Origin of the sequence: Herbaspirillum sp. GCM10030257 (genome assembly GCF_042666555.1) — a bacterium.
In the GTDB taxonomy this organism is placed as follows: Bacteria; Pseudomonadota; Gammaproteobacteria; order Burkholderiales; family Burkholderiaceae_D; genus Noviherbaspirillum.
On the sequence record NZ_JBHTDH010000007.1, the window covers coordinates 115344 to 172467 of the forward strand.

The window sequence follows — 57124 nt, forward strand, 5'->3', positions numbered from 1 at the left end:
AGGCAAGAAAAAGATCAGCCGGACGTATTGGTATAAGAAGTAATACCAATCCCAACCTGTAACGTGACAAATGAGATCGATGGATTTTTTTGACTGGCAAGGCGCAGGAGGAGTCAATAGCCTTGCTATTGATGACGAGTGCAACGCAGGCAGGCGGCTCGGCGCCCCCGGAAAAAGACGCGATGTCATGGTGCGTTATGGGTTGGGATTGGTATAAGCTAAGCAAAGAAGTTAGGGGTGGCAAATAGTAAGGGGCGTGGACACACGCCCCTTTTTTCATCATTCATTTATCCATTTGCCGTTGCGGCAGTTGTGATTCCGCTGGCCGGGTTTTTAGTTTACCGCAGCGCCCTCTTTGGGTTCACCGAACATCAAAACAGTTCCACGGTTGCCATCGTCAATAATCTGCTCCTGGTCTTGCAGCACGCCGTCTTTCGTGTCTGGCGCCGCGCCAAACGCCGATTCGGCCTCACGTGCCTGATTGGCGATCCGCTCCATTTCCTCCGAACGAATATCGGGTGCAGCAGCTGGAGGTGGTGTTGGTGATGTATGCCGAACTTGAACCGGCGGCTTACGCGGCGGCGGAGCCGCCTTCTCCGTCTTCTCCACCCCGAAAAAGCCATACACTTTATCCAGCAGCGATGCGAAGAAGGAATCGGGAGGAGGTGCGAAACGCGCTTCGGTATCGATAATCCTTGCCTGCAATGTTCGCCGGTAGAATTCTCCAACCATTGGCAGTGCGGTGCGCGCGCCCTGTCCCCACTGGCTATTGCCCATCGTTATGCGTGCATCATTAAAACCAACCCATGCACCGGTTACCAGGCGCGGGTGCATCAGGATAAACCAGCCATCCGTATTGTCCTGTGTAGTCCCTGTTTTTCCGGCGAGGTCTGCACGCAGTCCAAAGCGCGTGGTGATGGGGCGCCCCGTCCCCTGCTTCACCACGCCGCGCATCATGTCGATCAAGTCATATGCGGTTTTGCCCGAGATGGCACGTGTGCCATCGCTAGTAAACGTATCCAGTATCTTGCCGTTCCGGTCCGCAATGCGACTCACCATCACAGGCTTGCGGAGCTCGCCGCCACTGGCAATCGTGCTGTAAGCGGACACCATCTCCAGCAGCGTCACGGGGCTCGTACCCAGCGACAATGCCGGGACCGGGTCGAGGTTGCTTTGGTTCACGCCCAGGCGTCGCGCAAAATCTGCCACTTTCCCTGGCCCGACTTCCTGCATCACCTGCGCGGTAATCGTATTTTTGGAATAGGCCAGTGCTTCGCGCAGCGCCATCGACTGGCCACTCGGTCCAGTTGCATCGGTGGGTCGCCATACACTGCCGTTGCCTAGCGGGACTTCGACGGCCATGTCGGTAAACCGTGTATCCGGTGACATTCCCCGCTCGAGCGCGGCACCGTACACAAACGGTTTGAATGTCGATCCCGGCTGACGTCTCGCCTGCGCCACGTGGTCGAACTGATCGACTGTGAAGTCACGGCTGCCAACCCACACTTTGACATGTCCATTGGTCGGGTCGATAGCAACAAAACCGCTTTCCAGCCGGGTCTTGTCTGCGGTCAGGCGCGCCATGAATTCTGGATTTTGCCTGATCTGTTGCATCGCGATTTCCGGCGGTGTTCCCGCATCGACCGCAGCACGATATGGGCTCGATTCGCGCACGAATGCCTTGAGTAGATCGTCGTGTGTTCGCAAGAAGCGGGCTGTCGGTGGCGTCGGTCGCTGCAGATCACGGTATGGATTGAACCCGGAAGATACCTTGCGCATCGGACTAACGCCCTTTTCGCCATCCGAAACCGACTGCAATAGCTGAGTCTGTTGGGCTATCGCTTGTTCGGCGAATGCCTGCATACGCGAATCGATTGTCGAATACACCACCAGGCCGTCGGAATACAGGTTGTAATCGTTGCGGTCTGCCCATTCGATCAGCCACTTACGGACATTCACGGCGAAATGTGGCGTGGCGCCAAAAGGCTCGGGTTGACGTTCGAAATCGAGGCGGATCGGCCGACGTTTCAGGCGCTCGAATTCGGCAGTGCGAAGTACACCACGTTTGACCATCTGCGACATCACGACATTGCGTCGCTTTTGTGCACGCTCGCGGTTCAAGACGGGGTTGTAGTAACTGGTTCCCTTCAACATGCCAACAAGGGTCGCGCTTTCGAGAACATCAAGCTTGGCCGCAGGTTTATCGAAATAGGTGCGCGCACCCATTTCAATGCCAAATGCGTTGTACAAAAACGGCATTGTGTTCAGATAAGTCAGCAGGATTTCATCCTTGGAGTACGCGTACTCGATCTTCAGCGCAGTGATCAGTTCTTTCAATTTGCGATTGATGGTCCGCTTGCGCCCTATTTCCTCCGGATACAGATTGCGAGCAAGTTGCTGTGTCAGCGTTGAGCCGCCTTCCGGGTCGCCTTGAATCGTGCGCAAGATTCCCGCAGCGGTACGCTTCAGGTCGACGCCATGGTGTTCGTAAAAGCGGTGGTCTTCGGTGGCGATCAGCGCCTTGACGATAAATGGCGAGATCTCGTCGAGTTGGACCCATTCTCGGTTCAGGCGTTTAAAGACAGCGAGTTCCTTGCCATCGCTGGACATCAGGACACTTGGTGTTTCCGCCTTGGCCTTGCGCAGGTCGGCAATACTTGGCGTGAACGGAATCAGGACTATCGCATAGATAAAGAAAAGTGCGACGGCAATCGTTCCGCTGGCGAATGCCGCTTTCATCAAACACTTCAGCCTAATGGGCCATGAGAGGCTTGGATCGCTGACGGCCTTGAAATAGCCTGCAATCTGCTTCGCTGTCTTCTCAATCCGTTTGCGGGATTCGGTTGTTGGTTCCACAGTGATTTTTCTATGCTCCGTCCAATTCCAAGGTGCAATTATTTCATACTAAATGCGACCTCAATGGATTACCGAGTTCCTGCGAGCGGACGGCCGGGCGGAAGGCATCGTATCAGGTACATGACCCCAAGATCCTAATGAGCTGATGCACCACTGATCTAATGCATAACGGAGACTCTACAATGACGCTCCAAATATTATTGGAGCACCAGGACCTAGGCAAACTCTCGCAACACATACCGGGGCAAGTCAGCTGTCCGGCCTCGACGCGGCCTATCAAAGGGCATAGGCAGTCCGGCAATTACGGATGGCACACGGAGAGTGCCCGGTAAGTTATAAAATTGGATTTGCTGATCGCACCATCCGGGAACGCTATAACTTATTTGCGCCAATCTGGGGAACCGCCTGGAACACGAGCCTGACGCATTGCCCGGGGCATGCAGAAATCAGCCTGACCAATACCTGCCGGCCCAGACTGGAGCCCGAGGTAGTCTCAAGATGTTAGCAACCAGGATTGGCGGTTACGCTGACTTATGCAAAATACCAGGTGAGAGCACCTGCGAGTGTCACCGTGACCGCGCCTAGAATGCTGCCTGCCACTCGCGTCTTGCGCCTGCGTTCGGCCTCCTCCTCTCGTTGACGGGCCTCGGCAGCGGCCCTTCGGGCTTCAAGCTCGGCTTGCTTGCGCTCCCAGAGCTTGCGCTTTTGTTCGTCTGTGCCACGCGGCTTACGATTGGTCCCGGGATGCGGAGCGTTCGGATCACGCGGCTTGGCTTCATGGGACGTGGAGAGACGATCGACGCCGACGGAAAGATTGTTGTTATCAGTCTTGAGTCGTGCTTGCCCATTTCCCTTCTGACGACGATTTTTCCCTGCGCTGGTCTTCCTGGTTTTTTTCATTGAGCCGTGTTCCAGATGTGTTGTTTTGAAAGAAGTGTCTAGGACCAGTGGGGATGCAAAACAGTTCCAATTGGCAATGCAAACATTTTTGCATTTCAATAAAGGCAATTTTACTGAATGCTTTTGAAGCGTTACCAACGACTGTTGTAAATAAATTATTTTTCGTAAGCGCGGTGAGAATATGTAAATTTTTATTTCATCGCTCAAAGCATTGAAACGGCTGCTTACATTTTGCCTTTTTGGCAAGGAACATCTGCGCGATTCCGCCTTCCTACAACCAGCAAATGCATAGGAGAACTGCGGATGAAAAAATCTTTATTTCTTGCTTTGACAATGACAGCAGCGGCGGCGATTGCTCAGAACACACCTGCCGACGTCAAGGCGCAAGGCAAGGTCGAACAAGAATCGATCAAAGCGCATGAGCGCGTCAACAAGGCGCTCACCAAGGAGGCGCAGGCCAATGTTGAAGCTGATGCCAAGGCAGACAAGCAAAAATTAAAAGCCCATCAGAAGTCTCAGAAAGAAATCCATGATGCGGCTTCGGATCTCGCCAAAGCCCAGAACAAGGCTGATGTCAAAGCGGCGAAAGAAAGTCGTTAACCCTGGTGCCCTACTTCAACGGTGACCTGGCGGAGCTAAACCCTTCATCAGTCACCGTCCTTCCGCCGCTTGGCTCCATCCCGCATCCAATCTTTACTACTGACATGAACTAGATAACCGAACCGCCTTAAGCCCTTAAGCCCTTAAGCACCTTAAGGCGTCGGAAAGCGAGCTACATGCAAAATGAAAACAACAACATCAATGCATTAGTCGTCGAAGACAATCAAGACTTTGCACAACTTGTCTGCGACATTCTTCATATCCAGGGCTGCACTTCCCATGTTGCCTATAACGCCAGGGCGGGGCTGGAACTTGCCAAACGCATTCACCCCGCTATTGTTTTTTGCGACGTGGGACTACCGGGTGCAATGAATGGCCTCGACTTTGCCAGGACCATGCGCGCTGACAAGTCACTTCGTGATATACCGCTGGTGGCGATTACCGGCTATACCAGCGAACAGGATAAAACTGTTGCGCTTGCAGCGGGCTTCAATATGGTTTTTCCGAAGCCATTCAAATTTGCCGACTTGCTCAAGGCACTGGAACAATTCGCCCGGTGAACCTTGCTGCATACTGCGCGGGCACGGGTTGTTTTAGCAAGCAACCTGGTCGCGACGGCCGGGACGTCTGTTTTCGTCATATCGAACCGCCGAAACGATTCGAGCTGAAGGAAGACTCATCATGATCCAGCAGACGAGCTTGCAGTCAATACCCCAGTCGAAGCTGTAGCAAACGCATAGCCGCTTTTATGTGGATGTGTTCGCATAAGGCATAAGGCGCCAAGTGTAGACACTGAATCGGCAGATAGGTCATCCAGGCGCAGTGCCATCAGGCGGTGTCGGTAAGGTCACCGGTGATGATGCTTGGGCAGGAAGCTCCTCGTTACTCAAGGCTTCGTTGATATCGGTGATCAGGTCGCTCCGGACCTTGAGCCAGGCATCCAGGTCATTACTCCACACACGTAACTCGAACTCGAATGCATCGACACCACGCTTGATGAACAAGACTTCAGGCGCCGGTGTCTCCAGCACCTGCTTGTTCCATCGGGAGACATCCAGCAGCGTGGTCTTTAGTCTGGCCACGTTGATGTCAGGCTTGGTAAATACTGGTACTGCAATCTGGCGCAGCTGACTGGACAAGGTCCAGTTGGTCACCTTGTCCGAGATCAGTTTGCCGTTCGGTATGATGACACTGGCACCGGTTGTGCTATGAATGATGGTGGCCCGAATGCCGATGTGCTGTACGCGGCCAACCATGTCATCGATCTGTATCGTGTCTCCTACCTTGACCGGACGTTCGAACAGCACTATGAGACCGGAGACGAAATTGTTCACGATGTTTTGCAAGCCAAAGCCGATCCCGACTGTCAACGCACCGGCGACAATCGTAAATTTGGTCATGTCGACGCCAATGGCCGTGAGGGCAACTACAAACCCCGACAGCAAAATGATGTAATGCACCGTGGTGGATACTGCGTATGGCAGCCCGCGGTCCAGGCGTACCCTTGAGAATATTTCCTCCTCAAGGAAGAAGCGCGACAGCCGCGACAGAACATAGGTGGTCCAGAGAATAAGCAGAAATATGGCGATTTCTTCGACCTGCGCATTAATGTTGCCTATCTCCAGCGATGCTTTCCAGAGCGATTGAAGCCACTCCGTTACCAGCTGCAGTAAGCCGGTCCCCTGCAGCGTCAATATGGCCCAGAACAGAAATGCCAGCCATTGCATCCATTTGTTAACACGTGCGGCAATCGTCGCTCTATGCCGCCGTACACCCGCGAGGAACGAGAACGGCGGTATATACAGCAGCGCGTGCAGGAGCCCCTCGCCCGCACGTGCCATCACGTATAAGACTGCACCCGTATAGGCGCTTGCCAGCATCGTACGCATCACAAGGTCCGCAAGCCGCGCATATCCGGCAAAATTGCAGAACAGGACAACCACGGACAGGGCAAACGCCAGGAATGTCGCGTAACGGATGACATGCGATGCAAGGCCTTTTCCCGGTGCTAACGTTTCTGTTGTCGAAGCAATGTGCTGCCTTCGCCGATAGGCGGAGAGAAGAAAAATGAGGATGCCTAAGGTTTCAATCAGAAGCAGAAAGCGGTGTATTCCGGGCAGCGGAGAAAACAGCGCGCGCAGCCTGTCAATGAGATAGAAAACAACGACGGAGCAAAGCACTTCATAGATGCGCTTTTCCACCATTTTGCGAGCAAACAGCAGCAAGGGCACCGCTGCGACGACGCCGATCATCAACCATAGCGAACGTGGAGCACGGGGATAGAACCATGTACTGAACAGCATGGACAACAGGACAGCCGTCACAATCGGCATATCGAATAAGGTCCGATTCCTTTTCAGACCTTCGTCGTGTTCGCAGAGGGAGTCGATCCGTTGACGCGACAACAGAAAGAGCATGACGAGGCCCGCCAGGAACGCAGCGTGAAAAATAAAATCCCTTGAATATGAACGGACATAATCGGCGAGCGCATAAGTCTGATGCACTATATTTTCCCGTGCCTCGGAAGAAAAGCTCGATAGAGAGTAGCCCCAGAATGAGGCGTCCCACAGCGGTGGACTATCCTGGTATAGCAACCGGGTGACAGCACGTTCACTGGCGTCGGCCAGCAGGCGGCGTACGTCGCCAAGCTGCGTCCCGACATCGGTCACTCTACCAAGCAAGGCGAGCAGACGTGCACGGTCGTCGAGCACATTTTTCTTTGTTTTTGCAATCGCACGGTTCAGATCGCGAGCACGATCCAGAATATCTGGCGGCGCAGCACCTTCGGTCGCTGCCGTCGCGGTGACATTCCATATACCTTCCAGCTTTTCAAGCTCCTTCAGGTCGCGGTCAAGCTGGGTAGCGGAACGCGTAAGGTCCCTCCGGACCGGCACGGTGCGCAGCTCTACATCGCGTAACTCTTCTTCCAGGCTTTGGATGCTTTCGAGGGAAAAGGCAGAACGGTTTATGCGGCGTGCTTCCAGTACCCGATAGGCGGTTTCACGCTCTAAGGCAGGTAATCGATCCGTTGCCGTCTGGATCGCGTCCTCGACTCGACTTCTGTTTTCAAGCTGACGGACCGCGGCCAGCGCGGTTTCAGCCTGCGGTGCAATGTCGGAGATCGCGATGGGCTGCGGTGCCGGCGGCGCCTCTTCGGGCTTCGGAGCGGCAGTGACCGCCGGTGGTGTCAGCGCCTTCGCCGGTGTCTGGGCGCTAAGCACTGCAGGCATGCCAAACAGCATCAGTATGCCGATCATACAGATAATGATTGTGGCGATTGATGAGCCCAGCCTGCCGGTTTGGCGAATCCGGTGTAACGGTAAGATGATAATCACCCCTTTTCTTTGTACACCTTCGGGAAACGATGACGTCGCTTTACCAAAAAGTGCACATATTAAAGTTTGTCATTGGAAAGGTAGATACCTTTGAAGTTTCGTTTTTTGTGGAAACCATGAAAATACACCAGTAACGCAAGCGTGCTTTGCTCTCATATTGCACGAAAACAAAATGCCCCGAACATCCGGGGCATTTTTGCCTAAGAGAACAACCAAACCAGCCGTTGGCCGGAGGGAGCATAGCAGCAAAAACTTCCTTTGATGACTGCCGGTCTGGCTCTATAAGTTACGTTGCAGGCTTAAGGCAACGCCGGCGGGATCTGTTGGACGCTGATCGCTTTATGTTCCTTGGTTGCATCAAAAATAAGGCCGGCCGGCCATGTTGGCCAGTAGGCATCGAGCGCGTCATTATTCGGATCGCCCCGCTTGGCAAATGCGCCGATACTGCGCATCATTGCCTGCGAGAGTTCGATACGCCCAGGTTGGTTGGCGGTGGTGTTCATGATGTTGGCCACCAGGGATGGACCAAAGTTACCAAAAACGAATGGCAGGTCAAACAAGTGAGCCGCACCATAAATGTCGTTCCATGGTGCTGGTTGTTCATCCCAATCAAAACGGTAATACCAGACTTCCGGCTGCTTCGCCTTCAACGCGTTGAGGATGTTATCGCGACTTGCCAGAAAGAAGATGCGATTGAACTGTTCGGCGCGGGCAGTAAAACCAGTCACCGGCGTATTGGCGGGCAGGTAGGCAGATGCAATCCATTGCTCGATTGTCGTTTGCGCCGGCTCATTCGGACGATAGCTGAAGTGGTTGGCAAAAAGCTGCGCGTCGGTAACGATCCGTGCGCTGCCAGGCACGCCGCTTACCAGCGACAGGAAGGATGGAAACAACTTGCCTTCGTCACGCGTGTTCCCTGCCAGCACCGGAACTTTCACATACTGCTGGCTGTTGATCGCGGCGATCGGGTTTTGCGCGACCACGTTACCATCGGGGATAGGTCCGGAGCCTGACAGTCCCTGCAGTGCCAGCCTGGTGAGCAGGACCGTAAACAACTCCGATGGCTGTTTCGACCGCAGGTATTGTGCAATCTGTTCATCCGTCTGGCTTGCGGCATAGGCTTCAGCGGACGCCGCATCGCTTGCCTTGCCATCAGCAATCAGCAGATTGGCGACTAAGGCTTTGCCTTGCGATTCGTACAGAGAAGCCGGCGACATGGTGGGAATGGTACCCTGCGGCAGCGTGCTTGCCAGGGATAGGCCGCCACTCAGGGGAACGGCGCCATGGAACAGCTTGGCTGGCGCATTGGCGAGCTTTGGCGACGTCAGCATGGCATACACGTTGATGGCACCAGCCGACTCTCCCATGATCGTCACGTTTGACGGGTCGCCACCGAAGTTTGCGATATTGCGCTGAATGAACTGCAGTGACTTGATGCTATCGAGGATGGCAAAGTTACCAGATGCAGTGTCGGCATCCATGCCACTCTTAAGCTGCGGCAGATTGATGAAACCCAGAATCCCCAACCTGAAATTGACAGTGACGACAATGGAATTGGCTGTCTTTGCGAGGTTTGCGCCGTTGTATAGCGGGTCAGCGGTATACCCCGAAACGTTACTTCCGCCGTGGAAGAATACGATCACTGGCAGATCTGTCTTGCCAGTCGCCGGACGCCAGATATTCAGATACAGGCAATCTTCGCTGCCGACGGCCTGGTTCAATGTTGTACCGATCGTTTGATCGTATTGGTTATTCGCGCCAGGGCCATAGATACGGCCGTATTGCGCACAGGCATTGCCATATTTGTTCGCCGCCCGCACACTATTCCATTTATCCGGATCCACCGGTGCACGCCAACGCAACGCGCCCACTGGCGCTTTAGCATACGGCACGCCTTTCCATGCAAGTGTCTTGCTGTCTTTATCGGCGACGCCCTCGAGCATTCCGTATTCTGTATTGCGTAACGTCTTGTTCGATGATTCTTCGCCCTGGCCCGCGTTTGGCTGAGCGGAGCCATTGTTCGCCTGCGCAGAGAGTAAAGGTAGAAAGAGCGTTGCTGCACAAACCCATCGCAATGAACCTGACATGTATGTCTCCTCGATAATTGGTTTTCTGGCACTGAACGTACCGGTGCATATCATCACAAACCGCGAGGTCCGAAGTTGCGTAACCATATCAAAGCTTGTGAAGAATCAATCCGGCTCCTCGGGAGACTCTTGGACCAGATTCTTTAAACAGAAAAATATTACCTCTGCTACAACTATCATAAAAAGTAACAATTTCGTGGATAAAGTGAGCCCAAGCGGCTTTACACTGTTATAAAGATCATTACATTGCCTTACGATTTGATGACTTTGCATCGCAGACTGGTAAAACATCGCCGAGCAATCGAGGTGCACGTGACCGAACTCCCGCCGCACAATTGTTTAACTTGCATGTCTAACCGAGTAATTGAGAAGATCTGACCTCCGATGGAGATTCAGCACCAAGGAACTTGTATGAAACCCTATCTCGTTGCAGCAGCAACGATGTGTACGCTGCTTACGGGCTGTATGACTGTCCCGTACGACGGACCGCAGGTACAGTCTGGCGGCGTCTACAGCGACCCTTATCCAGCGGTCTATGGCTACGGCTATGATTACGCTTATCCGGTGTATCCGGCACCACGCGCTTATCCCTATTATTACGAGCCGCAACGTGGCTATTCACCCCGCGGGTATCCGCCACGCCACCACCACCAGCGACCTGACTCGGCTGATCGCCCGCATCCGCGACGGGATGTGCAGCGCCCGCCGCCCGCAGCTTTACAAGGACAGGGAAACGCAGAAGTCTACCAACGCAATCGTGACCGCAACACTGATGGAGCGCCGACCTGGCGAGCTCCATCCGCCAGCAACCCTCCCGCTCGTACTGCCCCTCCTCCCGGACCAGTACAGCCGGAGGTCTATCAGCGTAATCGCGACCGCGACAGCGACGGCAGTCCGACCTGGGGACCTCCATCGGCCCGCTAAACTGCGAACGACTCATGTCATAAGTCGCTGCGGAAGCAGTCGTCGGGGTTTTCCGCCGACTGCAACCCGAAAACGGGAACCACGCGGGCTCGCGGCATCGGCAAGGCCGATGAAATACTAACGAACACGCCGATCACCATCGCGTCGAACACTGCGAAATCAAAGGTTGACACCGGAGTGGCAAGCATGTCGAGACCGCAGCGGTAAATGGCATTTGCAATCCCCGGTCGCTGGTTTGAATGGTTGTCCGTTGCTGCCATTCAATGTGCACAAATTTCGTCACGCTATTCCAGCCACCCTGCCACGCCATCCAGGGTACTTTGCTTTTTACCCGTCCAGAAATTCACCTTCATTTCAACGGGTTTTAGAAAGGGCGTTACTTCCCTTTGGGGCTTGCCTCAATCATTCACCTGGCCGCGACTGCGCCATGTAACCGGAAGAAGACAATAAAGCCGTGCGGCTAGTCTTCAATACGGAAGCCGACTTTCAACGTGACCTGAAAATGCGCGACCTTGCCATCCACGATATGCCCGCGTGTTTCCGTGACTTCAAACCATTCGAGATGCTTGATTGTCTGCGATGCCTTTGCAATCGCATTCTGTATTGCCTCGTCCGAGCTAATCGGGGATGAGCCAACCAGGTCGACCAGCTTATACGTGTGGGCTGACATAGGAATTCCTTCTTTAGGGGAACTGAACGGACTGACGCCGATGACGCTGTCTTGTTTTCCGACGTCTACTGGCAATCATAGGACAGCATTTGCGACCCGGCACGAGGTGGATCAATGCGGTGCCATTCATATGGTTACGCCGATGAAAACAACTTCTTTTCTCCCATAGGTACGCCTGAGTTGGTGACCGATACTTAATTGGTAACAAAATGTGTAAAAAACGAAACTCTTTCCTTGTGACAATGTCTGTCCGGTAACAGAGTCGCGTATCCATTCCGCAGTATTTGTAAAAACGAAAAAATTTCAACACTAAAGGAGAGCAAGAGGATGAATCTGGAGCCTTGCCATGTAAATGCAGCCGCTTCTTCGCAACGCGCGCGTCGAGCCAGAACGGATGGAATGAACAAGCAGAATCAGATAGCGCGCAGGACGCTGGTTGCAGGAATGCTTGCTGCAGGGCTTCTCGCCGGGCTTATTGGCTGGTCCGTGTTCGGCATTATTGCCGACTTCAAGGGCACCGCGATGCAAAAAGCCCGCAACCATGAAGTGATCTCGGCGCTAAACAGACTCCAGATCAATCTGACCAATGCGGAGAAGAGTGAGCGTGGTTATGTTGTCGGCAGCGAAGTTGCCGCAACGCCGTATGAAGAAGCTGTCAAGGAGGTACGCTGGACTACGGATTTGATCTACGCACTTGCGTCAAACGATCCATTCCAGCGTAGTAAAGCTGCGCAACTCGAAAAGCTCATCGAAGCCAAGCTACAAACCCTCCAGTTTCTTGTCGATGTGCGCGAAGCGGGCAGTACGCAGTCGGCACAGTTATTGATGTCGGTCGAGCAAGACAAACTGGAAACCGACCGCATCAAGGAAGTGCTGAATGAAATGGAAGCCAGGGAGAATACCGTTCTCGATAAGGCGCTCTCTGCGCGCGACGGCGCGTACGGCAAATTCTGGTTACTTCTCGGCCTCGTTACAGTCTGCCTGTTTGCAGGCGCAATATGGCAATACTTCCGCATGCGAAAAATCGTTCAGTATGCGGCAAGCTCCGAAGCTGAAATCCGCCATCAAGCGAATCACGATGTATTGACGGGACTTCCTAACCGCCGGCTTTTGCAGGACAAGCTTGATACCCACATTGACGAGGCCAACAGAAAAAGGCAAGCCTTTGCTGTCATGTTCATGGACCTCGATGGATTCAAGAAAGTCAACGACACCATCGGCCATGAAGCCGGAGATGATTTGCTCAGGAGTGTTGCACAGCGACTCCGGGCGACAATTCGCGCGAGCGATATGGTGGCCCGCATTGGCGGGGATGAATTCGTTCTGGTCGTTCCTGAATTGAACGAGGTGAATACAGCAGCGCAGATTGCGACAACACTTGTCGAAGCCGTGTCCAGGCCTTACATAATCAAGGGCAAATCCGTCAATGTATCGGCCAGTATCGGGATCAGTTTTTACCCGCATAATGGAACATCTTCCAGCGAACTGCTTGAAATCGCGGACCGGGCGTTAAATCAGGCGAAAGGTCGCGGGAAGAATCAGTACAGGTTCGCATTCTAAGAGCGCCTAACAAAATGACGATGGCAAGGCGCGCCGACGAAGACAGTACAGGCGTACGGCTAGGAGTAGCAACGCGGCAAGCGGCATTTTGATAGGCGCTCTAAGCATAGGCACTCCTTACCGAACCGTCCTGCGATACCAAGACCGGCTTCTCGCCGCTTTAAATGGGCAGGTCACTATCGGCAGAGTATACTTGCGGCCTTTTACTGCAATTCCCACATAGCCGGATTACATCATGAGCGCATTACCCGCCTGCCCGCAATGCCATTCTGCATTTACCTATGAAGATCGCAACCTTTATATCTGCCCCGAATGCGCCTATGAGTGGTCAACACAAGCGGTTGTAACAGCAGAAGACGGCGTTAAGGTTTATCGTGATTCCACCGGCAATGTATTAGCGGACGGTGATACCGTTACTGTCATCAAGGACTTGAAGCTGAAAGGTTCGGGCGGCGTAGTCAAGATGGGCACCAAGGTAAAAAACATCCGGCTGGTGGATAGTGATCACGATATCGATTGCAAGATCGACGGCTTCGGCGCGATGAGTCTGAAATCGGAATTCGTCAAAAAGGTATGACAAGATCCAGAAAGATGCGGCCGGCGGTGTCCCCCGGCCGCTGCATTGAAATGCATTGACTTGCATTTCAATGCAAGTCAGGTACCGCTAAGCGCGGCTGGACTCTGCGATGCCCATACCCTTTCCGCAACGTCCTGAATGAATCGCGCCGTCTGAACAGCATCCGTGACCGGCAGCATATGACCGCCACTCACCAACGTAAGTTGCGTGTCGGGGAGTTTGTCGACCATTGACTGGCCATTGACTTTCCAGTCAAGAATACGATCTTCCCGCCCATACAGAATACTGATGGGTACGCGCAGTTCTGCGTATCTGGACATCAGGGTCGGCATGGTGGTTGACAGGGCCTGCAGATCCGCCGATGCAGCCAGAAAGTGACTGGGCCGCAACCCCAGCAGACCGCCACCGCGGGTGGCAAAATCATGCGGGACTGCGTCGGGCCCGAATACCTGCGCAAGAATCTGTTCACGACCGCGTATCGAAGCCGGCAAAGCCAGCGTCCATGCAACGATTTTACGAAGCAGGGGTGACGCGATCGTCAGGCCTTTAAACGCAGCCGGCACCTCTCCCTTTTCGGGCATGTGGGTAAGCGGCGCAACCAGTGCAAGGCCGGCTACGGTTTTTGGATGCTCCAGCGCCAAGGTCAGGGCAAGCGCCCCGCCCAGTGAATGCCCTACCACGAGAGTTGGGCCCAGCTGCATCTTGTCCATCAGGGCAGCGATCGCGCGAGCTTGCGTGGATAGGTCGGCCGGGGTCGCGCCATCCCGCACCGAATAGCCGGAACCTGGACGGTCCACCGTCACCACGTGATATTGCGTCGACAGGCGTTCGACAACACCGTAGGTGAAGTTTGCCATTTGTCCGCCAAGGCCATGAATCAGCAGCAGTGTCGGACCTTTTCCCTTACCGGCCTCGCTGACATGCAAGCGTGCGCCCGGAACATTGACAAAATGCCCTGCCGGCGGAAAGGCGGCTTCAATTTTCCGGGTTGTGCTCACTGTAAAAATGGCCAGGCCTGCCAGGACCAATACGATCACCATCAGCAACACCAGTACTGTCATCACGAAACCTGTCATCGCCCTATCACTTTCTTCAGAAAACGCCTGTAACAACCGCAACCCGCCCTGCAAACTTCAAGGCATAGCCCCTTTCCGTCCGAACCGCATTACGCCGTCATCGACTCGCCCGAAGCGGATAGTCATCAGATCCTGCAGATAGTTCTGGTAGACCTGCCACGGACGACGTGATCCTTGCTTGGGCAAGACATCCTTGGCGCGCTGCACATAACCCGACGTAAAACTGAGGAATGGTTGCGGCTCGACACCGGCCTCGCGGCGCGGCACAGCAATAAGCATGTTGTGCCGGTCCATATAGTTCAGCAGCCGGCACACATACGCGGCGGTCAGATCCGCTTTCAGTGTCCATGACGCATTCGTGTAACCGAAAGCCATTGCCATATTCGGCACGTCCGACAGCATCATCCCCTTGTAGGCAATCGCATCGCTGGCAACACAGGGGCGGCCATCAATGGTGATAGAGACCCCACCCAACACATTGAGCTTTAGCCCCGTGGCCATGACCACGATGTCGGCCATCAATTCCTTGCCTGACTTCAGCAAGATGCCATTGGATGTAAAGCGTTCGATGTTGTCCGTCACCACGGAAGCACGGCCTTCCCGTATGGCGGAGAACATATCGCCATCCGGCACCAGGCAGACGCGCTGATCCCAGGGTTTGTAGCTGGGCGTGAAATGTGTGTCGACATCGAAGCCGGCGCCCAGTTCTTTTTCTGCCATTTCAACGATACGTCGTTTGGCCTGCTCCGGATAGCGCCGCGCCAGGCGGTATAGAAAAATGCTTTCCGTGACGTTTTTCCAGCGTGTCAGGCCATACGCAAGATGCGCCGGCAAATGACGCCGCAATCGGTGCGCGATGCGGTCCTCGGACGGACGGGAGACCACATACGTGGGGGAACGCTGGAGCATCGTCACATGCGCGGCAGATTCCGCCATTGATGGCACGATTGTGACGGCGGTGGCACCGCTGCCGATGACGACGATGCGCTTGCTACGGTAATCCAGATCCTTCGGCCAGAATTGTGGCAGCACAACGGTGCCCTGAAAGCTGTCTTCACCTTCGAATTGGGGACGGTAGGTCTCGTGGTAACTGTAGTAGCCGCTGCACATGTACAAGAAACGGGCTTGCACAGTACTGCGCTGTCCGGATGCCACCTGTTCCACTTCGACCGTCCAGCTGGCGTCAGCACTCGACCATGCGGCCCCGATAACTTTCTGACCAAAGCGGATGTGTTTTGTGATGCCGGCTTCTTCCGCTGTTTCACGGATATAACTGCGGATGGTTGGCCCATCGGCGATGGCCTTGGGATTGGTCCACGGTTTAAAGACATAGCCCAGCGTATACATATCCGAATCGGAGCGAACCCCCGGATATCGGAATAAGTCCCAGGTGCCGCCGATCGCGTCCCGCGCTTCCAGGATCGCATAACGTTTGTTGCGGCACCGCCGCTGCAAATGGTGGGCAGCACCAATGCCTGACAGCCCAGCGCCGACGATGAGGACGTCGAGAAGATCTTCTTCGAAATGATGCGGCGAATCAGGCATGAGCACGGTTCAGGCGAAAAAATATTTCTGACACTGTATCGTGTCAAAATCGATCTGACAAGATTTCATGTCAAAATATTGGAATGCCAACAGAAACCGTTCCCGCCCGTCCCTACCGCGGCATGTCGCCCGACGAGCGGCGTGCCCAACGGCGTACCCAGTTGATTACGGCCGCCATCAAAGTGTATGGCGAACGCGGCTATCGCCATGCCACCGTCAAGAGCGTATGCGAGGCGGCCGGACTGACGGAACGGTATTTCTATGAATCCTTCGCCAATAGCGAAGCATTACTGATTGCTTCGTTTAACGCAGTGACTTTTACCGTGTATCGCGAGATTACCCAGGCGGCGCAGACCGTCAAACGGAACCGGACCGAACGCGCCCGTGCCATGTTGCGCGCCTACTTTACGGCGCTCCAGCGAGAGCCGCGCTCGGCACGCGTGTTTCTGGTTGAAATTCGCGGCGTCAGCCCTGCCGTGGATGAAGCATTCGATCAAGCCCTGCAAACCATTGGACGTGGCGTCAGCGAGATCGTCGCCCGTCCCGGGTTGGTGCACGATGAATTGCTTCAGGCCGGAGTTATCGGCGGAACGATCCATATTGCACTTCGCTGGATTGCACAAGGGTATGAGCCATCCATTGAAAAAGTAATTGATTCCGCATTGCGTCTTGGCATGGTATTGGTCAGGAAACCCACCTCATAGTTGCTGAAACCATACCGCATCCGCAACCCAAATGAGCTTCTGATGATTGCGACGGGAGTATGGTCAGGTATAGGCTCTTTATCTATTCAAGACGATAACAATCCGTTACACAATTGCACGGATAGGGAACACAGCTCTGCCTATAATTGCCGCGGTGTTGGTATTGCATTATGGACAGACTTGCTCAACGCTTAATAAGCGTGGGAGAAATTGAGAAGCCTCAACTTTGTTATCGAAGATTTTCATATAAGTGGCATTAGGGCTCCATACTTATTTGATATCGAAACGCCACCGGACCCGCTGTAGGCAGCATACTCCCTGTAAGTGACACGATTGCACGAGTCAACGGGATGCGTTCGAACCAACCAGCGACAGAAGTAATAACTAAATCTCATAAAAGGAAAATAATGAACTCATTCAAAAAACTGACGGCATCATTGCTTGTTGTCTGCTTCACCGCTACTGCCTTGCCCATGCAGGCAAGTGCTGCCATTGTTTCCACGCAAGAAGCCAGTTCGAGTTCGGTTCCCGTTGGTGAACGTGATCGCGTGATTGGATTCTTGTCGCGCGAAGACGTGCGCAAGTCCATCGAAGCGCAAGGTGTCAATCCTCAGGATGCGCTTGACCGCGTGCAGGCCATGTCGGATCAGGAAGTCCAGCAGCTTGCCGGCCGCATCGATCAGCTGCCGGCGGGCGGCGACATCCTCGGCGTACTGTTCACGGTGTTTATCGTTCTGTTGGTGACTGATATTCTCGGCCTGACAAAAGTGTTCCCGTTCACACGCTCGGTTCGATGAAGCAAAGAGCGTTTCCTGCCCGCGGTTGGGGGGCGCTCATTGCATCCCTCAGTGTTGTGCTCGCTTTGGGCGGATGTGCGACGCCACAGGTCACCTCATTGCAGCAACATTGGCCGGAATCGCTGCAGCGAACCACGATGATACAAGGTGTGCCGTTCTATCCGCAGAGCGATTATCAGTGCGGACCGGCAGCCCTTGCCATGGCGGCCGGTGCCGCGGGCGTATCCGTGAGCCCGGAACAACTTGTCGATCAGGTGTACCTGCCCGGCAGGCAGGGAACGCTTCAGCTGGAAATGCTCGCCGCCACCAGACGCATGGGGCTGGTGGCGCATCAAATCAGTCCTGACATGTCGGCTTTGCTGAAAGAAGTCGGGGCCGGCAATCCCGTCATCGTCCTGCAAAACCTGTCATTCGAATTTGCGCCGGTCTGGCACTATGCCGTCGTCATTGGTTTCGATCGTGAGCGTAATACCATCGTATTGCATTCGGGCCGGACCGAGCGGATGGAAATGTCGCTCTATACATTTGAGAGGACCTGGGATCGTGCGGACCGTTGGGCAATGCTCGCGATGCGCCCGGATCGTTTGCCAGCAACGGCAAACGCCACCAAGTATGCGGCATCCATTGCAGTCCTCGAACGCAGTTCAGCGAAAGCCGCCCGCACAGCCTATATGACCGCGCTCAAGCAATGGCCTACGGAGCCGATACTTCAGCTCGGCGCAGGCAATACGGCTTACATAATGAAAGACCTGAACGGCGCCACCAGTGCTTACCGAAACCTGGTGAAGACTCATCCCGAAAACGCGGATGGGTGGAATAATCTTGCCCAAGTGTTGCTTGATCAAGGCCGGCATCGCGATGCATGGACTGCGATTAATCGCGCGGTCTCGCTGGGTGGTCCGCGTCTTTCGAGTTACCAGAAGCTGCGGCAGGAGATACAGGCAAAGTTGTAGTGGCACCGGCATCGTGAGCGTAAGCCGGCAGAATGAATTACGGATCAGACCGGATGCTTACGGTAGCCGAACGAACCGCGTCATAAGACTCTCAACCACCGTATCAATCTGCCGGCTGAATCCTGAATGAACCGGTGATACCTGCAAAACAGCGCTTCTTGTCGCAACGAGAAAGTCGAACACGCTCCTAAGGGATCGGCTATTGCTGTTATCACCTTTTACGCAGGCCGACCGGAACGCATTCAGGGAATTGTCAAGCATATCCATGTCCAGTTGCGGATCCAGTGCCCGCAACCGATCGCGGTTGCATTCGAAGGAACATGCAAGGAAATTGGCCGGCCCGCACAATACGATCACACCGACGTTCATAAACTCGCCGCGTTCGACGCGCGGCACCACCCGAACGATCGCGTAGTCGTAGCGCAATGAAGATTCAGGCAAGGCGGTCATAGGCTTCTACGGCTTCCAGGACAAAAGGACGAGGGAATTGTAAGCGATCACAAAAATAACGGATGTATTCGTCCCGCAATCGCTTCGCTTCGTCTGGCAGTTCGCTGAGCCAACTTTCCGGTATGTCGGCGACCGTGTTTTCAATAAATTGCCTATCGATACGTTCACTTAGCTTCGTATCGATGTCCGACAAGGCACTCGCATTGGCAAGAAGTACATGATCTTTAATCTGCGGAAAACGGTCCCGAGCCCGGGATGAAATCGGGGATGACGCATGATGAAAATACAGCGCCGCTCCATGGTCGATCAGGTAGAGTTTGCGATGCCACATCAGCAGATTAGTATTACGCCGCGTACGATCCATGTTGCACACGAGTGCGTCAAACCAGACGATCTCCGACGCGAGTGTGCTATCGACAGAAAAGGCAGCCGGGTCGAAGGCAAATGACCCCGGTAAATAATCCAGCGCCAGATTGATTCCAGCGCTGGCACGGATGAGATCCTGTATTTCAGGATCCGGCTCGGTATCGGCCAGGGCCGGGTCCAGCTCCATCAATACAATGTCCGGAATCGGCAAGCCAAGCTTGCGTGCAATTTCGCCAGCGATCAATTCAGCGATCAGTGCTTTCGTGCCCTGCCCTGCGCCCCGAAATTTCAGCACATACATGCCGTCGTCACTGCCTTCCACAATCGCGGGCATCGAGCCGCCTTCGCGAAGCGGCGTGATATACCGGGTGACCTGCACTGTTTTCATGTATTTTGCCGACGAGTGATGGATGATGATTCCGCAGACTCTACACCCTCACCCGACGTGATGGTCAAGACGCACACGCTAGAACATCAAGTTGTTATTACATTGTTGTCACGCGTTTCAACGGAGCGTTCTCCGAAGCGCATCGAAAAACAAAGTGGATTGCAGGCGCTCACCTTGTACTTGCTCGGCCACGCGGGACGATATCGCATCATCGACGGGCATCAGCTTGCTGCCGGTAGAATGCGCAATTACCTGCGCCGCACAGGCGCGCTCAAGGTAGTAGAGATCGTCATACGCGTAGTCGATGCGGTCACCACAAACAATAACGCCATGGTTGGCCAGAAAAACGATATCGCCGCCGTTCATCGCATGCGCGATACGTTCGCCTTCAGAGGCATCCAGTGCAAGGCCGTTGTAGTGGGCATCGATCGCAACCCGTCCATAAAACCGCATCGCGTTTTGCGATAGCCTGGTATCGAGACCACGCTGTTCTGTCAGCGTCAGCGCGGTCGCGTACGGCATATGCGTGTGCAGCACGCAGTTTTTACGGGCAATACGATGAACCGCCGCGTGAATGAACATGGCAGTAGGCTCCACCTCGTGGCGACCGGCCAGTTTATTGCCGGTGTCGTCGATCAGAATGATGTCATCCGCCTGTATTTCGCTCCAGAGTAGCCCGCGTGGATTCAACAGAAAATGCGAGTCGCTGCCGGGCAGCGCAACGCTGAAGTGATTGCACACCCCCTCGGCGAGTCCATGTTGCGCGGCTGCCCGCAAGGCCAATGCAAGATCGGCACGCAGTTCCGCAACCGCCGGTGAGTGAAAAATTTGTTGCACGGAAAAATTTGTGTTCATCACTGTTCCATTGTTCTGGCAGTGAGCCAGACGTTTTTTCTTAATGATGCCGAAGGCGAAAATCGACAAACTATCAGACCAGGCGCAATCCGGGCCGAGACATGTTCCAATCTACCTTATCTTTCAAAAACCATCCAATTGCCGCGTAAGTCGGAAATGCGTCACGATCAGACACGGCGTCAAGCATGGCCAAGGAAGTCGCGCGCCGGTGCCGCTCGTTCAGCCAAACCGCTTCAGCTTCAATCAGTTCCGTTGCCAATGCCAGCCAGTCATCACTGAAGCGAAACGCCGCTTTCCAGTTAGCCTGGTGAAGGTAACCATTTTCCACGCCAGCGGTGAATGCATCCAGAAACAAGCGCCACAACGGTATAAAAAGAAAGCGTTTGTCGTCGTAGTCGTATTTGTTCAATGCCTGGTAATTGCGTACGGCTTCAAACACCTGTGTCGCCACATTCCAGCCACCATTGTCTGGCGGCGTCATCTGTTCATCTTGAATGCGCGAGCCGATATATGCCCGCTCATGTGTCAGAGGCGTCAATTGCGGCGTGTAGCCTTTTCCAATGCGGTCCATAGCAGCGGCCGGTAGTGCGGGTTTTCGTTGCCATGTTCGGCGTGCAGGTGCAACACTTCGCACACCGAATATGGAATCTCATGATGGCTATACGCCGTCAAAGAAATCTACGATACCGGATTCGAGTGAATATTCCGCGCCGACGACCGTCAGTTTATTTTGCTGTATCAGGCGCTCAAGGATCTCCGATCCATGCCGCAGGTGGCTGGCCGCGATGCGGACGTTTGCACGAACCGCTTGTTTTGCCAGTTCTTCGGGATGGTGCCTGAGGTCAGTGGCCAGCAGCGGTTCGACTGCCGGACGGATACGTTCGACGATCGACCGCAAATGCTTCGATTGAAGGCCCTCGGGCCGGATCGCTTCTTGCAGCGTGGCCGCCACGGCGCCACATTGAGAATGGCCAAGCACCACGACGAGCGGCGTGCCAAATTGTTCGGCGGCAAATTCAACGCTGCCAATCTGGGACGGCGCGACGATGTTGCCGGCGATCCGGATGACAAATAAATCGCCAAGTCCCTGGTCAAATACGATTTCGGCCGGGACCCGCGAATCGGAGCAGCCGAGAATGATCGCAAAAGGCTTCTGCCCCTGTAGCAGTTCGCTGCGCCGGTCCCTATCGGTGGGAGTCTGTCGGTTTCCCAACTCTAAAACAAAGCGCCGGTTCCCTTCGCGCAGGCGCTCGAGCGCGTCTAATGCAGCAGTCATACATTATCCCTTTTTATTGCAGGACCATCATTATCGCTTCTATGGACGTGTTGTGTCGGCGTCCGGCGTTATTGCGAAAGCTCCGGGGCCGGCGGCAGTCCGGTCACGTCAAGGATTTCCTGCTCATCCAGGGTTTCCCTTGCGAGGAGCGCGCCCACCAGCGCATCGAGTTCTTTACGGTGTGCCTGGAGCAAGCGCGTGGCTTCCGCATGGCTGTCGTGAATGATCTGCTGCACTTCCAGATCGATGAGCCGCGCGGTTTCCTCACTAAATGGCTTTTCTCCGCCGAAGCCTGCAGTACTACCGAGGAAGGCATTCTGGTGCGGCGCAAGTGCCACCATACCAAGTTTGTCGCTCATGCCCCAGCGGGTCACCATGTTGCGGGCAAGGTTGGTTGCCTGTTCGATATCGTTCTCTGCGCCGGTTGTCCTGGTTCCGTAAACAACCTCCTCCGCTACGCGCCCGCCAAGCATGCCGATAATCCTGGCGCGCAGATAGGCTTCTGGATAATTGTAGCGATCGGTTTGCGGGCGCTGATAGGTCACGCCAAGCGCCTGCCCTCGAGGAACGATGGTGACGCGATGTACCGGGTCGGCACCGGGTACCAGCAAGCCAAGAATCGCGTGCCCGCTCTCATGATACGCAATGCGCTCCCGGTCCGCCTGGCTTAGGAGGATCGGGCGTTCCGGGCCGAGCACGATTTTTTCCAGCGCATCCAGAAAATCTTTATGGCGCACATCGTTTTGACCGCGTCGCGCAGCCAGCAGCGCTGCTTCGTTGACCAGGTTTTTCAGATCTGCGCCGGATAGCCCGGGCGTAGCGGCGGCCAGTTCCGTCAAGTTGACATCCTTGGCCAGCGGCACCTTGCGCGTATGTACCTTCAGGATCGCCTCACGTCCGGTCCGGTCCGGCAGATTGACGACAACCCGGCGATCAAACCGGCCTGGCCTGAGCAGCGCCTTATCCAGTACGTCCGGTTGATTGGTCGCGGCGAGCACGATGATTCCCTCGCGACTGGAAAATCCATCCATTTCCGTGAGAATCTGGTTGAGTGTCTGTTCCTGTTCGCTTGAACCTCCAATCACGGTCTGACCGCGCGCACGGCCGATTGAGTCGAGTTCGTCGATAAAGATGATTGCCGGGGCATGTTCGCGCGCCTGCTTGAACAGATCGCGGACCCGTGCGGCGCCAACGCCGACGATCATTTCCACGAACTCGGCCGCGCTCATCGAAAAGAAAGGCACACCCGCCTCACCTGCAACCGCCCGTGCAAGCAGCGTCTTGCCGGTGCCTGGCGAGCCAATGAGCAGCACGCCCTTTGGGGCCGCGCCGCCAAGACGGGTGTACTTTTCGGGATCCTTCAGAAAATCCACAACCTCGACCAGTTCGTTCTCCGCTTCATCGATGCCAGCCACATCATTAAAGGTCACGCGATTGTCCTGCTCCTGGTCATAGCGGCGCGCCTTGCTTTTGCCGATGCCGAACATCGACCCGCCTATGCCACCACCTTGCTGTGCGGCACGGCGATAAAGCCATACATAAAATCCAATCAGCAGCAGCGCAGGTCCAAACCCATAGAGCAAGGTCGCCAGGGCATTACCGCTACTGATGGGAACCGCGCTGATTTCGACCTTGTTTTGTATCAGGAATTGTTCCAGTCCTTCGTCGACAAAGGTGGGCAAGGTCGTCGTAAAGGTTGACGAAGTACGGCTCGGAACTTCCGGCAGCAGCCCCGGACGCTCCTTGGGTCCCTTGGCATCGTTGGTGTCATTATTATCCTTATTGTCGGGTGGCCAGGTCACCGGCGCACCGAAGCGTCCTTCGATGCTGGCACCCTGGCTGTAAATGGACTTCACGTTGCCGTTGGCCACTTGCTGCTTAAAGACCGTGTACGGGACGGTTACCGGGGCGTCGGCATCCGGGAAGAACGTTTTCGTCACCAAATAATTGGCGAAAAGGATAATGAGGAATAACAGCCATGCCTTGCGGGGCGGCATCCTTGGATTGCCCCCAACCTTGGAGTCTTCCTGTCGGTTATTGACAGGCGGAAGAGGCTGTTTTCTCAGACGAGGATAATCATCGCGTTTCATATAACGATTCGGCTAGAACAGCGAGGCGTAAGTTTCTCAAGCCTCCATGATTAGCGTTGTTTTATCTCAAGCTACGATGCAACTGATGTCTGCGAATCGGCGTTTACCTTGACATTCTCCTTCTTACGCCAACGCGATCCCAACCTGTGGTCGTTTAGATAATTTGTTGCGCTGCAGAACAATACACGGTTATGTCGCGGTGCCAACTTACAACAATTTTATGCAGCTCAAATTGTACAAGCACAGATTTTTGATTAATTGTTGTAAGGAAATGTCAAAATACAGTAATGCCGAGGTAGACCGGCCACAGCGGTCACAAACTGTCGTTTTCTGAGGCCCAACCTTTCCTGACAGCTTCTTACGCAATCAATATGCTCAAAAATTTCACCATCAAAACACGGCTTGTTGCCGTGATTGCCTTCTTGTCCATACAGTTGATCGTTGGCGGCGTTATCGGCATCGTCAGCCTTAACCAGGCAAATGGCTCCATGCAGACTATCTACGATGATCGACTTGTGACCCTTGGCCAGCTCGATCGCATTATCCGCATGATCAATGAGAATGAGATCGCCATTTCCAAGGCGCTCACCGGTGAGCAGAACGCTGTCGAAGAATCCCTGAAACACGTGAATGAGCGTTCGCACCTGGTTGACAAGGAGTGGGCTGCCTACATGGCGACCTACCTGACGTCGGAAGAGAAAAAGCTTGCCGCAGAATTTACCGAGGTACGCAAAAAATATCTGGCTGAGGGATTGAAGCCGGCCGTTGAAGCCCTGAAAGTGCTTGATACCCAATCCGGTATTGCAGCTGTCCACGGGCCGATGACCATGTTGTTCAAGCCGGTGCGGGAAAAACTCGACGCCCTGATCCAGCTGCAGCTGGACGTCGCAAAGGCTGAATACACAAAATCGCAAACCGTATATCTGTGGGTTCGAAACGCATGTACCGCAGGTATTTTGTTCGGCGTGATCCTTGCAGCGGTAGTTGGCACGTGGCTGGTGCAGGCCATCACCAAGCCGCTGAATGCGGCGGTCAAAGTCGCGACCGCTGTTGCGGCAGGCGACCTGACGCAACAGATCCGGGTGATGTCGAACGATGAAACCGGTCAGCTGATGAAAGCGCTGAAGAATATGAACGACAGTCTTCTGCAGATTGTCAGCCAGGTTCGGACCAGCACCGACACCATTGCCACCGGCTCGACCCAGATCGCGACCGGCAACCAGGATCTGTCGGCCCGCACTGAACAGCAGGCAAGCTCGCTCGAAGAAACAGCCTCCTCACTGGAAGAACTGACCTCGACAGTCAAGCAGAATGCCGACAACGCACGTCAGGCCAACCAGCTGGCACAGTCGGCGGCAAGTGTCGCGCACCAGGGTGGCGCGGTCGTGTCGGAAGTGGTGGAGACGATGAACGCCATCAATGAATCTTCCAGGAAGATCTCGGACATCATCAGCGTTATCGACGGCATCGCGTTCCAGACCAATATCCTTGCACTGAATGCAGCTGTGGAAGCGGCGCGTGCCGGCGAACAAGGGCGCGGTTTTGCCGTGGTGGCTTCCGAGGTACGTACCCTGGCGCAACGTTCCGCGGCAGCGGCCAAGGAAATCAAAGGGCTGATCAACGAGTCCGTGGAAAAAGTGGGGGCAGGTACCAAGCTTGTCGACAATGCCGGCGCAACGATGCAACAGATCGTCGAAAGCATCCAGCGTGTCACCGATGTGATGGGAGAAATTACGTCCGCCAGCGAGGAACAGACTGCAGGCATCGAGCAGATCAATCAGGCGGTCAGCCATATGGACCAGGCAACCCAGCAAAACGCCGCACTGGTCGAAGAAGCAGCAGCCGCGGCCGACGCGATGCGGGACCAGGCCGGTGCGCTTTCGCAGGCGGTGGGCGTATTCAAAATCGCCTGACCCTGCCCTTTCACATTCTGCGCGTACCCGGCCCAGCCGTATCCCGGTTCCCGGCAGCCTCTGTACAACTGTGCATCGGCACTTCAAGTAGAGCATGCTCTACTTGAAGTGCCGCATTCCTTACCTCAGCTGTTCGACTTATTTAAGAAATGATGGATAGCCGAGCAGCAAGAGAACCACGAGCATCAACATGAACGATACGCCTTTCCAGAAAACGACAGGATTACGTTCGATTAGTGGCGGACGTGTCTTGTTGAGGAAGGCCTTGTTTGGATGACGCAGATCGAAGATAAACTCGGATAAGTCACCGTACCGTTTATCCGGTTTCGGATGCACTGCTTTCCGGATTGCTTCATCCACCCATACTGGAATATCGCGACGATGTTCGAGCACGGATTGATAGCTCAGTCTATTTTGCGATGAACGGGTTCTGGCTTTTGCCACCTGTGTCCCATAAGGCAGGCATCCCGTCAGCATGTGATAAGCAATCACTCCCATTGAAAACTGATCCGAACGCGATGAGGCTTCTTCCTCCAGAAAATATTCCGGCGCGGTATAGGGCGCCGTTCCGAGCAAGTCAAGGAATCCGGATCTGATAGTCATTTCCGTTATGCCTGCCACTTTCGTTGAACCAAAATCGATAATTTTCACCGTGCCGGTCGTATCGATCATGATATTGGCAGGCCGCAAATCCTGATGCAGCATTTCCAGTCGATGAAAGGCACGCAATCCTTTGGCGATCTGTTCAATAATCCGGCGCACTGTATCGAGGTCGGGTTTTGGATGATCAGTCATCCACTGGGACAGTGTCTGGCCGTAAATGAATTCCGTGACGACGTACAGGTAATTGCGCTTGCGGTTGGGTAAACATGGCTTCAGCACATGCGCGCTATTGATGCGTCGCGCAATCCACTCTTCCATCAGGAATCGTTCCAGATACATTGGATCGCCTCTCAGATCGACCGATGGCGTCTTGATACTGACTTCAGTACCGGTCTCCTCGTCAAGGGCCAGGTAAACATGGCTGCGGCTGCTGGCATGCATTTCCCGGACGATTCTGAAACCATCAAACGTCATCCGCGGCTCAAGCAATGGAGGCAAAGGCAATTCAGCTAACTGTTGGTACATCTCATTGGCATCAGGCGCCGGTAACGTATCGACCCTGGCGATCTGGATGGTCAGGTTATCCTTGCTTCCTCGACGGTATGCTTCCTCGACGATGGCCTGTGCAGCCTGGTCCAGGTTGTCTCGATTGTCATGGACTGTTGCCATGATAAAGCTGGGGTCGACATACTCATAGACGCCATCTGTCGCGAGCAGGAAGAGATCGTTCCGCTCGATCTGCAGCGTGCGATAATCGATTTCAATCTGTTGATGCACGCCCAGGGCGCGACCAAGGTAACTCTGCTTGGCTGACACCCATGTCCGATGATCGTTCGTCAACAACTCTGCAGTATTGCCGCGCACATGGTAGATCCGCGAATCGCCGATATGGAAGATATGGGCCGTCGTCGACTTGATCACCATGGCACTCAAGGTGCACACATAGCCTCGGTCCTTATCGTACCGGTGCCGACTTTGCCGGGTCTGTGCATAGAGCCAGGAGTTCGTCGCAACCAGTACGCGCTCTATCGAGGTCTTGACTGACCAGGCATCAGAGGTGCAGTAGTAATCTTCCAGAAAACTGGTGACGGCCGACTGGCTGGCGACATGACCCACATCGCTGCTGCTGATACCGTCAGCGATGGCAAGCGCAACGCCCTTGGTAATTAACAGCGATTCGTGAGGGATATAGGCACCGTGGAAATCCTGGTTGATTTCCTTTCGTCCCTTATCGGAATGCTGTCCGACCGATATGTTTAATTGACTGGCCATCTAGTCGAAAGTGCCTCAGTGTCTGGTGGTACTGAGGCGCTTCTCTGACAGTTTCCTTTGCGTCCTCTGTGATTAACGGAAGGAACGCTTTGGAGCGGTTTTCACGTGCGTTGCGTACAGAGTCAGACCGGTGAATGCAAGTCCGCCCACCAGATTGCCAAGTACGGTCGGGATTTCATTCCAGATCAGGTAGTCCATGAGTGAAAAGTTACCTCCCATGAGCAGGCCCGACGGAAACAGGAACATGTTGACTACCGAATGCTCGAAGGCCATGGCGAAGAACAGCATGATCGGCATCCACATTGCAATGACTTTCCCACCCACTGTCGTCGAGATCATCGCACCGACCACACCGAGCGACACCATCCAGTTGCAAAGCATGCCTCTGACAAACAAGGTCAACATTCCCGCAGCGCCATATTGTGCGTAGCCCAGCGTGCGTGATTCGCCAATGACGCCGATTGCATGGCCGACCTTGCTGGGTTCGGTCGAAAATCCATTCGTGAAGACAATGGCCATCAGGACGGCAACCGTGAAGGCACCCAGAAAGTTACCTGCAAAAACGATACCCCAATTCTTCAGAACCGCGCCGATTGTGACACCCGGACGTTTGTCGATCAGTGCCAGTGGCGTCAATACGAACACGCCGGTCAACAGATCGAAGCCGAGAAGGTAAAGCATGCAAAAGCCAACCGGGAACAGGATGGCTCCAAAGATCGGAGATCCGGTCTGCACCGAAACAGTGACCGCAAATACAGCGGCCAGCGCAAGGATCGCTCCAGCCATGTAAGCCCGGATCAATGCATCCCTGGTTGCCATGTAAATCTTCGATTCGCCGGCGTCGACCATTTTTGTGACGAATTCCGAAGGCGCCAAATAGGCCATGATGTTTCCTTTTAAGTCGCGATGATGATGATTGAAAAACAAAAATCCTATGCGTCAGACGGCAACCCAGACAGTGCGGTTTTCAATTCGAACCGGATAGGTACTTACTGAGTTCTGGGGAGCTTCAATACATTCGCCATTACGAAGATCGAAGTGATGCTTATAAATCGGCGATGCCACGACCACACGCTCGCCGAGATTGCCGACCAGTCCACGCGAAAGAACGCTGGCATGCGCATTCGGGTCGTAGTTATCAATTGCAAACAGGCGTTCGGTATCTGCCTTGACATGAAATACCGCTACATGCCTGTCCTTGACCAGCGCGCAGATACCGGTATTGGGAACAATGTCGTCTACCGAACATACTGCGCTCCAGCTTGTAATCTCGATGTCGTTATTCATGATGGTTAACCTCAGGCTGCCTTGGCAATGATGGGAATGGTGACTTTGCGTTCTTCCGGCGTGGCAGGACGTATCTGGCCGCGCTCTTCCACGAACACGACGTTCTGGTCCGGCTGGTCGCTGTTAACGAACTGGCGGAAACGCTTGCGTGTTTCCTGATCGGTCACGGCGTTCTTCCATTCACACTCATAGGTGTCGACGACGTGTTGCATGTGGGCTTCGAGTTCGGCCGCCATGCCAAGCTTGTCCTGGATTACGACTTCCTTCAGATAGTCAAGGCCGCCTTCCAGGTTGTCGCGCCAGACACTGGTGCGCTGCAGGCGATCCGCCGTACGGATATAGAACATCAGGAAACGGTCAATGTAACGGACAAGGTCTTCTTTCGACAGGTCCGATGCCAGCAATTCGGCATGGCGCGGCTTCATGCCGCCATTGCCGCAGACATACAAGTTCCAGCCCTTTTCGGTCGCGATCACGCCGACATCCTTGCCCTGTGCCTCCGCGCATTCGCGTGTGCAACCGGAGACGCCGAACTTGATCTTGTGCGGTGCGCGCAATCCCTTGTAGCGGTTCTCGAGTTCGATCGCGAGACCGACGCTGTCGTCGACACCATAGCGACACCAGGTCGATCCCACGCAGGATTTGACAGTACGCAGCGATTTGCCGTAAGCGTGGCCGGATTCAAAGCCGGCATCGATCAGCTCTTCCCAGATGGCCGGCAGCTGGTCGATACGGGCGCCGAACAGGTCGACCCGTTGCCCGCCGGTGATCTTGGTGTACAAACCGTATTTTCTGGCGACCTGACCTACTGCGATCAGTCCATCCGGTGTTACTTCGCCGCCCGGCATACGAGGCACAACGGAATAGGTACCGTCCTTTTGAATGTTTCCGAGGAAGTAGTCATTCGAATCCTGAAGGCTGACATGTTCTTTCTTGAGTACAAAGTCGTTCCAGCACGACGCGAAGATGCTTGCCACCACCGGTTTGCAAACATCGCAGCCCAGGCCTTTACCATGCATGGCCAGGAGCGCATCGAAGCGCTTGATCTCGCCAACGCGAATCAGATGGAACAGCTCCTGGCGCGAGTAGGCGAAGTGTTCACACAAATGATTGTTCACCGCGAAGCCCTGTTTTTTCATTTCCGCTTTCATGACCTGCGTTACCAGCGGAACGCAACCACCGCACGCGGTGCCGGCTTTTGTGCAGGACTTGAGTTCGCCAATCGTCGCGATCCCGCCGGCAACGGCTTCGCACAACTGTCCCTTCGACACGTTGTTGCAGGAGCAGATCTGCGCGGAAGCCGGTAGCGCGTCCACACCCAGGCCGGGCTTGGCCTTGCCATCGCTTTGCGGCAGGATCAGGAACTCGGGCTCAGCAGGCAGTTCAATCCGGTTCAACATCATCTGCTGCAGCGTGCCGTATTCGGTGGCGTCGCCAACCAGCACGGCACCAAGGAGATGTTTGCCGCAGTCGGACACGACAATTTTCTTGTAGACCTGCTTGCGTTCGTCGGCAAACTGATAGGCACGGCTGCCGGCACTGGTGCCCAAGGCGTCACCGATACTGGCGACATCAACGCCCATCAGCTTGAGCTTGGTACTCATGTCGGCACCGGAAAACTCAGCCGCCTCGCCGGCGAGATGTTTGGCCGCGACACGCGCCATGTCGTAGCCTGGTGCAACCAGGCCAAAGATCTGGCCGTTCCACAATGCACATTCGCCGATCGCATAGACATCCGGATCGGACGTGCGGCAATGGTTATCGATGACTATGCCTCCGCGCGGCCCGATGGAAAGGTCGCTTGCACGTGCCAGCTCATCGCGCGGGCGAATGCCGGCGGAGAAAACGATCATGTCTGTCTCAAGATGCGTGCCGTCGGCAAACACCATGCGATGCCGCGCGCTTTCGCCGTCCACGATCTCGATGGTATTCTTCTGGGTATGTACCTGTACACCGAGGTCTTCGATTTTCTTGCGCAGCATGCGGCCGCCGGCGTCATCCACCTGGACTGCCATCAGGCGCGGCGAAAATTCGACAACGTGGGTGAGCAGGTTCATGTCACGTAGTGCTTTCGCGCATTCGAGCCCAAGCAGACCACCACCGATAACCACGCCGCTTGCTGAACGGCTGCCGCATTCGAGCATGGCTTCGAGGTCTTCAATAGTACGGTAGACAAAACAGTCCTGACGGTCTTTGCCGGGAACAGAAGGCACAAAGGGATACGATCCTGTGGCAATAATCAGTTTGTCGTAAGACAGAGTTTCGCCGGTGCTTACCGTGACCGTCTTGTTGTGGCGGTCAATGGCGGTTGCAAGTGTGTTCAGCTTGAGCAGCAGGTTGTCACGATTGAAGAAATCCGCGGATACGAGCGACAGGTCGGCTGCCGATTTTCCCGCAAAGAATTCTGACAAATGAACCCGGTCGTATGCGGCGCGCGGCTCTTCGCAGAGTACGGTCACTTCCGCATCGCGGATATTGGCTTCGTCCAGACTTTCCAGAAATTTGTGGCCTACCATGCCGTGGCCAATGACGAGAACTTTCATAGCGTTTCCTTGGACGTGAATATTGGTGACGTCAGCAGAGCTGCATCATTTTTCGGATTTTGGATGAGAGGCGAATTGGGCCGGCGACAGAAACCTGCCCTGGAAGGTGTACCGGCGGATAGTCGTGCGAGCGCGTTGGTGAATGTATCAATGATCCTGCTGAGGAAATGGGACGAAAGCATGCTCCACACAATGTGAGTGGTTTGCATCAAAGCCGCCAGTACGCAGAAGCAGCCAATGCAGTTCGCTTTCCTTAACATCCGTTATCCATAGCTGTACGCGCATCTTGGCACCAGCCGGCAGGCTGCTGCTTCAATGCACGGGACACCATTGTCCAATGCTTGCCCGACGTTGGGCGTAGTACTACTAAGCGCTATTGCTTTGTACTGACTTTAGCAATCGGCATGCCATATCACTTGTGCCGGTTTTCTGGACGGGATGACGGATTTTCTGCATCACCTTGGGGTGTTGTGCCTCAACACAGCGCATGACGCTGATGTCTTCGCACTGCGAAAGTGCGAACGAAACCGGTATTTGCACCAAGGTGTCCGTTGGCGCACATGCCGGCGAGTCTTTGCTTTTGCTCAGCCTACCGTTTGATGTTTTCGATATCAGATTTTGCCGCTCGGCCTAATCTGACGGTATGGCGTATTCCCGATAGCAGTCCAGGATTGCGCCTGATGCAGCATGAAACAATTCGGAAGGAACCCTATGCAAAACGATTTTGACAAAGCGCGCCGCGAGATGACGGGCAACATGCCAACCGGCGAATACCGTATGGACAAGATGGAATTTCGCGTGACACGCCGTTCCCCAGTGGCTGAGTCGGCGACGGAGGACCGGAAAAACTGGAAGCGGGAACCCGATAACGAAGCGGACTATACCTGGTTCCTGATTTAAGCAAACAGCGCGCTCAAAACGCGCGGAATGTAAGAAGCATGTCAAAAATGTAACCAGGCGTATCCCGCTTGACACAAGCCAAACCGCCTCTCGAAAGCGGAGTTAATCTATAGATGCATTAAGAATCCCTGTGATGAAGCATTTTCAGCCCGCTGCCTAAATTGGTCAGCGGGCTTTTTTATGCGTCCGGCTTGGCCCGTCCCTGTATCCTGAAAGACTTAAGAATGATGTTTGAGCCTGGGCGCCAGATTTCCGCCCTTCTACCGCCTGATTGCGAAAGGTCTTTACTGACCAATCAAGGTTAGCAGCGGTGATATGGCGGGCACTTTCTGTTCCGCGTTGAAAAGGCGTGCATGAAGAAACCCGGCAATCCGCTGCTGTGTGTCGGCAAGATAGGGAATATTGAAGTGATCCGATCCTGGCACGGTCTGATCGACCTGTACGCTGGCGAGCTTCGATACCAGGAGGTCCGTGTGCGAACGCGGTATGACGCTGTCGTTCTCGGCGCGCAGGACTAGGACCGGCCCGACAACCTTCGACGCGTGTTTGATCGACTCAAAGCGATGTCTGAGTATCAGCGAAACCGGGATCGTCTTGAAGCGACGCTTAGCAATCGCGAGAATCGAGTCGTAGGGCGTAATCAGCACAGCGGCAGCGGCAGGACGCTGCGCCGCCACTTGCAAAGCAACACCTGAACCGAGGCTGCGACCAATGACAGCGATTCTGTTGGGATCAACACGCCTGTGTTCGGCCAGCCAGTCGAACAGCATCTGCCCATCTTCCACCAGATGCCGTTCGGCCGGAATGCCATCGGAATCGCCATAGCCCCGGTAGTTCATCACCAGAACCGTCATGTCCGGGCACATGGTTCCAGCGTCTCGCGCTACCCAGGAGACCTCTTCCGAGCGGCCTCCAAAATAGATCGCCGCGGGATGCGCACCCGGCGCCTTGGGCGTTAGAAGCCAGCCGCATAGCCTTGTCCCGTCCTTGCTGCGCAAGACAATCGAGCGAGTACGATGGCTGGCGCTCCTCGGATGCTCGACTTCTTTGACACGAATCGGATTGAATATCAATCTATGCTGTCTGGCAGAGAGCGTCGCAAACAGACCCAGCCATACCGTGCCTGCCATTCCGGCCAAGCCGGAGAGAATGTGTTTGCTTCTTTGCTTCATGCGGCGCCTCACATTGATGTCCCTTACTCTCAGCTTAGTTGCCGTCTGGACGGAGGTTTTGCGATCCCGCAGAGATGACAGGAACATGGCGCGGAGCTGACGTGTTTGCAACACTACATCATTGATTTACACGCGCCAGCGTCCCATCACAACGGCACAACGGCAGGTATGAATCAATGCGCCAATGCGCAGTGACTGGTTTATCATCAATCTGAATTATTGCCGGACTCAGGTCAGCGGATTGACCAGCTACGTACGCCCGAAGATGTGCGTTATCCGACCAATGGAGGAGCAATATGCGTTCACTTGCAAATAAACAGACCGTTGTCGCAGTGCGTCCCGATCGTGAAACCATGACGCGTCAGCGACTTCCCTACTTCACTGGCATCTCTGGTGACACTGCGGGAAGTACAGGGATATCGATGCATATGGTTGTGATCCCACCAGGAGCGCGCGCGGAACCGCATTCACATGCGGGTTATGAAACCGCAATTTATGTGCTTGAGGGACGCGTCGAAACGCGTTATGGAGAAGATCTTGCAGAGTCCGTTATCAGCGAGGCAGGAGACTTTCTTTTCATACCGCCGTCAGTTCCGCATGAAGCGATCAACCTTAGTGCGACTGAAGCCGCGCGGGCAATTGTTGCGCGTAACGATCCGGCGGAACAGGACCGCGTTGTGCCCTATCAAAAAAGAATGGTTTAAAGTTTCCCAAGCCGTCAGGACGGCATGATGCGTATCCTTGCGATGCGGGTGGCATGTAACATATCGCATGTGACGTGCGGGTAGCACGGCGTCGGGTAAGACACACCACGTCGTGTGTCGTGTGAATAGGATGGCGCGATCAATCCACGGCCAAGGCTTCCAGAATCATTTCTTTCTGTTCCTTGCTCGCCATACGCTCCCAGGTCTCGGCGGGAATGCTCAGTACAGACTGGGTCCGTTCTCCTGCGTTGTTCCATGCATCCTGTACCGCTTCGCTTTCGCTCGAAAAGTGTTCCATCGACTCATTCAGTTGCGCAGACCAGGTCCAGCCGGACTTTTTGGAAATGCTGTCGAAGACATAGCCAATTGCCTCCAGGGTCTCCTTCTTTAACTGCAGATCGGAGGAGATCTTTCCTTTATTAAACATTGAGACTCCAAGGAGTTGAGTAAGCAGACATCCTAGCCGGTTTCGAAGATGCACGGGCTATACCAAAACAGCCCGGCTAAAGAAATGTAAATGGCAAACCAGAAAACCAATTTTTGGCGATACCGTCTAAATGATATTGCTGAAATAAATTCGGTCTCATGAAGCGTTTACCCGGTTCAAAACGATGTCCATCGGGTCTTGAATGGACATTGCTCAGAAAACTGCCGACTATCCTGATAGTGGGTCTGGTTTGTATTGCGAGCTTCATGCTGCTGGCGAAATCGGGAATACTTGGTCTCGGGCTCAAGCAGATGGAACAAGCTTACTACCTAGGTATTGGCCTTATCCTCTTGCATTGCCAGATTGTTCTGATGGGAGGCTTGGTGTGCTTCATCGTCATGGTCATGAAGGGACATGCCTATGTTGCCGATGCTTATCCCTTGCCTGACGAGAACCAGCCGAGATAGCCCGCATTGACCGAGGCCTGGACGTCTAAGACATTTGAAGGATACCCAGCCGCGGTCAGTGCGCTGTAACACCGGCGCTCTGGCCAGTCATATCTATGCGCACCCCGGATACCATGCGACGACATTCCGCTGCACAACGCTGGCATGCTTCCGCACAGCGCTGGCAATGTTCCATCTCGTATTGTCCACATTCCTCACTACATGCCTCGCAAACGTCGGCGCACATAGTGCATATCGCGACGGCAAAATCGCTTCCACGTGCCATATAGCTGGCGGCAACCCTGCATAGTTGTGCGCAGTCCATGTCAAGCTTGATGCAGCGCGTCATCATTTTCACGTCCTCTTCCGCAAGGCATGAAGCTGCGCAGTCATCACAGCTTACTGCACAGGCATAGCACTCATCGATACATGATTGATATTGTTCATTAGCTTTCATGATTTCCTTGTGGATAGGAAATTGCCGTTGTACAAATACACAAGGGACATAGCCGAGCGTTCTGCCAAATGCCGGTCGTCCAATGCCGTGGCCCTGAAGTCGCGGGGAACATTGCGCTAAGGATTGTCTCCGCCACCCTCAGAAGTACCCGCGTCGCGCCCACCACTGGTGCCGCCACCCGTCAACGCTGTGCCGGAGCCGGACGACGTGCCGGTGCCCGTGCGTGTATCGCCTGCCGAGGCAGCCGACCCTAAACCGGCCCCACCGGCAGCGTCCGCACCAGCAGCGGGACTAACCGAATCCCCCTTCAGGGAGCCGCCGGGCGCGCCGGTGGAACCAGCCGCATCCGAGGTTTCCCGCATGCCAGGACCACCGGGCCCGCCTTTGCTGCCAGAAAGCTTTGCCCCTGCCGCCGCGTCGGTTCCACCTGCAGCGCCGACGACAGCGGAGTTGCCTGGATTGTCTGCGGCATTTTCGGTGCTATTGCCGGATGAGGCTTCCTGATGGGTTTGCCGCGCTGCGCCGGTTTCTGTCACCGGCGTGGGATTCTCGACCTGCAGCCTGCTGTCGGGATCGTCTGTTGAATCAGGCATAGGTGTGCCCCTGCTTTGCTGAGGGCCGGAGCCCATGCCTGTTGATTGATTGCCGTTCATGATCGTCATACTCCACATGGCCTGGAGAAGATCGTTAGAGACTATGCCGTTATCAAAGTTGCCGGCATCGGCCCCTCCTCCGGCTTTGGCATTGTATGTGGAAGCTGACATAACAAATACACCCTCGTATCGCGGCTATCGACTGGAGTAATCCTTCGCTACAACGTCGATCTCTTCGGCAGTCATCTGGCGCGCGGCGCGAATCGCCCGCCTCCTCTTCCTTGCCTTGCGCATACCGCTATCCCTGATAATGGTTTGCGCGGAAATTGCTGTGTTGAGATCATCCACTTCGACCACGCATTCATCGGCCAAAGGTACTCGGCATTTTTAATGCATTTTCGCACCTGGCAGATGCGTGCCGTTGTCGCGAAAATCAGCTCTCCATATCCGGGTTCGGAACCGGCGGCGAAAACCTGAAGGCAACGCCAATCCGGTTCCATACATTGACGGCGCCGATCGCAGCGGTCAGCAGCAATAGCTCCTTTTCGCTGAAGTGTTCATGCGCCTGGGCATAGTCGTGATCGGAGACAGAATTTTCCGGCAAGGAAGTGATGATTTCCGTCCATTTCAGCGCGGCCCGCTCACGCGGGGAATAAATATCGACTTCTTTCCACACCGAGACCAGATCGATTTTCTCGCGCGGCACCGCCAATCTCCAATGGCGAATCGCGTTCAGGTGATATTGCACGCAAAATGCGCAGTTGTTGATCTGGGACGCGCGCAGACTGACCAATTCAAGTAATGCCGGTTCCATGTCCTTGTCGCTTGCAGCCTTTCCAAGTGCGACGAGCGCTGCTTCCACGGATGGGGCGATGCGGGATAACTGAGACCATTCACTGCGGCTGCTTGCGGACATGATGTGCTCCTTTGAATACCAGGCAATATTGCCAGTATGTTGAGCTATCAAGCTTACGGTTTTTTACCGAGGTGTCTATGCGAGGAACGGTATACCTATCATGCAATTGGCCGCGATCTATTGGCTTACGTTTATTTCTTGCATTACCCGGCGCCCGACCACGTAAGGACGTGGCCGGGCGCCGATGGCAAGTTACGTGAGCACGTAACCATGCCGTGCCAAAGGCAGCGAACGCAAGCGTTCACCCGTGGCCGCAAACAATGCATTGCACAACGCCGGCGCCAGCGGCGGAACACCCGATTCGCCGACACCACCGATCTTCGCGCCGCTTTGAATCAGCTCGCATTCTATTGGCGGCGTCTGAGCCAAATGAAGCATGGGATAGTCGTGGAAATTGGACTGCAGTATGCGCCCCTGGTCGATGGTGATTTCTCCAGACATGGATGCGGTCAGCGCCCAGATCGTAGCACCTTCCATCTGGCGCTCAACCGTCGCCGGATTAATCACCGTACCGCAATCCACCGCGCAAACAATGCGGTGAATTGCAATGCGCTTGTCCTTGACCGAGAGTTCAACGACGGCACCAGAGATCGAGCCCCACGCCTCGGACAAGGCAACGCCAAGATGGTGCCCGGCCGGTACGTTACCCCATTGAGCCCGTTTGGCAAGCCTTGCCAACAGTTCGGCATGCCGTGGCTTTTCCTTGAGCAGCGACTGCCTGAACGCGACCGGATCTTGCCCCGCCTTATGGGCAAGTTCGTCCACAAAGCTTTCGAAGAAGAAGCAGTTCTGCGTGTATCCCACGCCGCGCCAGAAGCCGGCCGGAACCGACGTATTGACCATGGCATAGCGCACCGCAAAGTTCGGCAGCGCATAGGGTACGTCTACCGTGCCTTCCACCGATTTGGGATCGACTCCATTTTTGACGCGCGCAGGAAAATTGCGAATATAGATCGATGAACAGGCAAGCCGGGTTTCCAATGCAGCGACGTTCCCGCGCTCGTCCAGCACCGCGGCAAAGCGAGCTGCGGCGGCTGGACGGTAATAATCCTGCTGTATGTCTTCTTCACGCGACCAGATCAGCTTGACCGGCCGCTTCGCGGCTTTCGATGCCAGTGCCGCCTGAATGAAAACATCGAATTCCTCGCGCCGGCCAAACCCGCCGCCAGCGAATGTGGAGTGCACCACGATCCGCTCTTCAGGCAAACCCAGGTACGGCGCAAGCTTGTGCGCAATCTCGCCGCACACTTGGGTAGGCCCCCAGATTTCCGCACGATCGCGACGTACATCGGCGGTTGCATTGATCGGCTCCATCGTCGCGTGCGCAAGATAGGGCACTTCATAGTCCGCTTCAACGCGCGTGCCGGTACCGGACAGGACATCCTCCGGTGCACCGACGCGCTTCGCCACGGCGATACCGGGATCAGCGAGGGCATTCTTGAATCCGGCCATCAGCGTCTTGCTATCGACCATCTGGTCGGTCTGCGTTTCCCATTGCGGCTTCAGGCGAGCCAATCCCTGCTTGGCTGTCCAATAGCTGTCACCGAGCACAATGACTGCATCCTCCAGCGGCACAACCTGCTTGACGCCTCGCACGGCAAGTGCCGGCTTGCCATTGACGCGCTTCAGCTTACCACCGCGTACGGGGCATGATGCAATGGTACCAACCAGCATATCCGGCACCCGGACATCTACGCCAAAGCCCGCACTGCCATTGGTCTTGAGCGGAATGTCGAGCCGTGCCACCGGTTTGCCGATCAGTGTCCATTGTGCTGGGTCCTTGAGTTTTACCTCGGTGGGACGGGGCAACTGCGCGGCCTTGGGCGCGAGCTCGCCATAAGCCAGTACGCGACCGGTCGGTGTATGCATGACCTTGCCAAGATGCGCATGGCATTCGGCCGGCGGTACGTTCCATGTGCGCGCGGCCGCGTCGACCAGCATGACACGGGCAACCGCTCCGATGCGGCGCAACGGCTCGAATGACCATCGCGCCGACGTGCTGCTGGCGGTAGCCTGCACCTTGAACATCCGGTTTGCATAGACCGGGTCGGTCGGTGCGAGTTCTGCGCGGACTTGTTTCCAGTCACACTCGAGTTCTTCGGCAATCAGCATCGGGGCGGAGGTGTACACGCCTTGTCCGATTTCGGCGGAGGGCACCATGATCGTCACGGTACCGTCAGGCGCGATGCGCAGCCATGCATTGACGTTGTCCGGGTCGGTTGCCGACGCAGTCTGTGCAAGTGCGGTAGGTAGATTGAATCCAAGCACCAGTCCGCCTGCAAGCAGGCTGCCGGCTTTGAGAAAGCTGCGGCGATCCATTGTGATTTCTTGCATGGTCCGCTCCTTACACTTTTGGTATTGCGCGTTCGATGGCGCGTTCGACGCGCGAATAGGTACCGCAGCGGCAGATATTCGTAATTGCATCCGCTATGTCGCTACGCGTCGGCTGGGGCTTTTCCTTTAACAGCGCGGCGACGGCCATGATCATGCCCGACTGACAGTAACCGCACTGCGGCACCTGTTCCGCAATCCAGGCCTGCTGCACCGGATGACTGTTGTCAGCGGAGAGGCCTTCTATGGTGGTGATCTTTGCCTTGCCTATTGAACTGACCGGAGTGATACAGGAACGGGCGGCTTTGCCATCCACGTGTACGGTGCAGGCCCCGCACAGCCCGGCGCCGCATCCGAACTTCGTGCCGTTGTATCCAAGGTAATCACGCAGCACCCAGAGCAGCGGCATGTCCGGATCGGCGTCCACCTTGTGTGGCGCACCATTGATGTCAAGTTTGTATTGCATGTCGAACTCCTCGTGTGAATGTGGAAGGGAGTAAATCAGGAACCGGCATCGCCGCCATGCGGATGCAGGCTGCGGGTAGAGCGAAGAGCAGTGCGCGCGAAAGCACTGTCTCCGAATGCTGCGAGACAAGGAGAAGCTAATATTAATGAAGTGTCGAGGCGAGCCTTGGAGACGTTCTCCAGGAATTGCGCCATGAGGGGAAAGCTACTGATGCGGGAGAGTGGTATTTGCATCGCAGGTCCGGTCGAAAGATTGCATCACTGTAGGACGTCCGATGCATCACTACGGCGTGCATATCGAACGGCGGCTTTACAGTGAGCAATCTCCCACCGGGCAACGATGGCATTACGCCATCGATGGATGCCAGGCTGATCGCTTCTACCCACTTACGCTGGCATTTATATCTTGTATACAAGGTAGAGTCAACGACAAGCAGCGGCCTGGTTTCATCGAGGTCGCTATGCAGATGCCGTTGGCATGTGGAATATTCATGGGTGCATATAGGATCTATCTTCGTTAAAGAATAATGCCTGCTGGCTTGCAGAAGTGTACCGGTGAGCTCGCCGTTAAACACATCCATTAAAGCCCATACGATTTAGACTGGCTAAGATTTTTCCATTATTCGACGGGTGTCTTCTCTTTTCGCGTAAGGAGCATTACGGCACGCTGCTGGGACTGCGGCGACATATCCCCAAACTTTGGGTAAACCTCGGTCAGACCGGTCGCTTACTTTTCTCATAAAATAGGCATAAAAAATGGGGCTTATTGCATAATTGTTATTTATTGAAAGAGTTTCCACCTGCGAAGTTCTTTAAAGAATTGCCATATGAATCTACAAGACGTTCTTATCACAGGCGAGCTCGACTCTCGCAAAAGCAGGAGACCTGATGTCTTTGGCGAGCGCAGAGGTTTCACGACGATCGCGCGGCGTACGACCTATGGGCGCGCCGTCATCATGCAAACCATATGCGAGCAGGCTTTGGTGCTCTGTAATGCGGATTCCGCAGGCGTGAGCCTGTTGTACGACTCTGACGGCGAGGAAGGTTTTTCGTGGGACGCTCTGGCAGGTCGTTTTGCGCCGTTCGTCGGCGGAAAAGCGCCGCGTCACGAAAGTCCCTGCGGCGTGTCCCTGGAACTTGGGGCTACTCAGCTTTTTTCTCATCCCGAGCGGTATTTTGCGTGGATGCGAGAAACCGGTGTTCCCATCGCGGAAGGACTTGTAGTGCCAATGTATCAGGAAGATAAAACACCACTGGGCACCATCTGGATCGTCCTGCATGATGAACGCCGTGTATTCGATGCAGAGGATGCGCGCATCATGACTGCATTGGCAGGTCATACCTCTGCAGCATTGCGAATGGCAATGCAGGATTGAATCGATGCATTACTACGCTTAATCGGTTGGGGGAGAAGGAATTGAACCTTCACCCTATCCGGCAGACGTCGGGATTACAGCCCGGGGCGACTTAAGCGATATTCGCCTCCACCCAAACGCATGATCAAGATAATCGGGGCGAACCGGATGCCGTTTGATATAAGGTAAACTTGCCGGGGTACGAAACGCGAAATTTTCGATGAACCCAATGAGGCGCGTAAATGTATGGCGAGTGCCCGCATGATTCAATCTTGAGGAAAGCGCGCACGCAGTGAAAGGTCAATCAGCGTATCCTTGCACTGCCGTGCAACAATGCCTATGTCGCTATCTGCCGCTCTTTATGCATCTAAGCAGCAATTTCGAAAATCCGGCAATTACATCACTTTAGGAGCAATTTAATTGAATATGAGAAAACGAAAGAAGGCCCTTTATTCACGTCTCTACGTCGGCCTTCTTGCCGCAGCATTATTGGCAGAACTGGAAGAGGCTGCCGAAGCGTTGCGCGCCGCTCTGGAATCCTGATCCCGGATGATTTAAACCGACAAAGCGCAACGTCCCGTTAATTCAATAGATTAACGGGTACCCTGTTGAGTTAAGCCGATGGCAGTGAGCCATTGATGATTTCCGGATATTGAACGGGGCGTGACAAATTTGTCCGCCCCTTATTGTTTTCGGTATCGTTAGACGGCGAAGCATGCAGACCGCGTAGCCTCATCAACCGGACCTCCCCATACTGCCGCTGCGGCGCACCCGGTATAGTTCGTCCCGTTCGGCACGTAGCGCTTCCAGGCGCAGTTCCACGTTCAGCAGATGCTGTATATCGGCCGCATTTTCGCCGCTCGGGTCGCCATAGTCCAAACAACCTGCCGTAAGTTATGCAGGACGTTCGGGCGCTGGTTACCGAGAAGAACAAAAGAATGCCGTTCAGAGCGGTCTGCACAGTGTCCCAGACCGCCCGGCTTTGCATGCGCGTCGCGGGCAGAGCGCTATTGGCCGACGTGACGAAAATGACGGGGACAATGATATTGCAACTGCAATACGGCAAACTTAAGCTTCATCGTGACTAGCAGGAAGCTGAGAGCAACGAATATCTCTAACGTTTTTCCAAGATCTGGCTCGCCTGTTCAAGTCAATATCCAACTGCTGCAAGATAGCCTTCCCATACACATCCATTGCAACCGCGCCCGCAACAACTGGTGGGCTCCTCAGGCGGATCGCGAAAAGGCAGGCCTCTCTCAGCTAGTTGCGCACCGAGGTCAGCAATCCACTGGCGCGCTTGAAAAGCATTCGCGGGTAAGCGGTTTTGTGATCCGTCATTCATGCGTTTAGCTGAGTAGAGTGCGGTCGGCGCAGGTTTAATAATTAACAGTTGACATGAGAGGTTTGCCAAGTGCGGCCCTCAGTGAAATTGAAACGCAGTTGTTGCATAGCCGCCGCACAGCTACCTTCGCGCTTGCAATTTGTGTACAGCCTTGCAGTCACTCATTATTTGACGGTGCGCCTAATTTCCTTGCTATGCCGCCGACTATCCAGGGCTCCGGATGCCGCCGCCTTCAGCAAGCGCTGAAAGGTCGGGCACTCTGCGTGGCTCGGCGCCGGACACGCGACGGCATGTCGCAGTCCTCGGCTGACCGCTCGCAATTGACTGATCGTTTTGTCGATCTCATCGGCCTTGGCTGCGAGCAGTTGCCTGTCGATCACCGGCCCACCATTTGGCGACAACATGGCGCTGATTTCATCCAGGGATAATCCAGCGGCTTGCCCAAGTGCAATAAGCGCCAACTGGTCCAGCACGACCGGTGCAAAACGACGCCGCGCGCCTTGTCGACCCACCGACGCTATGAGCCCTTTTTTCTCATAGAAGCGCAGTGTCGAAGCAGGAACGCCCGCGCGCTTGGCGACTTCAGCGATATCCATTTTAAATAAGCCCTTGACTTAAAGTTGACTTCAACTTCTATAGTGAAGTCAAGACTTTCCCCTGTCAACCAAAAGGAGTGCTCATGAACATAGCAGAAGTCATTACACGAGTCATTCTCGTGGGGATCGGAGCCACCGTCGTCATGGATGTATGGCTTACGATGTTGAAATACATGGGCGTCCAGACGCTCAACTTTGCGTTCATCGGACGATGGGCGGGACACCTGTTTCGCGGCAGGTTTGCACACCGCTCCATCGGGCAGGCACAGGCCATTTCAGGTGAAGTGACATGGGGCTGGCTGACCCACTATGCAGTCGGCATTGCGTTTGCTGGATTACTTGTTGCCGTACATGGCACTGCCTGGCTACAAAACCCGTCCATCTTGCCAGCCGTCGCAGTCGGTTTTTCTACGGTGATCATTCCCTTATTTGTGATGCAGCCAGCCATGGGGCTGGGTTTTGCTGCGTCCAGGACACCAGCTCCTTTGAAGAGCTGCCTTCGAAGCATGGCCAATCACACCGTCTTTGGCTTGGGTCTCTATTTATCTGCGGTCGTCATCGGATGGATATCACGATAACGATGGCGTTTCATCTAAAGCAATCACAACCTTGTCTGGAACCAGAGAAATGAAAAAAATCGCTGTCATTTACCATAGCGCGCAGGGACATACCGAACACATTGCAACCCATGTCGCTCACGGCGCAAGAAGTGTCTCAAGCACCGAAGTACATCTGCTGAAGGCGGAGCACTTCGTGAAAAACCCCGATGATCTGGTTAAGTTCGAGGGATACATATTGGGATCACCGACCTATCTTGGCGGCGTATCGAGCCAATTCAAGGCATTCATGGATGCTACCGGCCGCCTGTGGCGCACGCAGCAACTCAAAGGCAAGCTCGCCGCCGGGTTTACGGTATCTTCGCTGCCCGCCGGAGATAAACAATCAACGCTGATGTCGATGTTCGTGTTTTGCATGCAGCATGGAATGCTCTGGGCGGGCAACCCGTTCCTGCCAGAACAGCACATCGGCGTGCCCTACGAAGAGGCCGTTAATCGACTTGGATCGTGGTCGGGCCTGATGGCTCAGGCCGGGCATTCCACTTCAGCTGAATCATTCGCGCCAGGCGATATCAAGACTGCCAGGATGTTTGGCAAAAACTTTGCCGAAACGCTGCATCGCATTTCCTGCCGGACGGTTGAAAAGCATCTGGAGACTTTGCATGATTCCTAAGAAGTTTGGACCGATCCTGTTCGCAGTCATTCTGTCGGGGCTGATGTCACTCCTGGTTTCAGGCATTTCGACATATCGTGCTACCGGCCCGATGCCGGACTTTGTCAGCATGTGGACCAGTGCATGGCTGACCGCGTGGCTCTTTGCGCTTCCGGTAGTCATGCTGGTGGCCCCACTCACCCAGAAGCTGGTTCGGCTTCTGGTTGCGGACAACTGAACCACCCAGTGCGCCGTGGGTTACCGCACGGCCGGAGTCCGGTCGTCACGCGCAAGCGGGCGGCCTACTGGTCGTGATCCGTGACATGATCAACACAACGCGAAAGGCGTTCACAATGGTTTCTGCCGGCTCAGTAATGAGCCGGTCTTTCGGCGCATGGATTTAAGATTACAATCACCGACTACCGCAGACAAACTATGGCGAAAATGAAAATCAATGAATGAAACGCTGAACATCGTCGCCTCGCCCTGGCAAGCTTTACCTTAACACCGGCATCCAGACTATGCGCTTCGAAGGAAAACTCAAATCCTGGAATGACGAACGAGGTTTCGGCTTTATCGAGCCAACGCTTGGTGGTCAACAAATTTTCGTTCATATCAAATCTTTTGACGACCGTTCACGCCGGCCCGAGATTGGCTTGCCGGTCTCGTTCGAGGTAGAGTCGGATACAGCGGGGAAGAAGCGCGCCACGCGCGTACAGGCTCTGCGGGCATCTCGTCCGGCAAGGCCCAATCGGGATAAATCTCCAGCGCAATGGGGTGCGGCAAGCTATTTTGCCATCCCGCTGTTTCTTGTTGTGTTTGCCGTTGCCGCAATTGTATGGCGCGTCCCGGGCTGGGTTGCGTTGGCATATCTGGCGGTAAGCGTTATCTGTTTTATCACCTATGCAATCGACAAATCTGCGGCCGTGGCAGGACGCAGGCGCATTCCGGAAAGTACTCTTATTTTTCTCGGCCTTGTTGGAGGATGGCCAGGTGCCATCGTCGCCCAGCAGCTACTTCGGCACAAATCAGTCAAGGCAGAGTTTCGCTCGGCGTTTTGGGGAAGCGTACTGCTCAACGTTGTATTGTTTGTCGGGCTGAGCTCGCCACTCTTTTCTAAACTGATCACATGATTTCTTGCTGCGGCGGTTTGCCTTAACATTCAGGATCGACTGCATATGGCGTATAAAGACACACTTGAGCAATAGCATGGAATGCTTGGTTATGCGGCGGGATCGGTTATCAAAGGTGGGATCTTGGTGCAATTGATGCAGGGTTTTCTTCTGACCCGACACTGGCGCGATACGGCCACCGGTACGGAAGTCGAATTCTGGCTGGCGACCGATGATGGTCCGCGTCATGTCCGCCTGCCACCGCAATCGTCGGTCGCCTTTATCCCGGCGGAGCAACACGAGCAGGCGGAAGTGGTTTTACGTGGTGAACGCGCTGTCGAATTGCGCGCTCTCGCGATGCGAGACTTTCGGCAACGGCCGGTTCTTGGCTTGTATTGCCAACACTATCGCAAGTTACTGAAGCTGGAGAAGCGCTTGCGGGAGAACGGTGTCGACGTTTACGAAACGGACGTGCGTCCTCCCGAACGCTACCTCATGGAACGATTCATCACCGGACCAGTTTGGTTTGGTGGCCAGGCCGAAGCAGGCGGAAACGGCACGCTGATCGATAGCCGGATGAAGCCTGCGAGCGGTTACCGTCCCAAGCTGAAACTCGTATCACTGGATATCGAAACCAGCGCAGATGGGGAGCTGTATTCGATTGCACTGGAAGGCTGTGGTCAGCGCCAGGTGTACATGCTTGGGCCCTCAAACGGCGACAGCACTGGACTCGATTTCAATCTCGAATACTGCGATAGCCATGCGCAGATGCTCGAACAATTAAATCGATGGCTCGAGCAGCATGATCCCGATGCGATTATCGGCTGGAACGTGGTGCAGTTTGACCTGCGCGTGCTGCAACGGCACGCGGAGCGCTGTCACGTTCCTTTGCGTTTCGGACGTGACCGTAGCGTACTGGAATGGCGCGAGCATGGTGGCAAGGCGCAGCATTTTTTTGCTGCGGCGGCAGGACGCCTGATCATTGATGGCATTGAGGCACTCAAGTCCGCGACCTGGAATTTTCCGTCATTCAGCCTGGAACATGTGGCGCAAACACTGCTGGGCGAAGGCAAGTCCATCGACAATCCTTACCAGCGAATGGCGGAAATCGACCGTCGCTTCCGCGAAGACAAGCCAGCCCTGGCGCGTTACAACCTGAAAGACTGCGAGCTGGTGACACGCATTTTTGCCAGGACAGAACTGATGTCGTTTCTGCTGGAACGTGCGAGCGTCACTGGACTGGCGATTGACCGTAGTGGCGGCTCGGTAGCAGCCTTTGAGCATCTGTATATGCCGAGGATGCACCGAAAGGGTTATGTGGCGCCCAATCTCGGTGACGTAGCCGGCGAAAACAGTCCTGGTGGCTTTGTCATGGATTCCCGGGCCGGCTTGTACGATTCCGTGCTGGTGCTCGATTACAAAAGCCTCTACCCTTCAATCATCCGTACTTTCCTGATCGATCCGGTAGGCCTGGCCGAGGGCAGTCTCCATACCGAGGATGCGGCAACGGTGCCTGGTTTTCGCGGCGCACGCTTTTCACGCGACAGGCATTGCCTGCCGGAGATCGTCAACCAGATCTGGCAAGGGCGCGAAGCTGCTAAACGGGAACGTAATAATCCGCTGTCACAGGCACTGAAAATCATCATGAACGCGCTCTATGGCGTGTTGGGATCAAGCGGTTGCCGCTTCTTCGATCCCCGGCTTGCTTCCTCGATCACATTACGCGGACACGAGATCATGCACCGCACCCGGAAACTGATCGAGGAGCAGGGTTATCAGGTGATCTACGGTGATACGGATTCCACATTTGTCTGGCTCAAGCATGCACATACGGAGGAACAGGCCGCCGCGATTGGCGACTCACTCGTCCGCTATGTCAACCAGTGGTGGGATCAGCATCTGCGACTTGAATTCGGGCTTGATAGTGCGCTCGAACTCGAAGTCGACACCCATTACAGGCGCTTCCTGATGCCAACCGTTCGCGGTTCGGAACTGGGCAGCAAAAAGCGCTATGCAGGTTTAATGGTGAAACCTGACGGTAGCGAACAAACCGTGTTCAGGGGACTGGAAACGGTACGCACCGATTGGACGCCACTGGCGCAGCAGTTTCAGCAGGCGCTCTATCTGCGCATTTTTAAAGGCGAAGCGTATCGGGACTATGTCCTCGACTATGTAAACCGTACCACCAGCGGCGAGTTCGATCCCTTGCTGGTGTATCGCAAACGGCTACGTCGACCGCTGGGCGAGTATCAGCGCAACGTGCCGCCCCATGTGCGCGCAGCCCGGATCGCCGATGAATACAATCAGCATCAGGGGCGACCACTGCAGTATCAGAATGGTGGCTGGATCCGGTATGTCATGACGTCGTCTGGTCCCGAACCGCTGGAAACACAGCGCTCGCCAATCGATTATGAACATTATCTGACGCGCCAGCTGCAACCTGTGGCGGACGCCATCTTGCCATTTCTCGGCGACGATTTTGCCAAGCTCACCAGCCGCCAGCACATCTTGTTTTGAAGTACACGTTACGGACTCCATCGTGCAGATGGGCAAGGTGACACAACAGAAGCTTGCCATTGCTGAAGAGGCTGCGGTCGCAGCCGGGCCATTGCCAGATCAGTCTGGCGATGTTGCCGAGAAGGCAGCAGCTCAAGGCACACTACGCGTCTGAACATTAAGTCCGCACTGGGAAAGGCATTGCCGTTTACATAAGTTCCACTTGCAACGGATAGACCTTAGGTCATCGTAACGATACCAGTCCTCGCCATTTGCGGTACTGGCACGTAGACGCATAGAATAAACTTCGAAAAAATGTCTGCACTTCCATGTTCTCTTCGGGAACTCGCAAATCATGTTGTAATCGAACCACGAAAGACGCAAGCCTTTTGCGATTGTTCAAACTGGATGGAATGGAGCTATGGTGAAGAATTGGCAACAAACGAAGAGTGCAGCATTTGCCCGCCAGAACACTGGTGACAAGATGCTCGGGTTAGGCTGCATCATCGCTTCGGCAAGCGTAAGTTTCGGCATGTTGGCATGGATGATTCAATTGCTCATTAATAAGGGCTTGCCGTTCTAAGGTAATTGATTTAGTCAATCTACCTGTACTCAGCATCTCTTACAGTATCCTGGCAAGGCTCTCAGCTTCCACGTCGGAACCTGGGAGTCTTGCTTTTTCTACTCTGGACTCGTCATTTACCAAGGCGCAGTGAAACGGCGACGACAGTGGTCACCCTTCTGGCGCACACCCTTGAATTCCTCATCGAGCCGCGTCATTGTTTTGTTGCATATTGTCCGAAGCGACAAAGCCGGCGGGATTGCATATCGGTAGAGATAAACCATCCTATGGACGAACGGCCTGGTTCAAAGCCCTGGCAGCCAAAGCCATTTTCAGTCGCTGTACTGGACAGCGACGCGTATCTCGCCGATACGCTATGCGGACTACTTCGCGACAGCGGATTTGTTGCATCCGCGTTCTACGATATTGCTTCATTATTGCAGGCGCACCAAACCACACGATTCGATGCGTACGTGCTGGATTATCTGGCTGACTGGTTACCGCAATCGCGTGCACTCGAAAATCTTATCGGCTCCATCCGGGGAAGCACCGACGGCAATGTACCGATTTTCGTTTTGGGCAATCAGACGGCGCCGGAACGGATCGAGCGCCTGGAGAACATCATCATGCGATATAAAGTCCGCTATGTATTAAAGCCGCTACGCGCGAGCTATCTCGCTAAAAGGATCGGCGAAGCGCTTGCCAGACATGCCGGGCTTTGACATCGACAAAGATGTCTTTTGTAGGCCGGGGGAGTGACATCAGGGTTATCGCAAGGCTCAGTCATCAATTGATACACTTCATTGACAGTACATCCGCGGACGCCGCAACCTCCACCACCACATATTGACCTGCAGACACTTGTATGTCTTGCAGAAGCTGCCGCCAAATTGCGTGAGCAGCATTCTGTTTTATCAAATCCACCTTCGGCTCCCACTGCCCCTTCATCCTGCTACGGCACTGCCTAATACATATACATCAACGCTGGTTTGTGTTTCCAACCAGATGGGACTAATCCTGATAAGCGCAACTGCGGCAGACCGCTGGCCTGCCGCTGCTCTTGCTCATTTTCATTGAGCCAGAAATCTTTCCAATATAGTTAGTGTCCAAACCGGCAATGCGCAAGTACGGCGAACAGGTTCCCGCCAGCCAGGTTGCGGCGATATGCCTGAATATTTGCTGACGTCCGGCACGCAGCGCAGCTCAAATCAAAAATAAGAGGCTAACAATGAAAAGAAAACTTAACTTCCTTCTCTCCATCATTCCTGTAGCTCTCATTGCGGGATGCAGCGGCGGAACCGATGAGGCGCCCTCAATAGGAGAAACGGCTACCGTGGCTCCGCCTGCCATACTTCCTCCTGCTCCGGTTACGGCGGCGCCTGCTGTACGTCTTCAGGATAGCCGCGTATATACGCTCGATCAGTCCAAGTTGCCGTTTGGTCCGCTGGCAGATACAACCGTACAGACCGATCGCTGGTTCGGGGTATTGAATGGCGCCGGTTATCGTGTCGAGGTCCCGAAAAACTGGAATGGCCGCCTGGTGCTCTACGCGCATGGCTACGATGGCCTCAACCCGGGCCTGGATATCTCCGAACCTCCGATCCGCCGCCACCTGATCGAGAATGGGTATGCCTGGGCTGCATCCAGCTTCAGCAAAAATGGTTACGACGTCAGGGCTGGTGTTGAAGACACCAATGCGCTCGCGCTCGCCTTCACGACGATTGCCGCACAAAACAACCGACCGCTCGCGGCACCGACGAGGACATATATCGTCGGGGCATCCATGGGAGGGCATGTGGCGGCGGCCGCTGCAGAACGCGAAACCCTTGAGACTGCAAACAATAAGCTGCGGTATAACGGCGTTGTGTCGATGTGCGGTGTCGTGGGGGATACCGAACTATTCAATTATGTAACCGCTTACCAGCTTGCAGCCCAATATCTCGCCGGCGCCCCGGCGACCACCTTTCCGGTCACTGATTTTGCGGCAAGGGAAGACGAGATCAAAGAAAAGTTGTGGCGCATATTCCCGCTCGTTCCCACGGATCAGGGAAAGAAACTGAGTAATGCATTCATCAATCTGACAGGCGGTCAGCGCCCGATCGCGGAAGATAGCTTTAAACTGAAGCCCTTGCAGGATCCCGTGTGGGCTCGTTTTGGCCTCGACGGCACCATAGACGGCATACTAAACAAGAACGTGGTCGACACGACAGGAGCCGTTTACCAGTTGGATGCGGATCGCGCACTATCTGCGGAAGAACAGCTGATGAACGCCACGATTCTTCGCGTCGCTCCCTCGCCGGATGCCAATCCGCGGCGCACCGATGGCCTGCGCTGGGTGCCGAAGGTAAACGGACAATTCGATGTCCCGGTAGTGACTCTGCATACCTTGGGAGATCCCTTCGTACCATTCAGCATGCAGCAGATTTATAAGCGCCGCGCAAGCACGAACGGCAGCGATCAATGGCTTGTACAACGCGCAATCCGCTCGCCTGGCCATTGCGATTTCACGATCGCGGAACAGGTTGAAGCATTCGAAGCAATGGTCAGCTGGGAGCAGCTCGGCATTCGGCCGGCCGGTGATGAAGTGCTGAACCCGGGTATCGTGGCAAGTCCAAACTATGGTTGTACATTTACGCGCAACGCGACAGGCGCTGACGACCTGGTCGAGCTGGGCGCCGTAAGAAGAATCTTGCCGTCCTGCTCATAAACGCCGCGGCATCTCACTTGCCTGCATCTTGCGCTGCTCGTTGGCGTTGGCCCCGCGTTTCTGTTATGCGATGCATGAAAGAAACGCGGGGCCACCATCCGGAAAACTTATGGGCTGGGCGGTGTTGCGCTAGCTTGTGTTTTTGAAGCTGTGTCGGCAGCGCCGCTGGACTGCTTGGAATCCTTATCACCGCGCGGTTTCCCGGGTGGAGTCCGCTTGGTGTTCCGGAATTCGCTGTACTTCGTTCCGGTCTTGTCCGCGGGATACTTGTTTTTCACGTTTTTAGCCATTGGGCTTCCTTTCATCAGTGAGACTTTGTGCTGGTCGATGTCGTGGACACGAGTTTGTTAGTACGCTGTGTTGCCAATAAGGTTTCATGTTATTTCGCAGATAATCGATATCAAACGTGCCCATCATGGCGTAAACGCCGCGTTTAAAGCTGCAGAAAAGCAATGTTGCTGATCAATATCATATTGCCTATCCGTCATTTTGCTATTTTTATCAAGAGTTACAAATTTTTGTCCTATTGGATAGTTGTAGCCAGAGTGTGAGTAGCGTATTCAGATGATGTCATGACGCTTGCTGCGCATGACTGACCGGTTGCGTTCCGCCTGTATGGGATGTGAGCCAGGTTTGTCCGATGCCCTGCTTAGGCAACGAAAACGCGCCGACGATATAACGACGTTAAGAGCATTCATGCCATCTTCACGTCACTGTCACACGTAGTCGCTTCGCCGGCCGCGACCACTCTTTTTTAATAATTTGATTGAAAGGTAAGTGATGACTGGAGTGTGTTGGACTCAGCTGTCGAGTGACAGAGCGCGTACTATCCTGGCCAGGGTAGCGCGCACAATTCAAGTAGCCGCGTTTGCGTCGGCATCATTGGTGTGTCTGGGTAACGTACAGGCCGCCAATGTGCCCGTCGGGTTTGCCGATCGCCTGATTGCCACCGGACTAAACAGTCCCACGTCAATGACCATACTTCCGGATGGCCGTGTTCTGGTCGTGCAACAGAACGGCATCATAAGAACGATCAAGAATGATGCGCTTCTTCCGGGAAATTTCTATGCCGTTCCCAACGTCGACTCGTTTTCCGAACGCGGCTGTCTGGGCATCACTGCCGATCCCGGATTTGCGACTAACCATTATGTATACATATATTGCACCGTAAGAGACGGTGCAACGAGCCATAATCGCATCTTTCGTGTTACCGAATCCAATGACGTCGCGGTCCCCGGCAGCGAACGCTTGATCCTGCGCTTGCCGAATGTGCCGGCAGGTGTGCAATGGCACATGGGCGGCGCATTGCGTTTTGGACCCGACGGCAAATTGTATGTCGCGGTAGGCGGTCAAGAGGATCTGCGCGAGCCGGTCGAAACTTCCAATTCTCAAAATCTTGCGAATCCCTTCGGCAAGATTTTGCGTCTGAATCCAGACGGCACGGTTCCACCAGATAACCCGTATATCAATACCGCCGGCGCTTACTCCTACAACTATAATCTCGGTTTGCGCAATCCGTTTGCATTTGATATCCAGCCCGGCACCGGCCTCATGTATATCAACGACGTCGGCGCAGGAACCTGGGAAGAAATCAATCGTGGGCTGCCAGGGGCAAATTATGGCTGGCCTGCTTACGAAGGAGATAACAGCGATCCCCGCTATACCAATGCGGTGTTTTCCTATTCGCATACCACTGGCTGCGCAATCACCGGAGGCGCTTTCTACAATCCGGCGAACACTCAGTTTCCTGCTTCGTTCACCGGTAAATATCTGTTTGCCGATTTTTGCAACGGGACAATCCGTACGCTTGATCCCGCAAATCCCACGGTTGCGGCAGATTTTGTCAGCGACATCGCGAACCCGGTGAACCTGGGCGTGGCGGCCGATGGAAGCGTCTATTATCTCGCGAGAAACCAGAACGTCGGGGACTCCGCAGATGTCGGGACTGTCGGCAAGATCGTCTTTACCAATTCGCAGATTCCGCGCATCACACAAAATCCACAGTCGCGGACAGTATTCCTTGGGGATCCGGTTACCTTCACGGTCGCCGCCAATGACGCCACAACTATCCAGTGGCAGCGAAACGGCGTTGCCATACCCGGAGCGACATCGGCTTCGTACACGATTCCCCAGACCACTGCGGCGGACAACCAGGCAACGTACACAGCAGTGATGTCGAACTCTTTTGGAACAGCAACTTCTTCTCCTGCGGTTCTGACGATTACCACCAACAGATTCCCAGTACCATCCATTTCCACTCCTGCTGCCGGTGCCGGTTTTAATGCGGGCGATACGGTGACGTACAGCGGCATCGGTACTGACGCGGAAGACGGCAACTTGCCAGGGAGTGCCTTCACCTGGCGTATCGACTTCATGCACGATACCCATTCTCATCCGTTCATGGCCGAGACGACTGGGCAGTCGAGTGGTTCCGTTACCGTCCCGGCGTTCGAGGCGGACGCGCCGAATACCTGGCTCAGGCTTTATCTGTCCGTCAAGGATTCGGCTGGTCAGGCTGAAACAGTGTTCCGTGATGTGTATCCCTTTGGTCAGCTTAGCGAGTTCAAGCCAGTCGGCACCCCGGTCAACGGCAAGGGGCCGATTGAACTCAACATGAATAACGGCGAAGCTGCCGCAGGTGATGGCAGCACCATTTCGCTCGGCCGCATCCCCTATGCCAAAGGCATTGGTGTACACGCCCCGTCGGATATCCGTTACGACCTTGGTGGTGCCTGTACCGGAAATTTTGTGGCCGACGTCGGTATCGACGACATCGCACAGGGCGCTGGCAGCGTTGCGTTCCAGGTTCTCCTCGATGGCAGGGTCGCGTTTGATAGCGGCATAATGCGCGGCACCGATCTGCGGAAAACAGTGAAGCTCAGCATTGCCGGCGTAAAGGAGTTGCGACTGCTCGTCAGCGACGGTGGCGACGGCAATACACTGGATATTGCGAACTGGGCCGGCGCGCGTCTCAGCGGATGCCCGGCGCCTACACCGGCACAGCCTCCATCTACCACGCCTCCAACCACGCCTTCAACTGATACGCCGAATCCATCGCCACTTGGTGCAGGCGGCGGCGGGTGTTCAATGCGGCCGGATGGCACTTTCGATCCGACATTGCCAGGCTTGATTTTGGCTGCGTTGGCTTCGGTGGTCTGGCGGCGTCGCAAAAGCGCAAGCTAGACGCTGCGAATGATGTAAATCACCCAGCGCGTTCTTGCTCCGGCATCTTCCACTCTGGAGAAAGGACTGCGCTGGGAACATGAGTGCATCGCCTTCCCGCTAACTGATCCATGCACACCACCACAGCCCTTGCTATCAAAGAATTCGGTTTGCGATTCCGAACCGGCTTCTTAAAGGATCGTTTATTTCATGCGGCTTTCCTGGCAGGGCCCGTATTTCTCTGGGCAGCCCATGTGGCCTGGCCGGAATGGCAGCATGGACTCCCACTGTCGTTCTCGTTGCTTGTGTCGATGATTTTCATTCAGCCTTTGGCTGAGGAAGTCTTCTTCCGCGGTTTTTTGCAAGGTCATCTTGACCGGATTTTTTACCATCGATATGTGATCCGCGGGGTGTCGCTGGCCAATCTGGTGACGACCCTCGCATTCTGCATTGCGCATCTCGTGCATCAACCTGTCCCATGGGCTCTCGCCGTCATGGCACCGTCGTTAGCGTTTGGTTTTTTCCGTGAACGGCACCAGCATATTTATTCCGCGGCGATTCTCCACTGCTTTTATAACGCCGCGTTCATTTATGCCGGCGCTCAATACGCTCTATAGCAAGTTCGTGGCGAACATTCACACCGCAAACAAGAAGTCACCCAACGCCCGTTATAGACGCCGGGTGCATTCCACATCGTCTGCCATTGCCCAGGCTCCTGGCCTTACAGCGAGACGGGAAATCAGCTTGCCGGCACAACATTCCTATGACTTCATGGTTTTAACTGCACCCGGATTTCCCCGGCCGGATGCGCGGTGCTATGCACGTTCACATATAAGTTACCCGCCTTGTAGTCAGCGTATTGTGCTTCCGTGAGTCTGGTATTCGCCGGGACGGCAAACACCTTGTCCGAGGTTTTTGACAAAGGGATCATGACTGGACCGTTTTGCCCAGCCGCGCCACGGTGAATATGTGCGGCCGTTGCCACCATGTCGTCGATAATGACGGATCCGCTGACGGTTCTGTCATCGGCCACGGTAATCGTGCTTTTTCCAGAGGCCTTCGTTGTCACTGCAGGAACCTCATTGGCACCGCTCAAGGTGGTGGTCGTCGGCTTAGACCCTCCAAGACCTACCTTCTCCATCATTCCGCAACCTGTCATCAGCATAGCCAGGCTGGCGATGGCGATAACGCGGGCACTATTCTTGAAAGCACTATTTTTCAGATTTTTCATGCTTGTCTCCTTGCAGTGAGGGTTGTTATTTCAAGCCATTCTGCAGACAAATGACGAACTGTCCGCACATGTTTTGAGCACACTTCTTCGTTGCTTAGATGCGAATTGCCTGCTCTCAAGATGCTCATTTCCGGTCAGAAGTTTTCTCCACCGACGAAATGTTCGGCAATCACCACTCGATGCTACGCCTGGCGAACCGCAATAGCGCAAAAGGACGATATCGGCGCTTGCGCAAGCTCAAAATTATGGTTGCCAACTTCTTCTGCGACCTTGATGGCTATGCGCTAGGACGACCAATGGGAGTCGTGGTCGACAAGAAAGGCGCTGTTCTGGTCGCCGATGATGTCGGCAACGCGGTGTGGCTCGTAGCGCCATCTACGACTAGATAGTCATTGAAACGCGACTTCAGCAAAGCTACGCAGCTTCCTGCTGTGCAATCGGCCCAGTGCCTGCCGGCGCAGGAGTTCCAATGCTCTTATTCCTATCCGCAGATGCTGGTCGACCCGTTCGCGGTAGAAATGATTCGCCATGCCGGGAAGCTTGATTTCCCCATGCAAGGGCTTGTCGCTGACACAAAGCAGTGTGCCGTATGGCACACGGAAGCGAAAACCATTCGCGGCAATGGTTGCACTTTCCATGTCCAGCGCAATCGCCCTGCTCTGGCTAAAGCGGCGGACCGGCGTGTTATGCGGCAGCAGTTCCCAATTACGATTATCGGTACTGGCAACTGTGCCGGTTCGCAAGATACGCTTGAGCTCGTAACCGGAGAGTTGCGTCACTTCTTCGACCGCCGCTTCAATCGCCACCTGGACTTCAGCGAGCGGCGGAATGGGTACCCACAGTGGCAAATCCTCATCAAGTACGTGATCCTCGCGAACATAACCATGCGCCAGCACATAGTCTCCCAGCTGCTGACTGTTGCGGAGCCCTGCACAATGGCCCAGCATCAGCCATGCATGCGATCGGAGAACCGCAATGTGATCAGTAATCGTCTTGGCATTTGCCGGACCTACGCCGATATTGACCATCGTTATGCCGCTGCCATCCGGACGGACCAGATGATACCCCGGCATCTGCGGCAAGCGCGGCGGTGCGACGCCAAGGTCATCACCCGGCTGGACACTCTGGCCGACACGGCGTGTGATGACATTGCCCGGTTCAACAAATGCGACGTAATGATCTTCATTGTCAGCTGTACCCGGATCCGGCTCGCGGTTCATGATCTCATGCCCCAGCCGGATGAACTCGTCGATGTAGAACTGATAGTTGGTGAAGAGCACAAAATTCTGGAAGTGTTCCGGCGCCGTGCCTGTG

Annotated in this window: 55 protein-coding genes (2 of these 55 only partly in view); 26 read left to right on the forward strand and 29 right to left on the reverse strand. The window is 54.8% G+C overall.

Translation table 11 applies throughout. The features are described from left to right. Window positions 1–43: the end of a pilus assembly protein gene (locus ACFQUU_RS12860; RefSeq protein WP_382247648.1), read on the forward strand. 3236 nt of this gene lie to the left of the window's left edge; only the last 43 of its 3279 coding nucleotides appear in the window; the start codon falls outside the window, past its left edge; the stop codon is at window positions 41–43. Window positions 44–333: 290 nt separating this feature from the next. Here ACFQUU_RS12860 and ACFQUU_RS12865 read toward each other — a convergent pair whose 3' ends face one another. After that, window positions 334–2739 carry a penicillin-binding protein 1A gene (locus tag ACFQUU_RS12865; RefSeq protein WP_382247650.1) on the reverse strand — a complete coding sequence of 802 codons (2406 nt, stop codon included), beginning with the start codon at window positions 2737–2739 and terminating at the stop codon, window positions 334–336. A gap of 648 nt (window positions 2740–3387) precedes the next feature. Continuing rightward, the gene (locus ACFQUU_RS12870; RefSeq protein ID WP_382247652.1) at window positions 3388–4002 is read right to left on the reverse strand and encodes a hypothetical protein; all 615 of its coding nucleotides are present in this window, start codon (window positions 4000–4002) and stop codon (window positions 3388–3390) included. 57 nt (window positions 4003–4059) lie between these two features. Here ACFQUU_RS12870 and ACFQUU_RS12875 point away from each other — a divergent pair, with 57 nt between their 5' ends. Then, on the forward strand, window positions 4060–4356 hold the full coding sequence (locus tag ACFQUU_RS12875; RefSeq protein ID WP_382247654.1) for a hypothetical protein: 297 nt from the start codon (window positions 4060–4062) through the stop codon (window positions 4354–4356). Between the two features lie 176 nt (window positions 4357–4532). Further along, window positions 4533–4916 (forward strand): response regulator, encoded by a 384-nt coding sequence (locus ACFQUU_RS12880; RefSeq protein ID WP_382247656.1) that lies wholly within the window; start codon window positions 4533–4535, stop codon window positions 4914–4916. Between the two features lie 249 nt (window positions 4917–5165). Here ACFQUU_RS12880 and ACFQUU_RS12885 read toward each other — a convergent pair whose 3' ends face one another. Then, entirely contained in the window at window positions 5166–7691 is a 2526-nt protein-coding gene (locus ACFQUU_RS12885) for a mechanosensitive ion channel family protein (RefSeq protein WP_382247658.1), read from the reverse strand. 299 nt (window positions 7692–7990) lie between these two features. Continuing rightward, entirely contained in the window at window positions 7991–9778 is a 1788-nt protein-coding gene (locus tag ACFQUU_RS12890; protein ID WP_382247660.1) for a carboxylesterase/lipase family protein, read from the reverse strand. A 411-nt stretch (window positions 9779–10189) separates the two neighbouring features. Between ACFQUU_RS12890 and ACFQUU_RS12895 the strand changes: the two genes are divergently transcribed. Further along, a complete protein-coding gene (locus tag ACFQUU_RS12895) occupies window positions 10190–10702 on the forward strand; it encodes a hypothetical protein (protein ID WP_382247662.1) in 513 nt (170 codons plus the stop codon). A gap of 17 nt (window positions 10703–10719) precedes the next feature. Here the strand turns inward: ACFQUU_RS12895 and ACFQUU_RS12900 are convergent, their stop codons facing one another. Together ACFQUU_RS12900 and ACFQUU_RS12905 are read right to left on the reverse strand one after the other, a co-directional pair. Beyond that, window positions 10720–10962: a hypothetical protein gene (locus tag ACFQUU_RS12900; protein WP_382247664.1), complete on the reverse strand. Its 243-nt coding sequence runs from the start codon at window positions 10960–10962 to the stop codon at window positions 10720–10722. A gap of 200 nt (window positions 10963–11162) precedes the next feature. Next, entirely contained in the window at window positions 11163–11372 is a 210-nt protein-coding gene (locus ACFQUU_RS12905) for a dodecin (protein ID WP_382247666.1), read from the reverse strand. 399 nt (window positions 11373–11771) lie between these two features. On the opposite strand from ACFQUU_RS12905, the gene ACFQUU_RS12910 reads away from it, so the two are divergent. Together ACFQUU_RS12910 and ACFQUU_RS12915 are read left to right on the forward strand one after the other, a co-directional pair. Next, a complete protein-coding gene (locus ACFQUU_RS12910; protein ID WP_382247668.1) occupies window positions 11772–12932 on the forward strand; it encodes a diguanylate cyclase domain-containing protein in 1161 nt (386 codons plus the stop codon). Window positions 12933–13167: 235 nt separating this feature from the next. Then, a complete protein-coding gene (locus tag ACFQUU_RS12915) occupies window positions 13168–13509 on the forward strand; it encodes a zinc ribbon domain-containing protein YjdM (RefSeq protein WP_382247670.1) in 342 nt (113 codons plus the stop codon). Window positions 13510–13586: 77 nt separating this feature from the next. Here ACFQUU_RS12915 and ACFQUU_RS12920 read toward each other — a convergent pair whose 3' ends face one another. Both ACFQUU_RS12920 and ACFQUU_RS12925 read right to left on the reverse strand, forming a co-directional pair. Further along, a complete protein-coding gene (locus ACFQUU_RS12920; protein WP_382247988.1) occupies window positions 13587–14570 on the reverse strand; it encodes an alpha/beta fold hydrolase in 984 nt (327 codons plus the stop codon). Window positions 14571–14642: 72 nt separating this feature from the next. Next, on the reverse strand, window positions 14643–16130 hold the full coding sequence (locus ACFQUU_RS12925; protein WP_382247672.1) for a flavin-containing monooxygenase: 1488 nt from the start codon (window positions 16128–16130) through the stop codon (window positions 14643–14645). A gap of 83 nt (window positions 16131–16213) precedes the next feature. Between ACFQUU_RS12925 and ACFQUU_RS12930 the strand changes: the two genes are divergently transcribed. From ACFQUU_RS12930 to ACFQUU_RS12940, 3 genes are all read left to right on the forward strand, one after another. Beyond that, on the forward strand, window positions 16214–16834 hold the full coding sequence (locus tag ACFQUU_RS12930) for a TetR/AcrR family transcriptional regulator (RefSeq protein WP_382247674.1): 621 nt from the start codon (window positions 16214–16216) through the stop codon (window positions 16832–16834). 407 nt (window positions 16835–17241) lie between these two features. Continuing rightward, window positions 17242–17631, forward strand: coding sequence for a PA2779 family protein (locus tag ACFQUU_RS12935; protein WP_382247676.1), 390 nt, complete (start codon window positions 17242–17244; stop codon window positions 17629–17631). Further along, a complete protein-coding gene (locus ACFQUU_RS12940; protein ID WP_382247678.1) occupies window positions 17628–18584 on the forward strand; it encodes a PA2778 family cysteine peptidase in 957 nt (318 codons plus the stop codon). Before ACFQUU_RS12935 ends, ACFQUU_RS12940 begins: the two co-directional genes overlap by 4 nt. Before the next feature lie 57 nt (window positions 18585–18641). Here the strand turns inward: ACFQUU_RS12940 and ACFQUU_RS12945 are convergent, their stop codons facing one another. The 6 genes from ACFQUU_RS12945 to ftsH all read right to left on the reverse strand — a co-directional run bounded on the left by ACFQUU_RS12945 (window position 18642) and on the right by ftsH (window position 24009). Beyond that, window positions 18642–19034, reverse strand: coding sequence for a DUF3037 domain-containing protein (locus ACFQUU_RS12945; RefSeq protein WP_382247680.1), 393 nt, complete (start codon window positions 19032–19034; stop codon window positions 18642–18644). Further along, a complete protein-coding gene (locus ACFQUU_RS12950) occupies window positions 19018–19788 on the reverse strand; it encodes a HipA family kinase (protein ID WP_382247682.1) in 771 nt (256 codons plus the stop codon). Before ACFQUU_RS12950 ends, ACFQUU_RS12945 begins: the two co-directional genes overlap by 17 nt. A 117-nt stretch (window positions 19789–19905) precedes the next feature. Then, window positions 19906–20643 carry an aldolase gene (locus ACFQUU_RS12955; RefSeq protein ID WP_382247684.1) on the reverse strand — a complete coding sequence of 246 codons (738 nt, stop codon included), beginning with the start codon at window positions 20641–20643 and terminating at the stop codon, window positions 19906–19908. A 73-nt stretch (window positions 20644–20716) separates the two neighbouring features. Continuing rightward, entirely contained in the window at window positions 20717–21214 is a 498-nt protein-coding gene (locus ACFQUU_RS12960; protein ID WP_382247686.1) for a hypothetical protein, read from the reverse strand. A gap of 87 nt (window positions 21215–21301) precedes the next feature. Next, entirely contained in the window at window positions 21302–21919 is a 618-nt protein-coding gene (locus tag ACFQUU_RS12965; RefSeq protein WP_382247688.1) for a carbonic anhydrase, read from the reverse strand. Window positions 21920–21987: 68 nt separating this feature from the next. Next, on the reverse strand, window positions 21988–24009 hold the full coding sequence (gene ftsH, locus ACFQUU_RS12970; RefSeq protein WP_382247690.1) for an ATP-dependent zinc metalloprotease FtsH: 2022 nt from the start codon (window positions 24007–24009) through the stop codon (window positions 21988–21990). 371 nt (window positions 24010–24380) lie between these two features. On the opposite strand from ftsH, the gene ACFQUU_RS12975 reads away from it, so the two are divergent. After that, window positions 24381–25922: a methyl-accepting chemotaxis protein gene (locus tag ACFQUU_RS12975; protein WP_382247692.1), complete on the forward strand. Its 1542-nt coding sequence runs from the start codon at window positions 24381–24383 to the stop codon at window positions 25920–25922. A 138-nt stretch (window positions 25923–26060) separates the two neighbouring features. On the opposite strand, the gene ACFQUU_RS12980 is transcribed toward ACFQUU_RS12975, so the two are convergent. The 4 genes from ACFQUU_RS12980 to nirB form a co-directional block, all read right to left on the reverse strand. After that, window positions 26061–27797, reverse strand: a complete 1737-nt coding sequence (locus ACFQUU_RS12980; protein ID WP_382247694.1) for a protein kinase — start codon at window positions 27795–27797, stop codon at window positions 26061–26063. Window positions 27798–27869: 72 nt separating this feature from the next. Continuing rightward, on the reverse strand, window positions 27870–28682 hold the full coding sequence (locus ACFQUU_RS12985) for a formate/nitrite transporter family protein (protein WP_382247696.1): 813 nt from the start codon (window positions 28680–28682) through the stop codon (window positions 27870–27872). A gap of 54 nt (window positions 28683–28736) precedes the next feature. Further along, window positions 28737–29084 (reverse strand): nitrite reductase small subunit NirD, encoded by a 348-nt coding sequence (nirD, locus tag ACFQUU_RS12990; RefSeq protein ID WP_382247698.1) that lies wholly within the window; start codon window positions 29082–29084, stop codon window positions 28737–28739. An 11-nt stretch (window positions 29085–29095) separates the two neighbouring features. Continuing rightward, window positions 29096–31627, reverse strand: coding sequence for a nitrite reductase large subunit NirB (gene nirB, locus ACFQUU_RS12995; protein ID WP_382247700.1), 2532 nt, complete (start codon window positions 31625–31627; stop codon window positions 29096–29098). A gap of 711 nt (window positions 31628–32338) precedes the next feature. On the opposite strand from nirB, the gene ACFQUU_RS13000 reads away from it, so the two are divergent. Continuing rightward, a complete protein-coding gene (locus ACFQUU_RS13000; RefSeq protein WP_382247702.1) occupies window positions 32339–32527 on the forward strand; it encodes a hypothetical protein in 189 nt (62 codons plus the stop codon). Between the two features lie 284 nt (window positions 32528–32811). On the opposite strand, the gene ACFQUU_RS13005 is transcribed toward ACFQUU_RS13000, so the two are convergent. After that, complete coding sequence (locus tag ACFQUU_RS13005) at window positions 32812–33699, reverse strand: alpha/beta hydrolase (RefSeq protein ID WP_382247704.1); 888 nt, start codon at window positions 33697–33699, stop codon at window positions 32812–32814. A gap of 296 nt (window positions 33700–33995) precedes the next feature. Here ACFQUU_RS13005 and ACFQUU_RS13010 point away from each other — a divergent pair, with 296 nt between their 5' ends. Beyond that, window positions 33996–34403 (forward strand): cupin domain-containing protein, encoded by a 408-nt coding sequence (locus ACFQUU_RS13010; RefSeq protein WP_382247706.1) that lies wholly within the window; start codon window positions 33996–33998, stop codon window positions 34401–34403. A 139-nt stretch (window positions 34404–34542) separates the two neighbouring features. Here ACFQUU_RS13010 and ACFQUU_RS13015 read toward each other — a convergent pair whose 3' ends face one another. Beyond that, window positions 34543–34830, reverse strand: coding sequence for a hypothetical protein (locus tag ACFQUU_RS13015; RefSeq protein WP_382247708.1), 288 nt, complete (start codon window positions 34828–34830; stop codon window positions 34543–34545). Window positions 34831–35039: 209 nt separating this feature from the next. Between ACFQUU_RS13015 and ACFQUU_RS13020 the strand changes: the two genes are divergently transcribed. After that, window positions 35040–35297, forward strand: a complete 258-nt coding sequence (locus tag ACFQUU_RS13020; protein ID WP_382247710.1) for a hypothetical protein — start codon at window positions 35040–35042, stop codon at window positions 35295–35297. A gap of 552 nt (window positions 35298–35849) precedes the next feature. Here ACFQUU_RS13020 and ACFQUU_RS13025 read toward each other — a convergent pair. The 4 genes from ACFQUU_RS13025 to ACFQUU_RS13040 form a co-directional block, all read right to left on the reverse strand. After that, complete coding sequence (locus ACFQUU_RS13025; protein ID WP_382247712.1) at window positions 35850–36326, reverse strand: hypothetical protein; 477 nt, start codon at window positions 36324–36326, stop codon at window positions 35850–35852. A 433-nt stretch (window positions 36327–36759) separates the two neighbouring features. Next, a complete protein-coding gene (locus ACFQUU_RS13030; protein ID WP_382247714.1) occupies window positions 36760–37242 on the reverse strand; it encodes a carboxymuconolactone decarboxylase family protein in 483 nt (160 codons plus the stop codon). Between the two features lie 192 nt (window positions 37243–37434). Beyond that, complete coding sequence (locus tag ACFQUU_RS13035) at window positions 37435–39576, reverse strand: molybdopterin cofactor-binding domain-containing protein (protein WP_382247716.1); 2142 nt, start codon at window positions 39574–39576, stop codon at window positions 37435–37437. 10 nt (window positions 39577–39586) lie between these two features. Next, window positions 39587–40039 carry a (2Fe-2S)-binding protein gene (locus ACFQUU_RS13040; protein WP_382247718.1) on the reverse strand — a complete coding sequence of 151 codons (453 nt, stop codon included), beginning with the start codon at window positions 40037–40039 and terminating at the stop codon, window positions 39587–39589. Between the two features lie 826 nt (window positions 40040–40865). On the opposite strand from ACFQUU_RS13040, the gene ACFQUU_RS13045 reads away from it, so the two are divergent. Next, window positions 40866–41414 carry a GAF domain-containing protein gene (locus ACFQUU_RS13045; RefSeq protein WP_382247720.1) on the forward strand — a complete coding sequence of 183 codons (549 nt, stop codon included), beginning with the start codon at window positions 40866–40868 and terminating at the stop codon, window positions 41412–41414. 714 nt (window positions 41415–42128) lie between these two features. Here the strand turns inward: ACFQUU_RS13045 and ACFQUU_RS13050 are convergent. The 3 genes from ACFQUU_RS13050 to ACFQUU_RS13060 form a co-directional block, all read right to left on the reverse strand. Next, window positions 42129–42272, reverse strand: coding sequence for a hypothetical protein (locus ACFQUU_RS13050; RefSeq protein ID WP_382247722.1), 144 nt, complete (start codon window positions 42270–42272; stop codon window positions 42129–42131). Between the two features lie 271 nt (window positions 42273–42543). Next, window positions 42544–42735 carry an oxidoreductase-like domain-containing protein gene (locus ACFQUU_RS13055; RefSeq protein ID WP_382247990.1) on the reverse strand — a complete coding sequence of 64 codons (192 nt, stop codon included), beginning with the start codon at window positions 42733–42735 and terminating at the stop codon, window positions 42544–42546. A gap of 164 nt (window positions 42736–42899) precedes the next feature. After that, complete coding sequence (locus tag ACFQUU_RS13060; RefSeq protein WP_382247724.1) at window positions 42900–43331, reverse strand: helix-turn-helix domain-containing protein; 432 nt, start codon at window positions 43329–43331, stop codon at window positions 42900–42902. Between the two features lie 83 nt (window positions 43332–43414). On the opposite strand from ACFQUU_RS13060, the gene ACFQUU_RS13065 reads away from it, so the two are divergent. From ACFQUU_RS13065 to mrtJ, 11 genes are all read left to right on the forward strand, one after another. Next, window positions 43415–43909: a DUF2938 domain-containing protein gene (locus ACFQUU_RS13065; protein ID WP_382247726.1), complete on the forward strand. Its 495-nt coding sequence runs from the start codon at window positions 43415–43417 to the stop codon at window positions 43907–43909. A 49-nt stretch (window positions 43910–43958) separates the two neighbouring features. Further along, a complete protein-coding gene (locus ACFQUU_RS13070) occupies window positions 43959–44561 on the forward strand; it encodes a flavodoxin family protein (protein ID WP_382247728.1) in 603 nt (200 codons plus the stop codon). Beyond that, window positions 44551–44778 (forward strand): DUF2798 domain-containing protein, encoded by a 228-nt coding sequence (locus tag ACFQUU_RS13075; protein WP_382247730.1) that lies wholly within the window; start codon window positions 44551–44553, stop codon window positions 44776–44778. Before ACFQUU_RS13070 ends, ACFQUU_RS13075 begins: the two co-directional genes overlap by 11 nt. A 283-nt stretch (window positions 44779–45061) precedes the next feature. Next, window positions 45062–45673 carry a DUF1294 domain-containing protein gene (locus ACFQUU_RS13080; protein WP_382247732.1) on the forward strand — a complete coding sequence of 204 codons (612 nt, stop codon included), beginning with the start codon at window positions 45062–45064 and terminating at the stop codon, window positions 45671–45673. A 135-nt stretch (window positions 45674–45808) separates the two neighbouring features. Beyond that, window positions 45809–48169: a DNA polymerase II gene (locus ACFQUU_RS13085; RefSeq protein WP_382247734.1), complete on the forward strand. Its 2361-nt coding sequence runs from the start codon at window positions 45809–45811 to the stop codon at window positions 48167–48169. A gap of 22 nt (window positions 48170–48191) precedes the next feature. Beyond that, window positions 48192–48323, forward strand: coding sequence for a hypothetical protein (locus ACFQUU_RS13090; RefSeq protein WP_382247736.1), 132 nt, complete (start codon window positions 48192–48194; stop codon window positions 48321–48323). A 246-nt stretch (window positions 48324–48569) separates the two neighbouring features. Then, on the forward strand, window positions 48570–48731 hold the full coding sequence (locus ACFQUU_RS13095; RefSeq protein ID WP_382247737.1) for a hypothetical protein: 162 nt from the start codon (window positions 48570–48572) through the stop codon (window positions 48729–48731). 266 nt (window positions 48732–48997) lie between these two features. After that, window positions 48998–49432 (forward strand): hypothetical protein, encoded by a 435-nt coding sequence (locus ACFQUU_RS13100; RefSeq protein WP_382247739.1) that lies wholly within the window; start codon window positions 48998–49000, stop codon window positions 49430–49432. Window positions 49433–49938: 506 nt separating this feature from the next. After that, window positions 49939–51417 carry an alpha/beta hydrolase family protein gene (locus ACFQUU_RS13105; RefSeq protein WP_382247741.1) on the forward strand — a complete coding sequence of 493 codons (1479 nt, stop codon included), beginning with the start codon at window positions 49939–49941 and terminating at the stop codon, window positions 51415–51417. A gap of 780 nt (window positions 51418–52197) precedes the next feature. Next, entirely contained in the window at window positions 52198–54600 is a 2403-nt protein-coding gene (locus tag ACFQUU_RS13110) for a PQQ-dependent sugar dehydrogenase (RefSeq protein WP_382247743.1), read from the forward strand. Window positions 54601–54710: 110 nt separating this feature from the next. Continuing rightward, window positions 54711–55196 (forward strand): JDVT-CTERM system glutamic-type intramembrane protease, encoded by a 486-nt coding sequence (mrtJ, locus tag ACFQUU_RS13115; protein WP_382247745.1) that lies wholly within the window; start codon window positions 54711–54713, stop codon window positions 55194–55196. Between the two features lie 152 nt (window positions 55197–55348). Here mrtJ and ACFQUU_RS13120 read toward each other — a convergent pair whose 3' ends face one another. Further along, the gene (locus ACFQUU_RS13120; RefSeq protein ID WP_382247747.1) at window positions 55349–55810 is read right to left on the reverse strand and encodes a CHRD domain-containing protein; all 462 of its coding nucleotides are present in this window, start codon (window positions 55808–55810) and stop codon (window positions 55349–55351) included. 227 nt (window positions 55811–56037) lie between these two features. Between ACFQUU_RS13120 and ACFQUU_RS13125 the strand changes: the two genes are divergently transcribed. Further along, on the forward strand, window positions 56038–56199 hold the full coding sequence (locus ACFQUU_RS13125) for a hypothetical protein (protein ID WP_382247749.1): 162 nt from the start codon (window positions 56038–56040) through the stop codon (window positions 56197–56199). Here the strand turns inward: ACFQUU_RS13125 and ACFQUU_RS13130 are convergent, their stop codons facing one another. After that, window positions 56200–57124, reverse strand: the 3' portion of a protein-coding gene (locus ACFQUU_RS13130; protein ID WP_382247992.1) for an AMP nucleosidase. Its footprint extends 563 nt past the window's final position; 925 of the gene's 1488 nt are visible here — the last part of the coding sequence; its start codon lies off the right edge, out of view — the gene reads right to left on this strand; it ends in the stop codon at window positions 56200–56202. It lies immediately after the preceding gene.

Excerpts from the sequence above, each read along its gene's own strand:
- nirB (WP_382247700.1), bottom strand. The coding sequence starts at position 31,627 with ATGAAAGTTCTCGTCATTGGCCACGGCATGGTAGGCCACAAATTTCTG.
- ACFQUU_RS13045 (WP_382247720.1), top strand. The coding sequence starts at position 40,866 with ATGAATCTACAAGACGTTCTTATCACAGGCGAGCTCGACTCTCGCAAA.
- ACFQUU_RS12980 (WP_382247694.1), bottom strand. The coding sequence starts at position 27,797 with ATGGCCAGTCAATTAAACATATCGGTCGGACAGCATTCCGATAAGGGA.
- ACFQUU_RS12910 (WP_382247668.1), top strand. The coding sequence starts at position 11,772 with ATGAACAAGCAGAATCAGATAGCGCGCAGGACGCTGGTTGCAGGAATG.
- ACFQUU_RS13070 (WP_382247728.1), top strand. The coding sequence starts at position 43,959 with ATGAAAAAAATCGCTGTCATTTACCATAGCGCGCAGGGACATACCGAA.
- ftsH (WP_382247690.1), bottom strand. The coding sequence starts at position 24,009 with ATGAAACGCGATGATTATCCTCGTCTGAGAAAACAGCCTCTTCCGCCT.
- ACFQUU_RS13015 (WP_382247708.1), bottom strand. The coding sequence starts at position 34,830 with ATGTTTAATAAAGGAAAGATCTCCTCCGATCTGCAGTTAAAGAAGGAG.
- ACFQUU_RS12940 (WP_382247678.1), top strand. The coding sequence starts at position 17,628 with ATGAAGCAAAGAGCGTTTCCTGCCCGCGGTTGGGGGGCGCTCATTGCA.
- mrtJ (WP_382247745.1), top strand. The coding sequence starts at position 54,711 with ATGCACACCACCACAGCCCTTGCTATCAAAGAATTCGGTTTGCGATTC.
- ACFQUU_RS12975 (WP_382247692.1), top strand. The coding sequence starts at position 24,381 with ATGCTCAAAAATTTCACCATCAAAACACGGCTTGTTGCCGTGATTGCC.
- nirD (WP_382247698.1), bottom strand. The coding sequence starts at position 29,084 with ATGAATAACGACATCGAGATTACAAGCTGGAGCGCAGTATGTTCGGTA.
- ACFQUU_RS13005 (WP_382247704.1), bottom strand. The coding sequence starts at position 33,699 with ATGAAGCAAAGAAGCAAACACATTCTCTCCGGCTTGGCCGGAATGGCA.
- ACFQUU_RS13080 (WP_382247732.1), top strand. The coding sequence starts at position 45,062 with ATGCGCTTCGAAGGAAAACTCAAATCCTGGAATGACGAACGAGGTTTC.
- ACFQUU_RS13035 (WP_382247716.1), bottom strand. The coding sequence starts at position 39,576 with ATGCAAGAAATCACAATGGATCGCCGCAGCTTTCTCAAAGCCGGCAGC.
- ACFQUU_RS13095 (WP_382247737.1), top strand. The coding sequence starts at position 48,570 with ATGGTGAAGAATTGGCAACAAACGAAGAGTGCAGCATTTGCCCGCCAG.
- ACFQUU_RS13110 (WP_382247743.1), top strand. The coding sequence starts at position 52,198 with ATGACTGGAGTGTGTTGGACTCAGCTGTCGAGTGACAGAGCGCGTACT.
- ACFQUU_RS13000 (WP_382247702.1), top strand. The coding sequence starts at position 32,339 with ATGCAAAACGATTTTGACAAAGCGCGCCGCGAGATGACGGGCAACATG.
- ACFQUU_RS13030 (WP_382247714.1), bottom strand. The coding sequence starts at position 37,242 with ATGTCCGCAAGCAGCCGCAGTGAATGGTCTCAGTTATCCCGCATCGCC.
- ACFQUU_RS12925 (WP_382247672.1), bottom strand. The coding sequence starts at position 16,130 with ATGCCTGATTCGCCGCATCATTTCGAAGAAGATCTTCTCGACGTCCTC.
- ACFQUU_RS13075 (WP_382247730.1), top strand. The coding sequence starts at position 44,551 with ATGATTCCTAAGAAGTTTGGACCGATCCTGTTCGCAGTCATTCTGTCG.
- ACFQUU_RS12875 (WP_382247654.1), top strand. The coding sequence starts at position 4,060 with ATGAAAAAATCTTTATTTCTTGCTTTGACAATGACAGCAGCGGCGGCG.
- ACFQUU_RS12915 (WP_382247670.1), top strand. The coding sequence starts at position 13,168 with ATGAGCGCATTACCCGCCTGCCCGCAATGCCATTCTGCATTTACCTAT.
- ACFQUU_RS13060 (WP_382247724.1), bottom strand. The coding sequence starts at position 43,331 with ATGGATATCGCTGAAGTCGCCAAGCGCGCGGGCGTTCCTGCTTCGACA.
- ACFQUU_RS12880 (WP_382247656.1), top strand. The coding sequence starts at position 4,533 with ATGCAAAATGAAAACAACAACATCAATGCATTAGTCGTCGAAGACAAT.
- ACFQUU_RS12900 (WP_382247664.1), bottom strand. The coding sequence starts at position 10,962 with ATGGCAGCAACGGACAACCATTCAAACCAGCGACCGGGGATTGCAAAT.
- ACFQUU_RS13120 (WP_382247747.1), bottom strand. The coding sequence starts at position 55,810 with ATGAAAAATCTGAAAAATAGTGCTTTCAAGAATAGTGCCCGCGTTATC.
- ACFQUU_RS12865 (WP_382247650.1), bottom strand. The coding sequence starts at position 2,739 with ATGAAAGCGGCATTCGCCAGCGGAACGATTGCCGTCGCACTTTTCTTT.
- ACFQUU_RS12955 (WP_382247684.1), bottom strand. The coding sequence starts at position 20,643 with ATGAACACAAATTTTTCCGTGCAACAAATTTTTCACTCACCGGCGGTT.
- ACFQUU_RS13025 (WP_382247712.1), bottom strand. The coding sequence starts at position 36,326 with ATGCCTGATTCAACAGACGATCCCGACAGCAGGCTGCAGGTCGAGAAT.
- ACFQUU_RS12890 (WP_382247660.1), bottom strand. The coding sequence starts at position 9,778 with ATGTCAGGTTCATTGCGATGGGTTTGTGCAGCAACGCTCTTTCTACCT.
- ACFQUU_RS12985 (WP_382247696.1), bottom strand. The coding sequence starts at position 28,682 with ATGGCCTATTTGGCGCCTTCGGAATTCGTCACAAAAATGGTCGACGCC.
- ACFQUU_RS12965 (WP_382247688.1), bottom strand. The coding sequence starts at position 21,919 with ATGACTGCTGCATTAGACGCGCTCGAGCGCCTGCGCGAAGGGAACCGG.
- ACFQUU_RS13105 (WP_382247741.1), top strand. The coding sequence starts at position 49,939 with ATGAAAAGAAAACTTAACTTCCTTCTCTCCATCATTCCTGTAGCTCTC.
- ACFQUU_RS12950 (WP_382247682.1), bottom strand. The coding sequence starts at position 19,788 with ATGAAAACAGTGCAGGTCACCCGGTATATCACGCCGCTTCGCGAAGGC.
- ACFQUU_RS13100 (WP_382247739.1), top strand. The coding sequence starts at position 48,998 with ATGGACGAACGGCCTGGTTCAAAGCCCTGGCAGCCAAAGCCATTTTCA.
- ACFQUU_RS12960 (WP_382247686.1), bottom strand. The coding sequence starts at position 21,214 with ATGGACCGCATTGGAAAAGGCTACACGCCGCAATTGACGCCTCTGACA.
- ACFQUU_RS13010 (WP_382247706.1), top strand. The coding sequence starts at position 33,996 with ATGCGTTCACTTGCAAATAAACAGACCGTTGTCGCAGTGCGTCCCGAT.
- ACFQUU_RS12905 (WP_382247666.1), bottom strand. The coding sequence starts at position 11,372 with ATGTCAGCCCACACGTATAAGCTGGTCGACCTGGTTGGCTCATCCCCG.
- ACFQUU_RS12935 (WP_382247676.1), top strand. The coding sequence starts at position 17,242 with ATGAACTCATTCAAAAAACTGACGGCATCATTGCTTGTTGTCTGCTTC.
- ACFQUU_RS12930 (WP_382247674.1), top strand. The coding sequence starts at position 16,214 with ATGCCAACAGAAACCGTTCCCGCCCGTCCCTACCGCGGCATGTCGCCC.
- ACFQUU_RS13065 (WP_382247726.1), top strand. The coding sequence starts at position 43,415 with ATGAACATAGCAGAAGTCATTACACGAGTCATTCTCGTGGGGATCGGA.
- ACFQUU_RS13040 (WP_382247718.1), bottom strand. The coding sequence starts at position 40,039 with ATGCAATACAAACTTGACATCAATGGTGCGCCACACAAGGTGGACGCC.
- ACFQUU_RS12920 (WP_382247988.1), bottom strand. The coding sequence starts at position 14,570 with ATGACAGTACTGGTGTTGCTGATGGTGATCGTATTGGTCCTGGCAGGC.
- ACFQUU_RS12895 (WP_382247662.1), top strand. The coding sequence starts at position 10,190 with ATGAAACCCTATCTCGTTGCAGCAGCAACGATGTGTACGCTGCTTACG.
- ACFQUU_RS13085 (WP_382247734.1), top strand. The coding sequence starts at position 45,809 with ATGCAGGGTTTTCTTCTGACCCGACACTGGCGCGATACGGCCACCGGT.
- ACFQUU_RS12945 (WP_382247680.1), bottom strand. The coding sequence starts at position 19,034 with ATGACCGCCTTGCCTGAATCTTCATTGCGCTACGACTACGCGATCGTT.
- ACFQUU_RS13055 (WP_382247990.1), bottom strand. The coding sequence starts at position 42,735 with ATGAATGACGGATCACAAAACCGCTTACCCGCGAATGCTTTTCAAGCG.